We start from the raw sequence: 57423 nt of genomic DNA, 5'->3' as shown, positions 1-57423 counted from the left end.
CGGAAAGTTCGCATTTTCGACCGCGCTGGAAGACATCCACATGAACGTCGAGGCGCGGCTGAAGGAGCTGATCGGCGAGCCGGCGGGGCGGCTCCACACCGCGCGCAGCCGCAACGACCAGGTCGCGACCGATTTCCGGCTCTGGGTGCGCGAGCGGTGCGACGAGGCGGTCGGCCAACTGTCGGCGTTGTGTATGGCACTTGTCGGGCAGGCGGAGGCGGGGGCGGAGTGGGTGATGCCCGGCTTCACCCATCTCCAGACAGCCCAGCCCGTCACCTGGGGCCATCACATGCTGGCCTATGTCGAGATGTTCGCCCGCGACATCGGCCGCTTCCGCGACGCCCGCGCGCGGATGAACGAATGCCCGCTCGGTGCGGCGGCACTCGCCGGCACCTCCTTCCCGATCGACCGGCACATGACGGCGGACGCGCTCGGTTTCGACAGGCCGATGGCGAATTCCCTCGACGCCGTCTCGGACCGCGACTTCGCGCTCGAGTTTCTCGCCGCCGCATCGATCACGGCCATGCACCTTTCGCGCTTCGCCGAGGAGCTGGTGATCTGGTCCTCCGCCCAGTTCCGCTTTGTCGCCTTGTCCGACCGCTTCTCCACCGGCTCCTCGATCATGCCGCAGAAGAAGAACCCCGATGCGGCCGAGCTGATCCGCGCCAAGATCGGGCGCATCTTCGGCGCCAATGTCGCGCTGATGACGGTGATGAAGGGCCTGCCGCTGGCCTATTCGAAAGACATGCAGGAGGACAAGGAACAGGTCTTCGACGCCGCCGACAACCTGACGCTGGCGCTCGCCGCGATGGAGGGCATGGTGCGCGACATGACCGCGAACCGCGACAACCTCGAATGCGCCGCCGCGTCCGGCTTCTCGACCGCAACCGATCTCGCCGACTGGCTCGTCCGCGCGCTGGGGCTTCCCTTCCGCGAGGCGCACCATGTCACCGGAAGCCTCGTCGGCCTGGCCGAGAAGAAAGGCTGCGACCTTCCCGACCTCGGCCTCGCCGACATGCAGGCCGCCCATCCCGACATCACGGATGAGGTCTATTCCGTCCTCGGCGTTCACAATTCCGTCGCGAGCCGCCAGAGTTACGGCGGCACCGCCCCGGATCAGGTCCGGGCGCGGATCGCTGAATGGAAGGAACGACTCGGATGAGGCTCGCACTCCCGGTTCTTCCCGCCGCCGCGCCGAGCGCCCCCGCGGGCGTGACGGTCGCCCATTCCCTCGCAACCTCCATCGCCGAAATCGGCGTCACGGTGAGCCAATGATGCGTCCCCTCCTTCTCCTGATTTGCCTCGCCACCCTCGCGGCCTGCGGCGCGGACGGCGAACCGACGCCGCCCGATGCCGGGAGCGGTCTCAGCGTCAGCGGCACCGTCAGGGTGGGCGTGTCGGGTGGTTCGTGACCGCTTCCGGTTTCATCATTGCCGAAATGCCCCGCCGGAGGCGACCGCACGCAGTGCCAGAAGGCTTGCGCCGCAGGCGCTCCATTGATTCGGTCGCGCGCGTTCAGTCCAGCGTGCGGCGGAAGCGCAAGAGCGCCAACGCGGCATAGGCCAGCACGAACAGCGTGAGCGCGGCCATCGGCTGGGCGATTCCAGCATAGTCCGCGCCCTTCAGCATGATCGCCCGAATCAGCCTCAGGAAATGCGTGAGCGGAAAGATCTCTCCCAGGATCTGAGCCCAGCCCGGCATGCCGCGATAGGGGAACATGAAGCCCGAAAGCAGCAGTGACGGCAGGAAGAAGAAGAACGTCAGTTGCATCGCCTGCATCTGCGTCCGCGCGGCGGTCGAGATCAGGTAGCCGAGAATAACGAGCGAGGCCACAAAGACGAAGACGCCGATGAGAAGCAGCGGCAGCGCGCCTACGAAGGGCACGTCGAAGATCAGCTTTGCCGCTGTCAGCACGACACCAACCTGCACGGCACCAACGAAGAGATAGGGCAGGACTTTGCCGAGCATGATCTCCAGGGGCGTCGCGGGCATGGACAATAGGTTCTCCATCGTGCCCCTCTCAAGCTCCCGCGTCAGCGCCATAGACGTCATCATCACCATCGTCATCTGCAGAATGACGCCGAGGAGGCCTGGAACGATGTTGTACTGCGTGATGCCTTCGGGGTTGTAGCGCCTGTGAACCGTCACCTGGAGCTGTTCTGCTATCGTGGCTTCGGCCTGCGCCTCCATTCCGCGTTCGCGCAAAAGAGCCTCTGCCGCGACCGTGCCGAGGGTAGAGATCGCGCCCGAGGCGACCGAGGGATCGGTCGCGTCGGCCTCGATCAGGATCGTCGGATGGTCGCCGCGCTCGACCCGGCGGCCGAAATCCGAGGGCACCGTGACGACGAAAGAGACGTCGCCCCGCGTGATCAGCCGTTCCGCCTCCGCCGCCGAGGCGGCGGGGTGGGTGAAGCGGTAGTAGCCGGTCAGTTCTAGTGCCGTGACAATGGCGCGGGTGTAGCGGTCCTGCGTGGGGGCAACGAGCGCGGCGGGCAGGCCCTTCGGATCGGTGTTGATCGCGAATCCGAAGAGCAGGAGCTGGATCAGCGGGATGCCCAGCATCATCGCGAAGGTGATCCGGTCGCGGCGCATCTGGATCACCTCCTTGGCGAGCAGCGCTGCGAGCCGGCGGAGAGAGAAGAAGCGGCTCATTGCATGTTGTCCCGCGCGCCGCCCATGAGCTGGATGAACACGTCCTCGAGGCTCGTCTCCGCATCGCTCATCGTGCAGCCGGTCTCGTCCGCGACCCGCTTCGCCGAGGCGCGCAGGGCCGTACCGTCGCGCCCCACGACGTGAAGGGTTGCGCCAAAAGGCGCGATCTGCTCGACGCCCGGCGCGCCTTTCAGCCGCCGCGCCGCCTCCGCCGTCGCGTCGCCCTGCAGGACCACGGTCGTCAGCCCCGCGTCGCGCACGACCTCGGCCACGGTACCCTTGGCGACGAGACGGCCGTAGGAGATGTAATTGATCCGGTGGCAGCGCTCGGCCTCGTCCATGTAATGCGTCGAGACGAGCACCGTCAGCCCGTCGGCGGCGAGCGCATGGATCTCGTCCCAGAAGTCGCGCCGCGCCTTTGGGTCGACGCCCGCCGTCGGTTCGTCGAGCATCAGGAGCTTCGGCTTGTGCATGATGCAGGCGGCGAGCGCGAGACGCTGCTTCCAGCCGCCCGAGAGCGATCCGGCAAGCTGGTGGCGCCGCGAGGTGAGGCCGAGCCCGGCGAGCGTGTCGGCGACGTGCCGGCGCGCGGGGCTAAGGCCGTAGAGGCCCGCGACGAAGTCGAGGTTCTCCTCGATCGTCAGGTCTTCGTAGAACGAGAATCGCTGAGTCATGTAGCCGACTTCGCGCTTGATCGCGCGGCCCTCTCGGCGGATGTCGTGGCCGATGACGCGGCCCTCGCCGGAGTCGGGGGTGAGAAGGCCGCACATCAGCCGGATCGTCGTCGTCTTGCCCGACCCGTTGGGGCCAAGGAAGCCCGCGATCTCGCCCTTGCGGACGGTCAGCGACACGTCGTCGACGACGGCGCGCCCGCCGTAGCGCTTGACGAGGCCGCGCACCTCGATGACGGGCTCGCCGTTCATCCGTCCGCACCGGGAAGGCGCACGTCGACGATCTGGCCGGGCTTCAGCATCGCGGCCTTCTCCGGCCGCGCCTCGATCAGGTAGACGAGCTTCTGGCGGTTCTCGAGCGAGTAGATGACCGGCGGCGTGAATTCCGGCGCGTCGGAGACGTAGGTCACCTCGGCGGCGAGCCCATCGGGGCAGTTGTCGCAGTTCACCGCAAGCCGCGAGCCTTGCGCGATCCGGGCGATCGCGCTTTCGGGCACGTAGAGGCGCAGTTTCACCGCGCCGTCCGGAAGCATCGAGAGGACCGGCGCGGAGGGGCCCGCGATCTCGCCCGGGGTGCGGAGGATATCGTTCACCGTTCCCGCGGCGGGGGCGGTCAGGCGGCGCTTAGAGAGATTCCATTCGGCGCGCTCCCGCGCCGCCTCGGCGCCCTCCACCTCGGCCTCCGCGGCGGCGATCTCCTGCGGCCGGGCGGGCAGCCGCGCGACGGCGAGATTCGCCTCCGCCTCGGTCACGCGGGCGCGGGCGACGGCGGCGGCGGTTGCGGCGTCGTCGGCCTGCGCCTGCGTGGCCGCGCCGCGCGCCGCGAGGCTCTGCATGCGCGCCGAGGCGCGTTCGGCCTCCGCCGCCTGGGCCTCGGCCGAGGCGAGCGTCGCCTCGATGACGCGGATCTCCTCGGACCTGCGGCCCTGGCGCAGGTTGTCGAGTTGGCTCTTGGCGCGCGCCAGCGCCGCCGAGGCTTCGGCCAGCGCGATCTCGGCGTCGCGCCGCTCCATTTCGACAAGGACGCCCCCGGCCTCCACCCGGTCGCCCCGCGTCACGGTGAGGGCCGCGATCTGCGCAGTCGCGACGGGCGCGACGAGGACGTATTCGCCTTCGACATAGCCCGTCGCGAAGGGCGGTGGCGGCGCGCAGACGGTGAACAGGGCAGACAGCAGCGGAATGGCGCAGATGAAAGCGGTCATTGCGTTCTCTCCCTGTCGAGGATGGCGTGGAGGTTCGCGGCGAGCAGGTCGCCGATCCGGGCCGCTTCGGCCGGGCCGAGCGCGCTCCAGCCGAGGCGGCGCTCGACGATCGGGCGGCCGATGCGGAAGTAGAGCACCTGGCCGATTACCGAGAAGACGACGAGACGCGTCGCTTCGCTTTCGGCCTCGCGCCCCGTCGCAATGGCCCACAGCGCGCAGAACCGGCGGTGCATCGGCTCGATCATCGTGGAGTAGACGTCGTCGAGGACGGGGCCGTCCTCGCCGATTTCGCGCAGCATGAAACCGACGATGTCGTCGGCATCGTAAGATCCGGCGAGGAACAGAACCATCCTGCGCAGCATCTGCTCTATGCGCATCGCAGCGGAGGCGGGCGTCGCGGGCATGTCGGTCCCGGCCTGGGCCAGAACGCCGCCGACCCGGCGCGCGACCTCCTCGCCACAGGCGCGGCGCAGCCCGTCCTTACTGCCGAAGTGATAGGCGATCGAGGCCACGTTGGTATTCGCCGCCGCCGCAAGCGCGCGTGTCGAGGTCGCGGCAAAGCCCTTGCGCCCGAAGAGATTCAGGCCCGCGGCGATCAACTCGGCGCGTGTGCCTTGCGGCGCTGTGTCAGGGTGGTTCGTCATGTGCCCCCACGTGAGTCGCTTCATATTTTAATCAATCGTTTGATTTATTACAATACAAACCGGGCCGCTTTCCTCGTTCCAGTCGATGCACTACATCGGCGCGAACGGATGACTGCTCGGCGGGACGCCTCACGATGGACCATTTCCTCTACCGCGACGGCGCGCTGCACGCCGAGGACGTGCCGGTGGCCGAGATCGCCTCCGCCGTTGGAACTCCTTTCTATGTCTATTCGACCGCCACGCTCGAACGTCACTACCGACTTTTCGAGGAAGCGCTTTCGGGCCTGCCGCACCTGATCTGTTACGCGATGAAGTCGAACGGAAACATTTCGGTGATCCGCGTGCTCGCCAGTCTCGGCGCGGGCATCGACGTCGTCTCGGTCGGCGAATACCTGAAGGCGAAAGCCGCCGGCGTGCCGGGCGAACGGATCGTCTTTTCCGGCATCGGCAAGACCCGCGAGGAAATGCGGGTCGCGCTCGAAGGCGGCATCCGCCAGTTCAATGTGGAAAGCGAGCCCGAGCTTCTGGCGCTGAACGAAGTCGCGGTGTCTATGGGCACCTGTGCGCCGATCACCGTGCGCGTCAATCCCGACGTGGACGCGAAAACGCACGAAAAGATTGCGACCGGCAAGAAAGAGAACAAGTTCGGCATTCCGATCTCACGCGCGCGGGCTGTCTATTCCGAGGCGGCGGCCCTTCCGGGGATCGAGGTCGTGGGCATCGACGTCCATATCGGCAGCCAGCTTGTCGAACTCGAACCGTTCGAGCAGGCGTACGCCAAGGTGGCCGAATTGACGCGGCAACTTCGGGCCGACGGCCACGACATCCGCCGCCTCGATCTCGGTGGTGGTCTGGGCATCCCCTACGAGCGGTCGAATGCCGCGCCGCCGCTGCCTCTCGACTACGGGGCCGTCATCAAGCGCACGGTAGGCGATCTGAACTGCGAGATCGAGATCGAGCCAGGGCGGCTGATCTCGGGCAATGCCGGACTTCTCGTCAGCCGGGTAATCTACGTGAAATCGGGCGAGGAGCGGGATTTCCTCATTCTTGATAGCGCGATGAACGATCTGGTACGGCCGTCGATGTACGGCGCGCACCACGATATCGTGCCGGTGATCGAGCCGGAACCGGGCGTCGAAACCCAGCCCTTCGACATCGTCGGCCCGGTCTGCGAGACCGGCGATACCTTCGCCAAGCAGCGCGCCCTGCCGCCGCTGAAGGAGGGCGATCTCGTCGCGTTCCGGTCTGCCGGCGCCTACGGCGCGGTGATGGCTTCGGAGTACAACGCCCGCCCTCTCGTGCCCGAAGTGCTCGTGAAAGGGGATCAATTCGCTGTCATTCGCGCCCGTCCCACCTATGACGAGATGCTAAACCGCGATAGCATGGCTCCGTGGCTCTGACGCGCAATCCCGCGTGCAGTGTTGCGAACGGAGACCGAAAGCCGGCGTGAGCAGGATAAAAGCCCTACCGCACAAGGCGCTTCGGCGCCTCGTCTGGCCCATGCGCCTTACGCGGGCCGGGATGGTGGCCGAGCGCATCACGCGCGGATTCTGGCCGGTCTGGACGATCCTTTTCGCACTTATCGCCGCGCTCGCCTTCGGTCTGCACGAATCCCTGCCCATCGAGGCGGTCTGGTCGGGCGGCGTGCTGTCGATCTGCGGTCTTGCCTGGGCGCTTGTGCGCGGAGTCGTGCGGTTCCGCTGGCCAAGCCGGGAGGAGGCGCTGGAGCGGCTCGACCGGACGCTTCCCGGACGCCCCATCGCTGCGCTCAGCGATGCGCAGGCGCTGGGCGGGGAGGACGCCGGATCGGCCTATGTCTGGCGCAGGCATGTCGACCGTATGGCCGACCGAGCGATGGAGGCGCGGGCGCCGGCGCCCGACCTGCGCGTCGCACGGTTCGACCGCTTCGCCCTGCGCTACGCAGCGCTTTCAGCCTTCGCGCTTGCGCTTATCTTCGGGTCGCTCTGGCGCGTGACCGACGTGCCGGGCCTCGTGACTGGCGGCGGCAACGCGGCGGCCGCGGGAACCGGGCCGACTTGGGAAGCCTGGGCCGAACCTCCAACCTATACAGGCCTGCCGAGCCTCTATCTGAACGCGGTGGAAGCCAATGCGCTTACCCTTCCCGAAGGCAGCCGAATCACGCTGAGGCTATATGGCGAGCCGGACACGCTTTCTGTCGAGGAAACGGTTTCTGGCCGTCCGCCGCTCCAGCCGGATGCTCCCGCGGCGCCCGTAGACACCGCCGCAATGCGCGCGATCGAGTTCGAGGCGATCCGGAGCGGCCGGCTCGCGATCACAGGCGAGGGCGGCCGGTCGTGGCAGCTCACAATTCAGCCCGACACGCCGCCCGAAGTCCAGTTCGCGGGCGAGGTCATGCGCGAGGCGGATGGGCGCATGTCGCAGCCCTTCAGCGCGCGCGACGACCACGGCGTCGAGGCGGGACGCGCGGTGATCACGCTCGACCTTGATGCTGCCGACCGCCGCTACGGGCTCGCTACCGCGCCCGAGCCCCGCGATCCGCTCGTCTTCGATCTGCCGATGCCGATCACGGGCAGTCGGGCGGATTTCACCGAGGCGCTTGTCGAGGACGCGTCGAAACATGCCTGGGCGCATTTGCCAGTCCGGATGCAACTTGAGGTAACCGACGGGCGCGGCCAGACCGGGCTGAGCGAACCGATGGCGCTCGATCTGCCCGCACGGCGGTTCTTCGATCCGGTCGCCGCCGCGGTGATCGAGCTTCGGCGCGACTTGCTCTGGACGCGTGACAATGGCAGGCGGGTCAGCCAAGTTCTGCATGCTCTCACCCATCGACCCGAGGGGCTTCTTAGAAACGAACGCGCCTACCTGATGCTGCGCGTCGCGATGCGACGCCTCGACGCCGCGCTCGCCCAGGGGCCGCTGTCATCGGAGATGCGAGACGAACTGGCCGAGGCGTTCTGGGAAATCGCCACGCTGATCGAGGACGGCGGGCTTGCCGACGCACTCGAGCGGATGCGGCAGGCGCAGGAACGGCTCTCCGAGGCGATCCGCAACGGCGCGACGCCCGAAGAGATCCAGAAGCTTATGGACGAGCTGCGCCAAGCGACCGACGACTACATCCGGCAGCTGGCCGAGAACATGGAGCGCCGCGGCGCCGACGAGCCCAACCAGCAGGCCGATGGCGGCCAGACGATCACCGGCGACCAGCTTCAGCAGATGATGGACGAGATCCAGCGCCTGATGGAGGAAGGCCGCATGGCCGAGGCGCAGGAACTGCTCGACCAGCTGAGCCGCATGATGGAGAACCTGCGCGTGACCGAGGGCCAGTCGGGAGAAGGGCAGCGCGGCCCGGGTGGGCAGGCCATGGAAGACCTGCGTCAGACTTTGCGCGAACAGCAACAGCTGTCCGACGAGGCCTTCCGCGAGCTTCAGCGTCAGTTCGGCCAGCAGGGTCAGGGGGACGGCCAGCAGGAGGGTGAGCAAGGCCAGCAGGGTCAGCAGCAGGGCCAGCAGGGCGAGGGCGCCAACCCGGATGGGATGCGCCCGGGCGAGGGGCGTATGCCCGGCAATCTCGCCGACCGCCAGCAGTCTCTCCGCGACATGCTGCGACAGCAGGAGGGCGGCCTTCCCGGCGCGCCCTCGGATGAGCGCGACGCCGCGCGCCGCTCGCTGGGCGAGGCCGGCGAGGCGATGGAGGGCGCGGAGGAGGCTCTGAGACGCGGAGACCTGCCGGATGCGCTCGACCGGCAAGCCGAGGCGATCGAGAACTTGCGCGAAGGCATGCGCAGCCTCGGAGAGGCGCTGGCACAGAATATGCCCAACCAGCCCGGCAACCAGGGTGAGGCCTTCGGTCAGGACAGCCCGGAGTCGGCGCGCGATCCCTTGGGTCGCACGACCGGGCAGAACGGCCGGATCGGTACCGACGAGAACCTGCTTCAGGGGCCCGACGTCTACCGGCGCGCGCGCGACATTCTTGACGAGATCCGCCGCCGATCGGGCGAGCAGACGCGGCCAAGCGAAGAGCTGGACTATCTACGCCGCCTGCTCGACCGGTTCTGAGGATTTTACGCCGAACCACGCGTGGAGTCCCCTCCAAAACATTGGAACCGTGCCGTTTCCAATTCACCGCTGAAGATTTTGATTCAATTCGCGACGCCGCGCGGGTCCTGATTGAATCCAGTTGGCCGACTACGTCACTTGCCCGAGAAATCGCTTTTTTCGCTATCCCGATATTGCCGTGATCGGGGGGGCCTAAAGCCGGCATTCATGTTCAGGCAGTCAAATTGCCGCTCCCAAGCGTATCTAAATGCCTTCCGCTTCGTCTAAGGCCTTCAGGCGTCGCAAGCGTCTCGCGAATGTTTCGCGCGCATTCCCGGGGTCCTCGGATGCGATGCCGGCGAGCGCGAAGACATCTTCGCCGATACCAGTCGCGTGGTTGCAGACTGCTTAGGTGAGAGTCGACCGATGGCTGAGCGGGGAAACGCCAAAATGGCTGCGGAAGACGTTGGAGAAATGCGATGTCGAGCTGAATTCGCACGCCATCGCGATCTGGGCGATCGACTGCTCAGTCTGCACGATCAGGTTGCGCGCCCGGTGGGGCCGCATCTGCACCACGCAGCGCTTGGGCGATGTGTTTAGATACTTGCCGAACAGCCGCTCGATCTGGCGGGAGGAGATGCCGAGATTCTCGGCGAGTTCGTGGAGCGCGAGGTGCGTTTCGATGTTGTCTTCCATGATCTGGATGGCACGGGTCAGATGCGCATTGCCCATGCCGTGGCGCGACTGGAGCGAGACCTGTTGTGCCGCCGAGCCCTCCCGGACCGAGTTGTAGACCATCTGATCGGCGACTGCGGTGGCCAGGTTCGTGCCGTGATCGCGCAATCAGGTGCAGCATGAGATCCGCCGACGCGGTCCCGCCGGAAGCCGAGACGCCACTCTCCGAAGCGAGCGACCAGCGGTAAAGCGGCTGGCCGGACACGAGGTTGGCGATCCTGAGCGGCTCGAGCACACAGGAAAACGCGAGATGTGAGAAGTTTTCGATCAGAAGAAAGACGTAGTGCGCTGTTTGGGTCATGGCCTTGTGTCGGAACTGGAGGCACGGCACCGCGCGCCGGATGCGGAGATGTCGGTCAAGCGCCGCTCGCGCGTTTCGAGTCAGCTGCCGCATTCGATCTGAAGATCTGCGATCTATGCATCTGCATCACAGCCGATCGTGTCCGAGATGTCCTCGCCGCCCGCAATCAGCCCATTCACTGTGGAGATGGCGTTGATGTCGATCCTGACGACTTCACGGAGCTTCTTGGCCGCCAGATCGGCATCGAGCAAGCCGCCACGGGCGACGACGCGGATACGGTCCGAGGCCGAGCCGAGGTCTTTGCGCTGACAAGCCGTCTCGCCGGTCACGCAGTCGATTCCCCGAACCACGAGCGAGACGACGACATTGTCAGGCACCGTGCGATGCGGCATCGACACCCTCTGAAACACCATTCCAATCTCTTCCTTCGCCTGGCCCTGGAGGCGGACCGCCTTCATCGACTGTCGCGACATATCACGAAAGGTTTTCCAGACCCCGTCGCTGCGGATCACAGCTGCACTTGCCGTCTCGGTCATGCGGTTCCTTCCCGAGGGAGAGAAATGCACAGACCTTCATTGTAGACATAATGTATTCTTTATGAATATAAGAAGCATGCAATCATCCGTCCGAGACGCAAATGCAATCAAGGACAGGCGGGAGGCATCGAATGGGCGATGAGACCAAGAGCAAGAAGGTGATCTGTATCGAGGATCTGCGGCGTCGGATTCTGACTCAGGCGCTAGAGCCGGGCAGCTATCTCGATGAGACGGACGTCGCCGAATCTTATCAGATCTCCCGACCGCCGCTCCGCGAAATCCTGCGCCAGCTTGCTGGCGAAGGCTACGTAGTGCTGAACGAAAATCGCGGCGCGCAGGTTGCGCCGATGACGCACAAGACGCTGCGCAATTTCTTTGTGGCCGCCCCGATGATCTACGCCGCGGTGACGCGGCTTGCAGCCCAGCACGCGACCAGCTCGCAGATCATGCGGCTGAAGGACACTCAGCTTCTCTTTCGTGCTGCGATCCGCGACGGCGACGCGACCGAGCGCGCGCTGATGAACGAGCGGTTCCACGCGATCATCGGCGAAATGGCGGACAACGAATACCTGACGCCGAGCCTGCGGCGGCTGCTGATCGACCACACCCGAATCGGCATGACATTCTACAGCCCGCACAGCCGTCAGTTGGCAGAGCAGCGCGTTCTCGCCGCCGATCAGCACGACCAGTTCATCGCGCTGATCGAAGTGGGCGATGCCGAAAGCGCCGCCGACCTCGCGGTCAAACATTGGGAACTTTCGCGGGCGGAGATCGAAAGCTTCGTAACGCCTCAGGGCATGCAAATTCCGCTCGGCCCCGCGCTGGGCGTCGGGGACAAGAGGGGAGCTACATGAAGTTCGAAGGCATCTACACACCGGTCATAACGCCTCATCGTGAGGACGGGTCAATCGACCGCGACGCCTTCGCCGAGATGATCGAGCACCTGATCGCCTCGGGCGTGCACGGCATCATCAATGGCGGCTCGACGGGCGAATACTATGCGCAGTCGATGGAAGAACGGGTCGAAATGGCCAAGCTCGCGAAGGACGTCATCGGCAAGCGCGTGCCTTTGATCGTTGGCACAGTTGCGATCCGTCTGCCGGATTCGCTCGCAATGGCAGAGGCCGCGGCGAAGATCGGCGCCGATGCGATCCTCGTCGGCTCACCGCCTTATTCGGTGCCGACGGAGCGGGAGAACGCGCTGAACGCGCTCGCCATCGACCGCGCCGCCGACCTGCCGGTGATGCTCTACAACTACCCAGGCCGGATGGGTATCAACATGGGCGAGGAGTTTCTCGACCGGGTCGGCCGCAGCCGCAACTTCTGCGCGATCAAGGAAAGCTCGGGCGATATCAATCGGGTGCATCTTCTTGCCCGCGACTATCCCCATATCCAGATGTCCTGTGGCATGGACGATCAGGCCTTGGAATTCTTCGCCTGGGGCGCGCGAAGCTGGGTCTGCGGCGGCTCGAACTTCTTGCCCGCCGAGCACATAGCCCTCTGGAAGGCCTGCGCGGCCGAGGGCAATTTCGACAAGGGCCGCCGGATCATGTCAACGATGATGCCGCTCATGCGGGTTCTCGAACAGGGCGGCAAGTTCATCCAGTGCATCAAGCACGGTGTCGAGATGAATGGCCACCATGCCGGGCCGCCGCGTCCGCCGCTGAAGGCGCTCAACAAGGATGACAAACGGCAGCTGGAACAGGTGGTGCGGGTCCTGAAGCGCACCGTGGCCGAAATCGAAGTGGGGGAAAGAGCATGAGCGATCTTCTGACGACCGAAGAATACAAATCTATCGCCGCTGGTCTCAATCTACCCACGCAGGCTTTCATCGACGGCTCTTTCCGTCCGGCCATGTCGGGCAAGACCTTCGACACGATCAACCCGGCGACCGGTGAGGTTCTTGCCAAGGTCGCGGCCTGTGGCGCCAAGGACGTCGATTTCGCCGTCGGGAAGGCTCGCGACGCGTTCGAGGACGGCCGCTGGTCGCGGCTTCATCCCGGAGAGCGCAAGGCGGTGCTGATCCGCCTCGCCAAGCTTCTCAAGCGCAATGCGCGCGAGCTTGCGGTGATGGAAAGCCTCGATAGCGGCAAGACGATATTCGACTGCGAGACGGTGGATGTCCCCGAAACAATCCACTGCCTGGTGTGGCACGCCGAACTGATCGACAAGATCTACGATCAGGTCTCGCCGGCCTCCGACGACCACATCGCCATGATCGTGCGTGAACCCGTCGGCGTCGTCGGCCTCGTTCTGCCGTGGAACTTTCCGCTTCTTATGCTCGCCTGGAAGATTGGCCCGGCGCTCGCCTCCGGCTGCTCGGTGATCGTGAAGCCGGCCGAGGAGACATCATTGACTGCGCTCCGGGTCGCGGAGCTGGCGATGGAGGCGGGCGTGCCTGCGGGCGTTTTCAATGTCGTCACCGGGACCGGGCCGGAGGTCGGCGAACCCTTGGGCCGCCACGGGGATGTCGACATGATCTCCTTCACCGGCTCGACCGAGACCGGGCGGCGTTTCCTTCGCTACGCCTCCGAATCGAATCTCAAGGAAGTCACGCTCGAGATGGGGGGCAAGAACCCCGCCGTCGTGCTGGACGATGCAGAGAACCTCGACCGGGTCGCGGCGCATGTCGTCAATGGCGCCTTCTGGAACATGGGCGAGAACTGCTCGGCCTCCTCGCGGCTCATCGTGCAGAAGGGGATCAAGGACGAGTTGCAGAAACGCATTCTCGCCCACGTTCGCGAATGGCCGATGGGTGACCCGCTGGATCCGGTCAATCGCGTCGGCGCGCTGGTGTCGAAGGCGCATTTCGACAAGGTCTGCACCTATCTAGGCAAGGGTTCAAACGTGTTGATGGGCGGAAAGGCGAAAGATGGCTTTGTCGAACCCACGGTCCTCGACATCACCGATCGAGATGCGGTGCAGGTGCGCGAGGAGATCTTCGGGCCGGTCCTGTCTGTATTGACGGTCGAAAGCGTAGAGGAGGCGATCGAACTCGCCAATGATACCGAATATGGCCTCGCCGCTTCGATCTTCACCTCTAACCTCAAGCGCGCTATCCGCGGCGCGAGGGCGATCCGGGCCGGGACGGTGACGGTCAATTCGTTCGGCGAGGGCGACAACTCGACGCCATTCGGCGGCTTCAAGCAGTCTGGCTTCGGCGGCCGCGACAACGGCATTCAGGCACATGACCAATATACGCGGATCAAGACGATCTGGATTGATCTCAGCGACGATGAAGACGAGGCCGTGGATTGACGAGGCGCAAGGCGCGGAGGCTACCCATCCATCGCGGCCCGGCGGCGTGGAGCGCCATTCTGCCGGGACAGGAACCGGGTGTCGTCTTGACAGAGGACGTCACAGTCGACATTGCCATCGTCGGCGGCGGCTTCGCTGGGCTTTCGGCCGCCCGACGGCTACTCCAACTCGACAAAGGCGCTCGGATCGCGGTGCTGGAGGCCGGGCGGCTCGCCGAAGGCGCCTCGGGGCGCAATTCAGGCTTCATGATCGACCTGCCACATGATCTGTCGTCGGACGACTATGCCGGCAAGGGTGCCGCCAGCGACCAGGAGATGATCTCGCTCAACCGCACCGCCATCGCCTTCGCGCGCGAGGCAGTCGAGGATTACGGCATCGATCCTGCCTTCTTCGACCCGGTCGGCAAGGTGAACGGCGCTGCCAGTGCGGCGGGCGACGCGCATAACCGAAGCTACGCCGCGCATCTTGCCAAGATCGGCGAAGCCAGCGAGATGCTCGGCGCCAAGGCCATGTACGAAATGACCGGCAGCCGCCACTATGTCTCGGGCCTCTACACGCCGGGCACGGTGATGCTGCAACCGGCGGGCTATGTCCGGGCGCTGGGGCGGGGATTGCGCCGGGACGGGGTTCAAGTCTACGAAAGCTCGCCGGTAACAGAGGTCATCCGGGACAGATCGAACTGGATGCTGACCACGCCCAAGGGCAGAGTGCGGGCGGGCAAGGTCATCCTCGCGAACAACGGCCACCTGGAAAGCTTCGGCTTCGTGAAGCGACGGCTGATGCACATCTTCCTCTACGCCTCGATGACAGTAGGTCTCGACGCCGATGCGCTGAAGAAACTCGGCGGCCGGCCTCGCTGGGGGATCACGCCATCAGACCCGATGGGCACCACGATGCGTCGCATCGACGCCGCGCAGGGCGGCGATAGGATCGTCACGCGCACCTGCGCGAGTTTCCGGCCCGGTATGGAGGCCAGCAAGGCCGCGCTCGAGCGGGCCGCGAGGATTCATCGCCGCAAGTTCGCCGATCGCTTCCCGGAACTCACCGAAGTGCGGATGGAGTATAGTTGGGCCGGGCATCTCTGCCTCAGCCGCAATGGCGTGTCGGTGATGCGCGAGCTGGAACCCGGCCTCTTCGCCGCCTGCGTCCAGAACGGTCTAGGCACCGCGCGCGGCACGCTGACGGGGATGGGTGTGGCGGAACTCGCGAGCGGCCGGACATCCGCCATCACGCGGCATTTCGCTGCGGAGGACGAGCCTACGAAGCTCCCGCCGCCCCCGTTCGCCGAGATAGGCGCCAATGCCTATCTGCGCTGGATGGAATGGCGCGCGGCGAAAGAGTGAGGGCGCCGCTGATCTGGATTCAGTGTTCGGTGTTCAGAGCATCCTCAGCCGGGATTTCCCGTTCGCGCCGCGCGATGTAGTCGCGCAATGCCTCGTCGATGCCATCGTCGAGCTTCGGTTTCTCGTAGTCGCGCAGAAGCTTCCTCGCATGGGCGAGTGCGCGGGCAGTGATCTCGACCGAGCCTTCGGCCTGCCATTGTTCGATAGAATTGTTGTCGAAGAGCTTCGGCAAGAAGAAGGCGCGTTCGAAATTCGCCTGGGTGTGGGGATGGCCGAGATAGTGGCCGCCCGGTCCCACGTCGCGGATTGCCCGAAGTGCTTCGTCGAAGTCGTCCCAGCGGATGCCTTCGGCCATGCGGTAGCCCATCGCGCACATCTCGGCATCGACCACGAACTTCGCGACCGAGCAGTGCATCCCCGCCTCGTTCCACCCCGCCGAATGCCAGATGTAGTTGCAGCCCGCATGAAGGACCGCGTTCAAGGTCATGGCGCTTTCATAGCCCGCCTGCGCATCGAAGGTCTTGGCCCCGCCCAAGGTGTTTGAGCTGCGCCACGGCACGCCGTAGAATCGCGCCATCTGGCCGATCATGAAGTTCATGAGGCTGATTTCCGGCGTTCCGGCCATTGGCGCGCCCGATTTCATCGAGACAGTCGACAGGTAATGGCCGTAGATCGCCGGGCAGCCCTTGCGGATCACTTGCGTATAGGCCAGCGCCGAGAGCGCCTCGGCATTGAGTTGCGCGACCGCGGGCGCGACCGAGGCCGGGGTATTGGCGCCGCCGAGCACGAAGGGCGAGCAGAGGACGGGCTGGTTTCGCTTGCAGAAGGCGCGCATGGCGCTGAGCATCGTCTCGTCCCAAACCAAGGGCGAGTTGCCGTTGCAGTTGCCGGTGACGACCGGGGTGTCCTCCATCACGTCGGCGCCGAACAGGATCTCGCACATGTCCATCACGTCCTCGGCGTTCTTTCCGGAGGTCGTCATGCCCATGAAGGTCTTGTCGGAATGTGTCATCGACGAGTAGGTGATGTGGAGATGCCTGTGGCTCACTTTCATGTCCATCGGCTCGACGATGTGATGCGCGGTCGAGTGCAAGGCAGGCGACATGTGCGCAAGCTTGTGGAACATGTTGAGGTCGGCGACCGTCGGCCAGCGCCGCACGTCGTCGAGGTCGCGCAGGAAGGGCGCGCCGGTCATAGGCACGAAGATCGAATGATTGCCGCCGAAGGACACATTGCGCTCAGGATTGCGGGCGCGGTAGGTCCAACTCGAAGGAATGGTCGTGATCAACTCGCGTACGAGGCCCCGATCCAGATGCACCCGCTCGCCCCTCACGTCTGCGCCCGCGCGGCGCCAGTCCTCGAGCGCGATCTCGTCGCGAAAGACGACACCCACATCCTCAAGGATCGCCATCGAGGCGTCGTCGATCCGCGCGATTTGGTCTCCGTCCATCGGCTCGCAGAGCGGCAAATTGCGCTTCAGCGCGGGCAGCATCGCGAAATCTGGGGCTGACCGCAGCGCCCGCCGCGCGCCGCGGCCACCCGCTCTGCTTTTGCGCTCATTGAGTTCCATAGTCGGATCCTCGAAGAAGTTCATACCTGAAAGAAATGCCCGATTCCGGCCGCGGGACAGTCGATTCTGCGAAGAGATCACGCCGAAATGCGGCACAGGCCGAGATTGCGGTCAACGGTTCCTCCTTCTCTCCGCAATGGGCCCGAAGCCGGCGCACCGCTGCCTGCCGTTCGAGCCGCCCGCGCAAACTGCGGCTTTGTGTTCTGAGCGAACCAGTAGGAGATCGCGAATTGGCCCATGGCCTCGCTGACCGAAACAGGCGTTCGCGACACGAAGAGGCCGGGCGAACCCGTGACCCCTTGTGCCGGATTTCAGTTCTGCGCGTCGCCGTTGAGCGACGCGGTCAGCGATTTCATCATTTCGTCCAGCCAGGCGCGCGCGGAATCCACTGCAGCGACATAGCCAGACAGTGCGGGTTCGAGCGCGGGAACCGTTTCCGAAAGCGTCGGCGCCAAGATGTAGATCACGAGCGCGACAAGCGCGACGATGAGTGCGGTGGAGAAACCCAGTCGGAAACCCGATCGGCGCCGCCGCAATGTTTCCGGTGCGTCGATGGAAGCGGCTTCGTCGCCCCGGTCGGACGTTGCCCGCAGGGTCGAGTTGATCTCTTCGATATCGGGCAGAAGCTCGCGCCGTGATGCCCGCGTCACAAGCGCCTCCTCGTCGAGGTCGTCTTCGTCGCCTCTGAGGCGCGCGACCCGGTCGCGCACGGCTTCCTGGGGTGTGACGGTCGTCGCGTGAGCCGCGCCGATGGCGGCGGCCAACCCCATTTCGGTTTGCGTCTCGACCGGCTGACTTTCCGAAACGCGGGCGCGCACCTCGCGCTCCGCTTCTTCGCGGAGGACGTCGCGGACCGAGTCGTCGAGTTCGCGGCGCACGCGCTCGGGGACCGGGGTGACGAATTCTCCCTCTTCGTCCTCGTCTCCTTCGTCCTCATCCGCATCGGGCGGAGCGGAATCCGTCGCTGCAGCGTCGGGACGGGTATCTGCGGCGGGCGCGGCTTCGACATCAGCCGCGTCCTCAATGCTGACCGCTTCCGCTGTTTCCACCTCTTCGGGCTCCGCAGCGATCTCCTGGGGTTCGGGCGCGGCTTCCGCCACTTCGGGTTCCGCGACACTCTCCTCGAGCCCGGCTTCGGGCGCGGCCTCCGCCGCTTCCGGCTCTGCGGTCGTCTCCTCAGGTTCGGGTTCCGGCGCGGGTTCGGGTTCCTGTGGCGGCTCCGGTTCGGGCACCTCCTCCACCGCCGGTTGCGGTTTCTCCTCCGCTTCCGCTTCAGCGCGGCGCGACAGCTCGGCCTTGTGGTCCTCTTCGGCTTTCAGCTGGGCGGCAGAGCGTTGAAACCAAGCGTGCCCGCAATTCGAACACTGAACGTCGCGCCCGCCGTCGGGGATGACGCTTTCGTCCACATCGTACTGCGCCCCGCAGCTCGGGCATTTCAAACGCATGTCGTCGTGACCCGTTTCACCAGCCATAATCCAATGGGTCGGCCGTTCTGGCCTTTGGTATTGACGTGTTGTAGCAAGCAAACAGTCACCATCCAAGCCTTTGTGGTTTGGATCGAAAAATTGATCGCGGGTCAGGGCGGGGCGGCCATGGCCGGACGTCAGGAGGCGCAGTGATCGAATTCGCCGAGGTCGCGCATGGATATGGCGGCAGCCCGCTTCTCGCGGAGATGACGGTGACGCTCGCGCCGGGGTCGTTCCACTTTCTGACGGGCCCGTCGGGCGCTGGCAAATCGACTTTCCTGAAGCTCTGCTATGGCGAACTGGTCCCGCAGGCCGGCCGCATCACGCGGTTTGGTCAGTCCCATGACAACATGGGCCGCGATGACATCGCTCGGCTGCGCCGCCGGATCGGCGTCGTGCATCAGGATTGTCGCTTCCTTGACCACCTCACGCTTGAGGAGAATGTGGCGCTGCCGCTGTTGGTCGCGAACCGGGACGCCGATCCGGCCGAGCTGCGCGAGCTTATGGCCTGGGTCGGGCTGTCGGCGCAGCGCGAGAGCTTGCCGCCATCGCTGTCGGGCGGCGAGCGCCAGCGCGCCGCGCTTGCGCGGGCGGTGATTATGTCGCCCGAGATGCTTCTGGCCGACGAGCCCACGGGGAACGTCGACTGGGACATGTCGCTCAGGCTTCTCAGCCTTCTCGTGGAACTCAACCGGATGGGTACGACGATCCTTGTGGCAACGCATGATCTCAACCTGATCAGGGCGGCCAAGGCGCAGGTCCCGACGCGGGTGATCCGTATCAAGGATCGGCGGCTCCATCTTGCGGGGGCGGAACTGTGAAGGCGCGCATTCTGGGCATCGCGGGGCTTCTTGTGGGCGATGCGCGCGCCGCCCGTGTGGTACCGCCGAGCGGGATCACCGCCTGGCTGACGGTGTTGACGGCGGCGGCGATGGCCTTCCTCGCGGTCTTTGCGCTTGCGCTGTCGCTGGCCACCGGGCGGCTCGCGGAGCGCTGGTCGGGGCCGCTCGCCCAGAGCGCCACGGTGCGCATATCGGCGCCGGCCGATCAGATGGCGGCGCAGGTCCAGGTGGTTCTCGGCATCCTGTCGGTGACGCCGGGCGCCGGCCCGGCCCGCGCGCTCAGCGAAGACGAGATGCGCGGTCTGCTCGCGCCGTGGTTCGGCCCCGGCCTGCCGATCGAGACGCTGCCCATTCCGCGGCTGGTCGAGATCACCGAGATCGGCGAGGATTTCGACGCCGAAGGGCTGAGGCTCAGGCTTGCGGCTGAGGTGCCGGCCGCGACGCTCGATGATCATCTGCGCTGGCGCCAGCCTCTTGTCGACGCGGCCGGGCGCATCCGGTCGCTGGGGCTGCTGTCGCTCGGCCTGATCGCGGGCGCGCTTGCCGCCATGGTGACGCTTGCCGCACAGGCCGCGCTTTACGCCAACAAGCAGGTGATCGAGGTGCTTCGGCTCGTCGGCGCCCGCGACGTTACCATCGCACGGGCCTTCGTTCGGCGCTTCACGCTGCGGGCCACGGCGGGCGCGGCGGGGGGGACTGTCGCGGGCATGGTGGCGGTTGCGCTTCTGCCGCCGGTGTCCGGGGCGGGCGGCTTTCTTACCGGCCTAGGCTTTCAGGGACTGCATTGGCTCTGGCCGCTGGCAATTCCGCCGCTGACGGCTATCGTGGCCTTCTGGGCGACCCGCGCGGCGGCGCTGCGAAGCCTGAGGGAGGTGCAATGAGAACGGCGCTGCAATACGTGCTGTCGGCGATTTTCATCGCACAGATGTACCTGATGATGGCGATCCTCGCGATCTACTGGACGCCGATCGCGATCTTCCGCCGCGACGCCGCCTTCGACGCGGTCCAGTCCTATTGCCGCTGGGTGCGCGGATCGGCCGCGCTGCTCGTCGGCCTGAAGTCCGAGATCCGGGGCGAAGTGCCGACCGACGAGGTGCTGATCGCGTCGAAACACCAAAGCTTCTTCGACATCATCATGATCGTCTCGGTCGTGCCGCGCCCGAAGTTCATCATGAAGAAAGAGCTTCTCTGGGCGCCGATCGTCGGCTGGTACGCCAGGCGGCTGGGCTGCATTCCCGTCGACCGGGGCAAGCGCGGGCAGGCGATCAAGAAGATGGTGGATGATGTGCATTCGGGACGTGCCCGACCCGGCCAGCTCATCATCTATCCGCAGGGCACCCGCGTCGCGGCGGGTGCAACGAAGCCCTACAAGGTCGGTGTAGGTGTCCTTTACTCCCAGGTCGGTCAGGATTGCGTGCCCGCGGCCACCAATGTCGGCGTCTTCTGGCCGCGCCACGGTATCCTCCGGAAACCGGGCCTCGCCGTGGTCGAGTTTCTGCCCCGCATTCCTGCCGGAGCGCGTGTCGAGGATTTCATGACCCGGATCGAGACCGATATTGAGGGCGCGTCGAACCGGTTGATGGCCGAGGCGGGTTTTGTTGTCGGAAAGTAGGCGACGGACTGCGTGGACGTGGTCGCGGCGCTTGGCCCCTTGCCCTCACGCCCCATCGGTGTCCAGCACCTTTCGCGCCGCACGGAAGCACTCGAGCGCCTGCGGCACGCCGCAATAGATGCCGACGACATGAATGATCGCGCGAATCTCATCCTTCGTGACGCCGTTGTTGATTGCGCCGCGGCAATGGATTTCCCATTCGTGCATTTTGCCGAGCGCGCCGATCATCGCAAGGTTCATCATGCTGCGGGTCTTTCGGTCGATCGTCTCGTCGCCCCAGCCGAAACCCCAGCACCAGGCCGTCATCGCCTCCTGGAACGGTCGCGTGAAGCCATCGGCGGCGGCGAGGTTCTTTTCCACATAGTCCGCGCCGAGCGTCGCCTTGCGCTGGGCGAGGCCCTTTTCAAAAAGATCTTCGTCAAAAAGGCTCATTCCGGCCCCCCTCTCTGCTTGTGACTTTTCAGCCCTGCCGGGTCCCTGCGGCGCGGCGCGGTCAGCCGTCTACCGCCTCGCGCACCCATTGCTGCAGCTTGCGGATCGAATGTTCGGAATTCAGCCCGCAGGCGGGGTCGAGCACCAGCGGCCCCGGCCTGTAGCCGCGGCTCTTCAGGCCCTTGGCCACGCTTTCCACGAGCCGGATGTCCTCCTCGACCGTCGTCGCGCGGTCCTGGATCGCCAGCCGCCGGATCACTTCGCTGTCGACGCCGCCGGGAGTGTACCAGCCGCGCCAGACAGTGCAGTTGTCGACGTCGTGGGCGCGCCAGTGATAGGTGTTGAGCACGTTGCCAGGATAGACTTGGAACGAGAACATCGGCCAGAGGAAGAACGATCGGTATTCGCCGCCATGCGGAACCGAGGCGTCGATCGGGTAGGACATCTTGGAGAAGTCCTGGCACTCTGTCGTGTGGCGCAGGACGTAGCCCCCGGCTGTCGGCTGAATGTCGTAGGTTTCGGGCCGGATTACGCCGGTCGCGAAGGTCGGGTGGTTGAGCGCGCAGTGATAGCACTCGGAATAGTTCTCGACCGAGACCTTCCAGTTGCACTTCTCGGGGATCTCGACCCATTCGAGGGGTTCGAGTGTGTCGATCTGCGGGACGTAGTCGCCAAGCTCCTCCCGCACGCCGGGATACCAGTCGTCCATCGGCGCGGCGTTGTCATCCAGATTGACGAAAATGAAACCGTGGAAGACCTCGGTCCGGATAGGCGTCAGGCAGATCTGCGTGCGGTCGAAGCCCGGCACCGCGTTGATATTCGGCCCGGCGCGCAATTCGCCGGAGAGTTCGTAGGTCCAGGCGTGGTAGGGACAGACGACGACGCGGGTCGTGCCGGCACCTTCGACCAGCTGGTGCGCCCGGTGCTGGCACACGTTGTAGAAGCTGCGGAGCGTACCGTCTCGGCCGCGGATGCAGAAGAGGCTCTCTCCGGCAATCTCGAAAGTGAAGTAGTCGCCGGTGTTCCGCACCTGGCATTCGTGCCCCGCGAACTGCCATGTCCGGGCGAAGAGGCCCTGCCGCTCGGCCGCGAAGATCGCTGGGTCGATGTAGTAGCGCGCGTCGAGCGAATGGACGAGCGGGGCGTTCATTCCGTGTCCTCCAAATAGAGTCCAAGCTGGTGCCTGCGTTTGTGGAACGTTTCGACCCGCTCGACGATTTCGGGGCTTGCGATGGCGATCACGAAGCTCAGGAGCGTCTCAAGAAGCGCGATGATCGAGACCGAGGAGGGGAAGAATTGGGGCGCTTCGGCCGTGATGACGAAGCGGTGCTGGGCAGGGATGATGATCGGGCTGGCCGGGCTGTCGGATAGGGCGATGACGGTCATGCCCTGTTCGCGTGCAAGGCGGACAGTCTCCACGACCTCGCGGCGGTAGGGCCGACAGGTCATGACGATCAGCACGTCGCGGGCGTCGGCCCAGGCGATGTCATCGGCCGGGTTGGAGCCTTGACGGGGGATGGCGTGGAACTGCACCATGCCGGTTGACGCAAGGTAAGTGAAGTTCTGGGCATTCGCATTGTTCACACCGACGCCGAGCGTGAAGACCTGGCGCGAGGCCCAGATTGCCTCGGCGGCGGCTTTCAGCGCGGTCGCGTCGACCCGCGCGAAGGTTTCCTCGATATTGCGAATCGCGGCGCCTACCATCTCGGCGTAGAGCCCGCCAAGTTCGCCCTTCTTCGAGACGTCCTGCAGCCAGCGCGCCCGGTCTGGGAAACCCGCCGATCCGGTGCGGATCGCTTCCCGGAAGGCGGCGCGGAAGTCCTCGTAGCCGTCGAAGCCGACCTGGCGGGCCATGCGCACGAAGGTGTTGGGCTTCACGTTGGCGAATTCCGCGATCTCGCGCACCGTCGAGACGCCGACGCAGTGCGGATTCTCAAGAACATAGCGCGCCGCCTTCTGCGCCTCGGGAGTCAGGCTCTCGAAATCCAGGGAAAGGCGGTCGAGGACGAATGATGATACATCTGTGCCATTCATGGTTGACGATGGTATATTTGTCCCGCTAGCCTGTCGAGCGAAATCGCGACTCTCATTCGGGAAACCCCAATGCCGGAAAGCGCTCTGCCGTCGCAGGCCCGCGTGGTGATTATCGGGGGCGGGATCATGGGATGCGGCCTGGCGTATCACCTCGCGCATGAGGGGTGGACGGATGTCGTTCTTCTCGAGAAGGCGGAACTGACCTCCGGATCAACTTGGCACGCGGCGGGGCAAATCACGCATTCGACCAGTAGTTTCGCGCTCGGCAAATGCGTGGGCTACAACATCGATCTTTATTCGAAGGTGCTCGAAGCCGAGACCGGGCAATCGGTCACCTGGCATGGCTGCGGTTCCCTGCGCCTCGCCTACACGGACGACGAGCTCGACTGGCTGCATCAGACGGTTTCGGTCGGCAAGGGGCTTGGCTTTCCGATGGAGATCGTGGGGCCGGAGCGCATCCGCGAGCTGCATCCGTTCTACAATCTCGATGGCGTCAAGGCGGCCTTGCATACGCCCGATGACGGCCATGTCGACCCAGCCGGTGCCGCCTTCGCGCTTGCCAAGGGCGCGCGGCAACTCGGCGTGAAGATCGTCCGCCGTTGCCGGGCGACGAACGTGATTCAGCAACCGAACGGCGAATGGCTGGTCGAGACCGAGCAGGGGCCGATCGCCTGCGAGCATGTCGTCAACGCCGGCGGCACATATGCTCGGCAGGTCGCGCTCTGGTCGGGCTACGACCTGCCCGCGACCTCGATGACGCATCACTACCTCATTACTGATACGGTTCCGGAGTTCCAGACACTCGACCACGAACTGCCAGTGGTGCGCGACGACCGGTTGGTTTCAGGCTATATTAGGATGGAGCAGAAATCGGGCCTGATCGGCATATACGAGAAGGCCAATCCCAATACCGTCTGGGAGAATCACTGCCCCTGGGAGGCGGAGAACGAGCTCTTCGAGCCGAACTATGACCGGATCATGCCGTGGCTCGAAAACGCGATTGGACGAATGCCGATCCTCGCCGAGCTTGGCATCAAGCGCGAGGTGCACGGCGCGATATCGCATCCGCCTGACGGCAACCCCCTCATCGGCCCGGCGCCAGGGTTGCCCAATTACTGGTGCTGCTGCGGCACCCAGATCGGCATCGGCTGGGGGCCCGGGCTGACGCGGGAACTCGCGCGTTGGATGGTGCATGGCGCCGCCGAAATCAACATGCGCGAATTCGATCCGCGCCGATTAGGGCCCTATGCGGATCAAAACTACCAGATTACCAAGGCGAAAGAGGATTACCTCTTGCGCCACGAGATTCCATTCCCGCATTTCAACCGCCTCGCCGCGCGGCCGGTGAAGACCTCGGCGCTTTATGCAACACTGAAGGCCAGAGGCGCCGTGCACGAGGAGATCTATGGCTGGGAGCGGCCGCGCTGGTTCGCACCGCAAGGCACCGAGCCCGTGGATATCTATGGCTTCCACCGTACGGGGCTGCATGACATCGTCGCCGCCGAATGCCGTGCGGTGCGCGAGCGCGCGGGGATCACGGACATATCCTCCTTCGCCAAGATCGAGATCGCGGGCAAGGATGCCGCCACCTTCCTCGACGGAATGGTGGCCAATCGGTTGCCAACACGCGACGGGCGGATCATCCTGACCCATCTTTTGAATGATGCCGGGCGGGTCGAGGCCGAGGTGACCATCGTCCGGCTCGCCGAGAACTGGTTCTACCTGACCTGCGCCGCCTTCTTCGAGCAGCGGGTGATGGACTGGCTCGCGCGGCACATACCGGACGGCGCAGAGGTGACCCTGCACAACCAGTCCGCCGAATACGGCGCGGTCGCGCTGCAGGGGCCGCGCGCCCGCGACATTCTCGCCGCTTGTACTGAGGCCGACCTGTCGAATGCCGCCTTCCCGTGGCTTTCCTCGCAGGACATCGCCGTTGCGGAACAGCCGGTTCAGGCCATGCGATTGAGCTATGCCGGGGAACTGGGCTGGGAGCTGCACATGCCGATGGCCCATCTCGCGCCGGTCTATGCTGAGTTGTGGGCCGCGGGCGAGCGCCATGGCCTCGCGAATACCGGCTCATTCGCGATGAACTCGATGCGGATGGAGAAGGGGTTCAAGGGTGCAGGGGAACTGACGAACGAAGTCACTCTGCCCGAAGCCGGCGTGATGCGCTTCGTGCGGATGGACAAGTGCTTTCGCGGCAAGACGGCGACCGAGACGGCGCTGGCGAAGCCACTCCGCTGGGTCTGCGCCTATCTGGACGTGGCCGATGACAGAAAGTCGGACGGCAACGGCGGCGAGGCGGTTCTGGCGGGGGGGCAGCAGATCGGCACCGTTAGCTCAATCGCGTTCGGACATACGGTCGGCAAACTTCTGGCCTTTGCATATATCAAGCCGGACCATGCGACGCCCGGAACGACGCTAGACGTCATGATCATGGGCCAACCGCGCAGGGCCCGTGTTCTGGCGAAACCGGCCTACGATCCGGAAAACCGCCTTCCCAGCGGGGAAGCCCTTGAAGAGGTCTCCGTATGATCAAGACGATGAAAGCGATGGTGCTGACCGGACACGGCGGCATGGAGAGGTACGAGTGGCACGAGGACTGGCCGATGCCGGAGCCCGGCCCGATGGAGGCGCTGGTCAAGGTCGGGGCCTGCGGATTGAACAACACCGACGTGAACACCCGCTCGGGCTGGTACTCCAAGACGGTGAACGAGGCCACGACCGGCGGCGCCTATGAGGCGGTCGCCGAGGAGGACCCAAGCTGGGGCGGGCGGCCCGTCACTTTCCCGCGCATCCAGGGTGCCGATGCGGTGGGCGTCGTCGTGGCCGTCGGCGAAGGCGGGGATCCCGCACTGATCGGCAAGCGGGTCATGGGCGATGCGTGGCAGCGCGACTGGTCGGACCCGCTGAACCGAGAAAAGGCGGGCTATTTCGGTTCCGAGTTCGACGGCGGCTTTGCCGAGTACACCAAGACGGACGTCCGCAACCTTGCCGTCATCGAAAGCGATCTTACCGATGCCGAGCTTGCGACCTTCACCTGCTCTTACACCACGGCGGAGGGCATGCTGACCAAGGCTAAAGTCACGTCCTCTGATACGGTTCTCGTGACCGGTGCCTCAGGCGGCGTCGGCGGCGCGCTGGTGCAGCTTGCCAGGCGCCGTGGTGCGCGCGTGATCGCGATGGCCTCCGAGTCCAAGCACGGCGATGTCGCGAAACTTGGCCCTGACCTGATCCTGCCGCGCGCGCCCGAAAACCTCCGTGCAGCGCTTGACGGGGAGAAGGTGACGGTCGTCGCCGACATCGTCGGTGGGCCCTATTGGCCGAGGGTCATCGATATCCTCGAACCCGGCGGGCGCTACACCTGTTCGGGTGCCATTGCGGGGCCGATCGTGGAGTTCGACTTGCGCACGTTCTACTTGCGCGACCTGACTTTCACCGGCTCGACCGTGACTCCCCATCAGGTGTTTTGCGACGTCGTGGGATATATCGAGCGTGGTGAGATCAGGCCGGCGCTTGCCGCGACCTATCCGCTGAAGGAGTTGCCGAAAGCGCAGCAAGCCTTCATCGACAAGAAGCATGTCGGAAACATCGTCGTTGTGCCGTGATGATCCGGGCTGGGGCGTCGAGGCCAAGCGCAATAGGATAGGTCAACACGCGGCCATTATCGACCAGGAGAGAGCCGATGCTCGACAAGACCCCGATGCAATGTTGGGCGGACCGCGCCCGCGCTGTAATGCCGGCGGGCGGCTTCGGCAATTTCGACCCCTCGGTGTTCATCCGCAAGGGCAAAGGCGCGCGGGTCTGGGACGAGGATGGCAGGGAATACGTCGACTACCTAATCGGCTCGGGGCCGATGCTGCTTGGGCACGGCCATCCGGAAGTGCTGGAAGCTGTCACCACGCAGCTGCCAATGGGCATGACGTTCTTCGCCAACAACGCCCCCGCCGTGGAACTGGCAGAAGAGATTTGTCGCGCCGTCGCCTGCGCCGAGCAGGTGCGGTTTCTGTCCTCGGGTGGCGAGGCCGACATGTACGCGATGCGGCTCGCCCGCGCATTCACCGGGCGCGATAAGATGCTGAAGTTCGAGGGCGGCTATCACGGCATGTCCGCCGAGGCGCAGATGAGCCTCGCGCCCGCGCGGCTCGTAAACTTCCCGCAGGCTGTGCCGGACAGTGCGGGGATACCGGAAGCGGTGCGAAACGAGATGATGATCGCGCCGTTCAACGATCCCGATTACCTCGAAAGCCTCTTGGCTGAACATGGCGACCAGATCGCCGGTATCATCGTTGAGCCGCTTCAGAGGATTATCCCGCCGGAGAAGAGCTTTCTGCAGGCGGTCCGCAGCCTGTGCAACCGCTACGGCATTGTATTTGTTTTCGATGAGGTAGTGACCGGCTTTCGCTTCGCCTATGGTGGCGCACAGGAGGAATACGGGGTTACCCCCGATCTCTGCACGCTCGGCAAGGTGATCGGCGGAGGGTTCCCGCTTGCTGCCGTGGCGGGCCGCAAGGATATCATGGACCATTTCGACAAGGCCATCGTCGGAGACGATAAGTGGTTGATGATGCTGGGCACGCTGTCGGGCAATCCTGTGGCGGCGGTGGCGGGGCTGAAGACGATGGAGATCCTTCGCCGCGATGGCGCTTATGAACAGCTCAAGGCCAATGGTGTGCGGCTCATGGCGATGTTCCGCACCCATCTCGACGCGGCGGGAGTCGCGCATCGCATCATTGGGCATCCGACGCTGTTCGATATCGTGTTCACCGATCGCGACGTGCGGACCTATCGCGACGTGCTTTCGGCGGATGCGGGAATAAGCGCCAGATTCAACACGGTGCTGCGAGAGAACGGCGTCTTCAAGTCGCCGGGCAAGGTCTATCCCTGCCTCGCCCTGACGGAAGCCGATTTCGAGATGACCGAGGCCGCGATCGTGGCTGCGGCGGTCGCCTTGGGCTGAACCCGCGCCGTCAGGCGGCGGCCTTGCCGCGCGCGGCCTCCATCGCGGCGAGGAAGCGGGCGACCTCGGCCTCGGTGTTGTAGTGGCAGATCGAAACGCGAATGCAGGCGTCAAGACCGAGCGGGCCGAGGATGTTGCCGCAATAGTGATCGTTCTTGCGGATGTGGACGCGGATGCCTTCGTCGCGCAGAAAGGCCACGAGATCGCCCGGCGACATGCCGTCCAGCGTGAGCGACACGACACCTTCGCGCCCCTCGGTGGCATCGCCGCCGATCAGCGTCACGCCCTCCATCTCGGCGAGACCACGAAGGTTTCCGGTGCCGTGCAGCATGGCCCCGATCAGCCGCGCCTCATGGTCATGGATCGCCTCTCCGGCGGCCTCGATCCGGGCGCGGCGGTCGGTGGCGTCGGAGACCTGTGCGCCGAGCCAGTCGAAATAGTCCACGACATCGGAGAAGGTCGCGTAGGCCCCCGCGTCGCGCGTGCCCATTTCCCAGGCGTTCTCCGGTCCGCCGACGATCTGTTCATTGGTGCAGGCGGAAAGCCGGTCGGAGGCCCAGCCGACGCCGTAGCCGTGGCGCGAAAAGACCTTGTAGGGCGACACGGCGTAGCCGTCCGCGCCGTAGGCGGCGCAGTCAATCCGGCCATGGCTCGCATGCTGGATGCCGTCGATGATGATGAAGGCGTCGGGCGCCTTGTCGCAGATCGCGGCGGCTATGGCCGGGAAATCGGTGGACATGCCGGTGACGGGCGAGGTCTGGACGATGGTGGCGACGCGGACCTCGGGCGTGATGTGCCTGACGTATTCCGTCAGGCTGACCGTGCCCGTGGCGTCGTCATGAACCGCCAGCACGTGCGGTCGACCCGTGACCTCGGCCCAGCGGGCCATGGCGCTGCGTGAGGCGGGGTGTTCGAGCGTGGAGCCGAGCATCACGCCGCCCTCCGCCGCTCCGAGCGCGGCGGTGCGGATCAGGCGGAAGAGAACCTCGGTCCCGCTTTCGCCGACGAAGACCTGCCCGCCGGGTGCGTTCAGGAACGCCCGCATGTCGGTGCGGCCCTTGTCGATCGCCGCCATCAGCGTCGCCGAGGCCAGGTTGTCGCGGCCCTGGTTGTCCGGGTAGCCGGCATAGGCCGCCGAGGTTTCGATCACCGATTTCAGGCGCAGCGCGCCGCCGGCATTCTCGAAGAAGATACGCGGGCCCTCGAAGGGGCAGGCCTCCACATGGGCGAAGCGGTCGCGGATTTCGTCGAGAAGGCCCGGTCTTTCGGTGATCACTCGGCAGGCTCCGTCGTCGTCTCAAGGTCTCTCAGCCTCAGACCTTCGGGGTCGAAGGGCGGCCGGGCGAGGACGCGCGCGGTGTGCGGGCGGCCGAGAATCGCAACATGCACCGTGTCGCCCGGCTTGGCCATGCCCGCCTTCAGATAGGCGATGGCGAGCGACTTGCCGACCGAATAGCCGTAGGCGCCGGAGGAGACCTGCCCGGCGGGCGTGCCGTCGGTGAGGAAGACCGGCTCCGCCCCCGAGGCGTCGGAGTCGACCGCGTCGATTTCGAGAAGCGACATGATCTCGCGCGGGGCGTTGTCGGCGATGGCCTGCCAGGCATCCTTGTTCAGGAACTCCTTGTCGGCCTTGATCAATCGGTCGAGCCCGCTTTCCTGCGGCCAGTATTCCGGGGAATAGTCGCGGCCCCAGGAGCCGTAGCCCTTCTCGACCCGAAGCGACATGAGCGCCCGGCTGCCCACCGGTCCCGCGCCGAACGCGCGCCCGGCGTCGAGCAGCGCCTCGTAGAGCGCGACCTGAGCGTCGGCGGCGCAGTGCAGTTCCCAGCCGAGATCGCCGGTGAAGCTGACGCGGATCGCGACGCAGTCGATGCCCGCCACGGTGATGCGCTGCGAGCGCATGAAGGGGAAGGCGTCGTTCGAGAGATCGGCGTTGGTGAGCCGTGCGAGGAGGTCGCGCGATTTCGGCCCGGCGACGTTGAAGCCGCACATCGCCTCGGTGCGGCTTTCGAACGTCGTGCCCTCGGGCAGCGGGATCGCGCGGAAGAAGCGCTGGTGGAAGCGTTCGGCCATGCCCGATCCGACGATCAGGAATTCCTCCTCGCCGAGCCGCGTCACGGTGAAATCGCCTGCGATGCCGCCGCGCACGCCGATCAGGGGGGTGAGGCAGGACCGGCCGATCTTCGTCGGCATCCGGTTGGCGAAGAGCGCGTTCAGCCAGTCCTCCGCGCCCGGTCCCTTCACGCTGTATTTCGCGAAGTTCGAGATGTCGATGATCCCCGCCTTCTCGCGCAGCATTATCGCCTCGCGCCCGACCGGCGCCCACCAGTTCTGGCGCGTAAAGCCGTAGGTTTCGTGATCCGGCTCGTCCTTGGCGGAGAACCACAGGGGATGTTCCCAGCCGTAGTTGAGGCCGAAGATCGCGCCCATCTTCTTCTGCATCGCGTAGGCGGGGCGGGTGCGGACGGGGCGGCCCGCTTCGCGTTCCTCGTTCGGGAAGTGGATCTTGAAGCGGTGCGAATACTGGTCCTCGACGCGGGCCTTGGTGAAGGCCTTCGTCGCCCAGTGGCCGTAGCGCGCGAGGTCCCAGCCGAACATGTCGAGCGTCGGTTCGCCCTCGACGATCCATTCGGCGGCGAGCTTGCCGAGACCGCCCGATTGCGAGAATCCGGGGATGATACCGTTGCAGCAGAAGTAACCCTTGAGCTCGGGGATGGTCCCGAACAGCGCCGACGAATCCGGCGACCAGATCATCGGGCCGTTGATGACCCGCTTGATGCCCGCGTTGCCCACCGCCGGCACCCGGTCGATGGCGCGCATCATGTTGGGCTCGATCCGCTCGAGGTCGTCGGCGAAAAGCTCGTGGCCGAAGCCCTGAGGCGTGCCGTCCTCGGCCCAGAACTTCATCTGCTTCTCGTAGGCGCCGACGAGGAGGCCGAGCCCCTCCTGGCGCAGATAGTATTCGCCGTCGCGGTCGGCGACCGAGGGCAAGCGGCGGCCGAGATCGGCGATCTCCTGGATCGTCTCGGTCACGAAATACTGGTGCTCGGTCGGGATGAGCGGCAGGTCGAGCCCCGCCATCTTCGCTACCTCGCGCGCCCAGAGGCCGGCGGCGTTTATGACCCAGGGGGTCGCGATGTCGCCCTTCTCGGTGCGGACGATCCAGGTGCCGTCGGGCTGCTGCTCGGTGCCGGTGACGGGGGTGAAGCGGTGGATTTCGGCCCCGCGCTGCCGCGCGCCCACCGCGTAGGCGTTGGTCACGCCCGAGGGGTCGACGTTGCCGCCGTCGGGTTCGTACATGATGCAGCGGATGCCGTCGAAATCGACGAGCGGGTGCAGCTTCTCGGCCTCGGCCCGGTCAACCTCGTAGAAGTTCATGCGGTAACGCTTGGCCTTCGCCGCCTGGATGCGCAGCTGGTGCTCGCGTGCCTCGGTCTGGGCGAGGTACAAGGAGCCCGGCTGAAAGATGCCGCAGCCCTGCCCGGTCTCGGCCTCGAGCTCCTTGTAGAGCGTCATCGTGTAGTGCTGGAGCCGAGAGATGTTGGTGACGTCGTGCAGGCCGTGGATGTTCGCCGCCGCGTGCCAGGTCGATCCGCTCGTCAGTTCCGAGCGTTCGAGCAGCACGACCTCGGTCCAGCCCAGCTTGGCGAGGTGGTAGAGGATCGAGCAGCCGACGAGGCCGCCTCCGATGACTACGGCTTGGGCATGGCTGCGCATGGGCGGTCCTTTCGGAAATGTCCGGCGAATGGGAGCGTAGCCGAGGCTAGGCAGAGGCGTCTTCCCCAACCATCAAAAAAAATTGGGTCATGGGCCCCGGTTTTTTGATCTTGCGCCGTGGCGTGGGGCCGATAACCTGAGGCGTGGGTAGTCCATCCGATCGGTGTCCGGCCATGCGGGTCGTTTTCGTCAAGAATGCGATGAACCGCCGGGAAACCGGGTGCGATCTCGTGCCGTGTCGACGCAGGCCGCCGTCTTTGCGGACCGCGACACCTGACCTTCGGATGCCCCATGCCTCAGCCTGCCTCTTTGCGCCTCGCCGTCGATATCGGCGGAACCTTCACCGACACGGTGCTGGTCGGGGCTGACGGCGCGATCGCCGCATCGACCAAGACGCTGACCACGCATGACGACCCCGCCACCGGCGCGATGGACGGCGTCCGGCGCGCCCTGGCGGAGGCGGGGCGGCCGCTCGCCGAGGTCACGGGCTTCATCCACGGCACGACCCTGGTCACGAACGCGCTGATCGAGCGGCGGGGGGCCACGGTCGCGACCGTCGCGACCGAAGGCTTCCGCGACATTCTGGAGATCGCTTATGAGCGGCGCTACGCGCAGTACGACATCAACCTCGAGAAGCCCGATCTTCTCGTTCCGCGCGAACGGTCCTTCACGATCCCCGAGCGGATGAACGCCGGCGGCGAGGTGCTGATCCCGCTCGACGAGGGCGCGGTGCCGCCTCTGCTGGAGCAGATCGACGCGAGCGGCGCGGAGGCGGTGGCGGTCTGCCTGCTGCACAGCTACGCCAATCCGGCGCATGAACGCCGCCTGCGCGAGCTGATCGCAAAGGCGCGGCCCGCTCTGGCGGTCTCCATCTCGTCCGAGGTCAGCCCCGAGGCGCGGGAATTCGACCGGCTTTCGACGACCGTGGCGAACGCCTACATTCAGCCCCTGATGGCGCGGTATCTCGCCGCCTTCGAAGCGCGCTTCGCCGACGAGGGGCTGACCTGTCCGATCCTGATGATGACGGCGGGCGGCGGCATGACGACGCTCGCCACCGCCGCGCGGCTTCCCATCCGGCTCGTGGAAAGCGGGCCGGCGGGCGGCGCGATCCTCGCCGCGCGGATCGCGGCGGAATGCGGGCTGGACGAGGTCTTGTCCTTCGACATGGGCGGGACGACGGCGAAGCTGTGCCTGATCGACGGCACGCGCCCCCAGACCTCGCGCAGTTTCGAGATCGCGCGGGCGGCGCGGTTCATCAAAGGCTCCGGCATGCCGGTCCGCATCCCGGTGATCGAGATGATCGAGATCGGCGCGGGCGGCGGCTCCATCGCGGCGGTGGACCGGCTGGGACGGCTGACCGTCGGGCCGGAAAGCGCAGGGTCGGAGCCCGGCCCGGTGGCCTTCCGGCGGGGCGGCGCGCGGCCCACGGTGACGGATGCGGATATCGTGCTCGGCTATATCCGGCCCGAGACTTTCGCCGAGGGCCAGTTCCGGATCGAACCCGAAGGAGCGGCGGGGGCGCTGGGAGAAGTCGGCGAACCGCTCGGCCTCGACGCGACGGGCGCGGCGGACGGGGTGAGCCGCATCGTCGACGAGAACATGGCGAGCGCCGCGCGGATGCATGCAGTGGAATCCGGCAAGGACCTCACCGCCCGCACCATGATCGCCTTCGGCGGCAATGGGCCACTGCACGCCTGCCGCGTCGGCCGCGCCGCCGGCGTCTCGCGCATCCTGATCCCTGCCAATCCGGGCGTCGGGTCCGCCGTGGGTTTCCTCTTCGCGCCGGTATCGTTCGAGATCGTCCGGTCGCGCTATTCGCTGCTGCAAGAGCTGGACCTCGGCGCGGTCAACGCGCTGTTCGCGGGCATGTGCGCCGAGGCGCTGGTGGTCGTTCGGCAGGGCGCACCGGATGCGGCGGTGACGACCGCGCGTTCCGCCTTCATGCGCTATTCCGGACAGGGCCACGAGATCGAGATCGCCCTGCCCGACCGCGAGCTGATGGCCGGAGACATCGGACCGCTGACCGGGGAATTCGAGGCCGCCTATTCGCGCCAGTTCTCGCGACCGGTGCCGGGGATGGAGATCGAGATTCTCAACTGGGCCGTGCGTATCGCCACCGATGCAGCCGAGATACCCGCAAGGATCGAGGCGCCGCCGCCCCGTCGGCGCGAGCTGGCCGAAACGCGGCCCATCGTCTGCGACCTCACCGGCCAGCCACGCGACGCCGGGTTCGTGCTGCGCGAGGCGCTTCGGCCGGGCGACGTGATCGCCGGCCCGGCGCTTGTCGCCGAGCCGCAGACGACGACCTTCGTCGGTGCCGATTTCAGCGCCAGCGTCGATCCGCGCGGCAACCTGATCCTCACCCGCGACCGAGATGGAGGCCCCCGATGACCGATCTCTCCCCCGCCCGGCTCCAGGTGATGTGGAACCGGCTTCTCTCGGTGGTCGAGGAGCAGGGCCAGACGCTGATCCGCGCGGCCTTCTCGCCCATCGTGCGCGAATGCGGCGACATCTCCGCCGGCATCTTCGACGTCAAGGGCCGCATGCTCGCACAGGCCGTTACCGGCACGCCCGGCCACATCAACACGATGGCCGAGGCCGTGAAGACGCTGCGCGAGCGCTTCCCGATCCAGACCATGTCCCCCGGCGACATCTACATGACGAACGACCCCTGGCTCGCCTCGGGGCACCTGAACGACTTCCTCCTGATGATGCCCGCCTTCAAGGAGGGCCGCGTCGTCGGCTTCACCTCCTGCACGTCGCATCTCGTGGACCTCGGTGGGCTCGGCATGGGCCCGGAGGGGTCGGACATCTACGACGAGGGGCTTCTAATCCCGCCCTGCAAGCTCGTGGACCGGGGCGAGGTGAATGCGCTTCTGATGGAGATCGTGAAGGCCAATTCGCGCGAGCCGGTCGCCAACGAAGGCGACATCTACGCGCTCATCGCCTGCTGTGAGGCGGGCGCGGCGCGGCTCGTCGCGATGATGGAGGATTTCGGGCTCGACGATCTGGACCGGCTGGCCGAGCACATCATCGAGACCTCGCGGAAGGGCACGCTTCACGCGATCGCCGAGGTTCCGGAAGGGATCTACCGGAACGTCCTCACGGTCGACGGCTACGAGGCCGAGTTGGAGCTGCATGCGGCGCTGAAGGTCACGAGGGACCGGCTGCATCTCGACTTCGCGGGCACGTCGGGATGTTCGAGGAAGGGCATCAACGTGCCCTTGAACTACGCCACCGCCTATTCGGTCTTTGCCATGCGCTGCATCATCGGGCCGGACATCCCGAATAACGCGGGGTCTCTGGAGCCCTTCGTCGTCACCGGGCCCAAGGGCTGCATCCTGAACGCGCAGGCCCCCGCGCCGGTGGCGATGCGGCATACGCTCGGGCAGATGACGCCGGACCTTGTCCTGGGCTGCCTTGCTCAGGCGCTGCCCGAGGGGGTACCGGCGGAAGGCGCGTCCTGCATGTACGACCTGCCGATGCGCCACGCGCCGGAGGTCGCGCGGGATGGCGGGCGGCAATTCGCGGTCGAGCTGGTCCATAACGGCGGCACGGGCGCGCGGCCGCATGCCGACGGGCTGTCGGCCACGGCCTATCCGTCGGGCGTCTTCGGCTCTCAGGTCGAGATCACCGAAGCGGTTGCGCCGGTCACGGTCTGGCGGCGCGAGCTTCTGCCCGATTCCGGCGGCGCGGGGCAGTTCCGCGGCGGGCTCGGCCAGCGGATCGAGATGACCTCTGCGGCGAAGGAGCCGTTCATCGTGTTCCTCTCGGTCGAGAGGGTGCGGAACGCGGCGAAGGGCCGGGCCGGTGGGCTGCCCGGCGCGCCCGGCCGTATCCGGGTGACCGGGCGCGACGCCGACATTCCGGGCAAATGCGAGCTGCGCGTGGAGCCGGGCGAGCGGCTGATCTTCGACACGCCGGGCGGCGGCGGATTCGGCGACCCCGCCGCGCGCGATCCAGGGGCGCTTGCCCGCGACATCGCGCGAGGGCTCGTCACGCCCGAGGCGGCGGCGCGCGACTACGGGGCGAAGCGATGATCGCGCCGGTCCCGAATGTCGCCGAGATGGCGCCCTATGCGCTGGCGGACCTCGGACGCGAGAGCATGATCTCGCTCGCTCAGAACGAAAGCGCCTTCGGTCCGAGCCCGCTGGCCGTCGAGGCCGGACAGAGGGCGCTCGCCGGGGCTGCGCTTTATCCCGACCCCAATTGGACAGAGCTGCGCCGGGCCATTTCTCAGACGCACAGCCTGCCGGGCGAAAACCTTCTCTGCGGAGCGGGATCGATGGAGCTCATCGGCTGCCTGATCCGCGCCTTCGCCGGGCCGGGAAACGAGGTTCTGGGCAGCGCGCGCGGCTACCTCTTCGCCGCGACGGCGTGCCAGCAGGCAGGGGCGGCCTATGTGACCGCGCCCGAAGCCGGGTTCACGGTGTCGCCGGACGCGATTCTCGCGGCGGTCACGGACCGGACGAGGATCGTGTTTCTCTGTAATCCCGGCAACCCGACAGGCACACGCATTCTGAACGCCGACATTGCCCTGCTCAGAGGCGGCCTGCCCAGCGGCGTGCTGTTAATCGTCGATCAGGCCTATGCGGAGTTCGACGATCAGGATCATGCCGCGGCCTTCGCGCTCGCGCAGCGCGGCGCTACGGTCGTGCTGCGCACCTTCTCGAAGGCCTACGCGCTCGCCGGTGCGCGCGTGGGGTGGGGGCTGTTCCCCGGGGCCGTCGCGCGCGAGGTCCGCAAGCTTCTCAACCCCAACAACGTCTCCGGCGTCTCGCAGGCGATGGCGGAAGCCGCAATGCGCGATCAGGAACATATGCTCGCGATCGTGACGCGGACGGTCGCGATCCGCCGGGAGTTCACGGAACGCCTGCGTCGGGCGGGCTATGTCCCGCCCGAGAGCCATACGAATTTCGTGCTGATCCCCTTCGCCAGCGTCGAGGCGGCGAAGGCCGCCGACAAGCGACTGCGGGACGCGGGGCTTTTGATGCGCGGCATGGCGGGTTACGGCCTTGCCCATTGCCTGCGCGCCACTGTGGCCGCGCCGGAGCACATGGCGCGCGCCGCCGATGTTCTTGCCGCCTTCAGGGAGCACGGTAATGACCGCTGATCCGCGCGCCATCAAGGTTGGGGTGCTCGTGCCCTATACGAACACCAATCTCGAACCGGACATAATGCTGATGCGGCCCGAGGGCTGCTCGCTGCATTTCGAACGGCTCGGGGACTACGACATCGACGCGATCCCCGGCTCCGACCAGATGGCGCGGCTGGGTGCGGCGGACATCACCGAGACCCTGCGGCTGATATCGGGCATCCGGCCGAGGGCGGTGCTCTACGGCTGCACCTCGGCGACGCTGACGCACGGGGCGGGCTTCGACCGCGAGCTTGCGGCGCAGATCGGGGCGCGGTCGGGAGCCGTGTCGCTGACCGCCGCCGGATCGCTCGTCTTGGCGATCCGCGTGCTGGGCGCGGCGAAGGTCGGCTTCTCCTCACCCTATCTCGGCGAGATCAATGATCAGGCTGCGGCGTTCCTGGCCGACGAGGGGATCGCGACCGTGGCCCGCGCCGATATCGGGCGCGAGTTGGGCAATTACGGGCAGGGAGAGCTGACGCCGGACGAGATCTTCGCGCTTGCAATGCGAGTGAACGTGCCCGAGGTCGAGGCGATCGTCCTGTCATGCACGGACATGCGCTCGGTCGAGACGGTGGACCGCATCGAGGCGGCGACGGGCAAGCCGGTCGTGACGTCGAACCAGGCGATGGTCTTCGCGCTTTGCCGCGCGCTGGGGCTGCCGCGCCCGCCAGGCGCGCCGGGGCGGCTGTTCGAACGGCTCTGATCCGGGCGCGCTCAGTACCCACGCGCAGGATCGACGACATTGGCAAGGGCGGAGCCCTGACGGTAGCGCGCCAGATTTTCGGCGAACATCCGCACCGATTTTTCCGCCCAGCCATCATAGACCGAGGAGCAGTGCGGCGTGACGATCACGTTCTCCATTCCCCAGAAGGCATGGCTTTCGGGCAGCGGTTCCGTCGCGAAGACATCGAGTGCTGCACCCTTGAGCGGGCCGCCCTCGAGCGCGGCGATCAGCGCGGCCTCGTCGACCACGAAGCCGCGCGAGACGTCGATCAGCACCGCGCCAGGCTTCATGGCGGCGAAGGCGGCGGCATTCACGAGCCCCCGCGTGGTGGGTAGGAGCGGCACGGCGACAAGGATGAAATCGGCGCGCGGCCAGAGCTCGGGCAGCGCCTCCATCCCATACACCTCGTCGACATTCTCGGTGGGTCCGGGCCGGGCGCGGACGCCCAGCACCTCCATCCCCATCGCCTTGGCCCGACGCGCCGCCGCCTGCCCTGTCTGGCCGAGCCCGAGGATCAGGAGCGTCCGACCCTCTATCGGCGCGACGCGCCCGTCGGTCCAGCGCCGTTCCTTCTGCGCCCGGGCGAAGCCGCGTAGGTCGAGCGAGAAGGCCAGCATGGCGCCAAGCGCGTATTCGGCCATCATGCCCGCCGCCACCCCGGCCGCGTTCGTCACCGTGAGGCGCGCGGGGTCCCAGCGGGGGAGGTGATCGATCCCCGATCCACCGATCGAAAGCCATCGCAGCCCTGCGCTTCCGATCAACGCTACGGCAGGAAATTCGGCGGTCCCGGAGAAGCGGACGGAGTAGCAGACCTCGGGCCGCAATTCGGCGAGCGTGGCGGGCAACCCCTCATAGCTGTCGCAGCAGCGGATCGTGAGATCGGGATGCTCCGCAGCGACGATGGCGCGCGCCGCGTCCGGCGCGTCGGTGTGCAGGAGGACGACGGGGGCCGAGGTCACGGGGTTTCGTGCAAGTGTCGGGCCAAGTCGGAGAACCGGCTCTCGGCCGGGGTGAGCGCGAGCGTCGCGTCGCGGATCGCGGATGCGCGTGCGCCGCCCAGAACGGGGGCGGCGAACTCCATGAACTTCGCGACGATGTCCGTGGCGCTGAACGGGCGTTCTGGGCCACCACGGGCATGCGTGTCGCCTGAACGGAGCATCTGCCCGTCGTCGAGCACGATTTCCACATCCGCCCATCGCCCGTCCGGGAAGCGCGCTTCGTGCCGCGGTTCGGTCGCAAGGGTCGTCCGTTGGACGAGTCGCGCGACCGCCGGATCGTTGAGCGCCGCGCCCGAGATGTGTTCCAGCCCGATGCGCCCATGGACCAACATCACGGCGACAGGGAAGGGCAGGGCGTATTGGGCCTTCGACGTGGTCTCCGGCATGCCGGACCAGAGTGCCACGGCGTTGTCGAAGCTGCGGATGCGGATCTCCTCGATCTGGCCCGCATCGAAGCCATGCGCCACTTGCAGCTCGCGCGCGGCGTCGATGGCGGCATGCGCCCAGCGGCAGATCGGGTAGGGCTTGATGTACTGATGTTCGATCTGCCAGAAGCGCCCGAGATCGGCCCAGTGGGGTGCCGCTTCGGGCGCCTCGACCGTGATCGCAGGCGCCCCGGCGAACCCCGCCTCGGCGAGGATCGCGGCGCTCATGCCCGCGAGCGCGCCCCAGCCCGACCCGTCATGCAGCATCGTAGGGTGCGCGATCTCGCGCATCATCTGGCTGCGGGGCCCGTGATATTCCGCAATGCCGAGCGCCTCGCGCAGCTGGTCGCGCGTCAGGCCCCGCATCCGCGCGGCCATCGCCGCGACGCCGAGCGCGTTCCAGGCGCCCGAGGTGTGGTAGTCGCTGACGCTGGCATGGAGCGACAGGGCGGCGCGGCCCGCGACCTCGTAGCCGATGATGAGCGCCGCGAGCGCATCGGGTCCGGAAAGCGCCGGCCTGAGCCCGGCGAGCGCGACGAGCGTCGGCGCGGCGACGACGCCGATATGGCCCTTCGTCGGGTTGTAGCCGTCGTGTCCGTCGAGATTGTCGACCTGCGTCGCCGCGGCATAGACCGCGCCCGGGAGGCTGACCCGTCGCCCGTCGAACAGCATGCGTGCTGCGGCGTCGTCCGCCCCGGCGCCGTGGATCCGGGCGGCAGTGTCGCGCGCGATCCGTCCCGCCTCCATCGGCGCGGAGGCGGCGGCGATGCCGAGCGTGTCGAGCAGGAGCAGCGCGGCGCGCTCGCGTGTGGGGGCGGGGATGTCGTCTGACCGGGTGTCGAGCACGAACTCCGCCACACGGTCGAAGGTCCGCGTTTCGATCCCGTCTTCGCCGCGCATCGCCGGTCCTCCGTGACAATCCGATGACCACGATATTTTACGGCGCCATCCAAACACGCGATGAATTCGCTGTCATCGCATAAATTTTCCGTTAGCTTGGCTGACGTTCAAGTCCAAGCCTGCCGAGCCAGCATGACCCGCCCGCCACCGCCGCTGAATTTCGTGCGTTCATTTGAATGCGCCGCCCGGCATCTGAGCTTCACGCGCGCCGCGGAGGAGTTGGGCTATACGCAGGCGGCGATATCCACACACGTGCGGGCGCTGGAAAAATACGTGGGTCGGGCATTGTTCGTACGCAAGGCACGGTCTCTGGAGCTGACCGAGGTTGGTGAGGCCTACCTGCCTACCTTGCGGCAGGCACTGGCCCAGATCGACAGCGCGACCGAGGCGGTCGTGGCGAGCTCACGCGAACGCTCGGTCATTCTGTCCTGTCCGATGAGCCTTGCGGAAAACTGGCTGCCGGGGTGTTTGTCAGCGTTCCGCGAAGTTCATCCCGAGATCGAGGTCGTCGTTCACGGCACGATCTGGGACGGCGTCGACGACGGGATCGCGGACGTGGTGATCACCGTCAATCGCGAAGACGACCGCCCGTCGGGCGCGGCGCTCATGTGGCGCGAGACGCTGTCGCTGCTGATGGCGCCGTGCCTCGCATCCAGGCTCGGCGGCCCGTCGGATGTTTTGGGCTTGCCGCGCATCCTGATTTCGGGGCGGCAGGAATACTGGACGATCATGGGAGATGTGCTCGGGATCGCGAAATTCGACGCAGGCCATTCGATCAAGACGAACGGATCGAACATCTCGCTCGAGATGGCTGCGCGCGGGCTGGGGGTGACTGTCGCATTGACCTCGCTCGGGGCGATCCATCTCGAACGCGGGCTATTGAAAGAGCCGTTCGCGGTCCGGCCTGAAAGCCCGTGGTCCTATTATTTCGACACGCGGCGCGGGGCCAAGAACCTCGCCACGCGGGCGTTCGTCGACTATCTGAGGGACTACGCAGCATATCGGACTGGCACGGCGGACTGACCCCGCGGCGTTCAGATCTTTTCGCTGTTATCCTCGCGGCGGACGCGGAAGACTACGAGATAGAGCGCGGGCGCGAATACCAGCGTGATGACCGTGCCGGCGATGATCCCGCCCATCATCGCGTAGGCCATCGGCCCCCAAAAGATCTGCCGCGAGATCGGGATGAGCGCGAGGCTCGCCGCGGCCGCGGTCAAGAGGATCGGGCGGGCGCGGGCGTCTGAGGCTTCGAAGACCGCGTCCCAGGCGCTGCGTCCCTTGGCGCGCAGCACCTCGATTTCGTCCACGAGGATGATGGAGTTGCGGATCAGGATGCCGATCAGCGCGAGGACGCCGAGGATCGCGACGAAGCCCAGCGGCGCGCCTGAGGGAACGAGCGCGGCGACCACGCCGATGAGGCCGAGGGGCGCGACGCAGAGGACGACGAAACTCAGCCGGAAGCTCTGCATCTGGATCATGATCAGCGTCAGCATGATCAACACCATCAAGGGCACGACGGCGGCGATCGGCGCCTGGCTGTCCGCGCTCGATTCGACGGTGCCGCCCACCACCGCCTCGTAGCCCTGCGGCAGGTCCGCGTTGAATGCGGCGACTCGATCCGCGAGGTCCTTGACGATCGTGTCGGGCTGGTCCTTCGTCTCGATCGCCGCTTTGACGGTGATCGTCGGCATCCGGTTGCGCTGATGGATCACCGGCTGTTCGGTTTCATAAGAGAATGTCGCGACCGAGCGAAGCGGTATCGTCACGCCGTTCGCGGCCGAAAGCTGTAGGTCGGGCAGCGCCTCCACCGACTGGCGTGAGACGGCGTCGCCGCGCGCCACGATGTCGATCAGGTACGCGGCATCGCGCAGTTCGGTGATGCTCGTACCGTCGTAGATCGCGTTCAGCGCCGCCGCGATGTCGCGCGGTGTGATTCCAAGTTGGCGCGCCTTGTCCTGAAGAATCTCGAGCCGGACGACACGCGTCGGTTCGTTCCAGTCCATGACGATGTCGCGCAGCCGTTCGTCACTGGCGACGAGCGCGGTCAGATCGCGTGCGTGGTCGCGCAGCGTCTCGATGTTGGGGCCGGAGATGCGGTACTGGACCGGACGCCCGACCGGCGGGCCGATCTCGAGAAGCTTGATGAAGACGTCGATTCCGGGAAACTCGTTTGCGGCGATATCCCGCAGCTCGGCGCGGAGCGCGTCGCGGTCCTCGACGGACGGTGTCTGGATCACGACCTGCCCGGTATTCGGTCCCGGCGTGGGAACGTCATAGGACAGCAGGAACCGGGGCGCGCCGCGGCCGATATAGGACGACCAGAAGAGCACGTGCTCGCTGTCTGCCAGATGTACCTCCATCCGCTCGATCTGTGCAGCGGTCTCGGAGATCGAGGCGTTCTGCGGAAGCGCGAAGTCGATGATCAGCTCGGGGCGGTCGGAGCTCGGGAAGAACTGCTGCTCGACGAAGCGCATGGCGTATATCGAGAAGGCGAAGGTCGCGACCGTGAGCGCGATGGTGAGCCAGCGGAACCGCATCGCGGCACGCAGGAGCACGTGGAAGGCGCGGCGTACGCGGCCCGGTTCGCCCGTGTGGTGCTTGAGTTTCGCGGGCAGGAATGTCACGCCCAGGAGCGGCGCGAACAGGACCGCGACGATCCACGAAACCGTCAGAGACACCGCGATCACGACGAAGAGCGAGAAGGTGAACTCTCCCGCCGCCGAGTTGTTGAGGCCGACGGGGATGAACCCCGCGACGGTGACGAGCGTGCCCGTGAGCATCGGGAAGGCGATCGAGGTCCAGGCGTAGGAGGCCGACGCGCTCAAGCTCTCGCCCTTCTCTAGCCTGGAGATCATAGTCTCGATCGCGATCATCGCGTCATCGACCAGTAGCCCGAGCGCGATGATCAGCGCGCCAAGCGAAATGCGCTGCAGCGTGAAGCCGGCATAGTGCATGATCACGAAGGTGATCGCGAGGACGAGCGGGATCGTCAGAGTGACGACGAGGCCCGCGCGCATGCCGAGCGAGACGAAGCTGACCGCGAGGACAATCAGGATCGCTTCGAGGAGCGCCTGGAGAAAGTGGCCCACCGCCTCGTCGACGACATGGGGTTGGTCGGCGACCTGGTGAATCCCGATCCCGACCGGAAGCTGGGCGGTGGCCTCCGCGATGACCGCGGTCAGCTCCTCGCCGAAGTCGATGATGTTGGCGCCCTTGCGCATCCCCACGGCGAGCCCGATCGCTTCCTCGCCGCGATAGCGGAAAAGCTCGGTCGGCGGGTCCTGGTAGGTCCGGCGGATCTCGCCCACGTCGGTCAGACGGAAGAATCGGTCGCCGACCCGCAGATTGATGTCTTCGAGGCTTTCTGTGCCCGAAAACTGCCCGCCGATCCGAACGAGCACGCGTTCGGGGCCCGCGTCGATCACGCCCGATGGCAGGATCGCGTTCTGCGCGGCGAGCGTCGCTTGCACCGCCTGCTGGTTCAGGCCCAGCGCGGCCAGGCGCTCGGTCGAGAATTCGAGGTAAACGACTTCATCGCGCGTGCCGTAGATCTCCACCTTGCCGGCGTCGGGAAGGGCCTGCACGGCGCGGCGGACGCCTTCCGCGTGGTCGCGCACCTCGCGCGGGGTGAATCCGTCCGAAGTGAAGGCGTAGAGATTGCCGAAGACGTCGCCGAAATTATCGTCGAACTGGAAGCCCGCGAACTCGGCCGGGAAATCGGACCGGATATCGGCCATCATGTTGCGCACCGTCTGCCAGATGCGCGGCAGTTGGCGGGCGCGTGTCGTGGGCAGAAGCTCGACATACACAATGGCCTGACCCGGCCGTGTAACTGACCGCGTGAAGTCGAGCTCATCGAGGTCTTCAAGCTTTTTCTCGATCCGGTCGGTGACCTGGCTCAGCGTTTCCTGCACGTCAGCGCCGGGCAGGGCGGCGGCGATGATCATGGTCTTGATCGAGAAATCAGGATCCTCTTCGCGACCGATCTCGACATAGGCGAGAACGCCCGCCGCCATCGAGATGATCATGAGGAACCAGACGAAGGATCGGTGCTGAAGCGCCCAGTCGGAGAGGTTGAAGCGATTCATCCGGGCACGCGCGGGCCGACAATCTGCCCTTCCTCAAGCGAATGGATTCCCTTCACGACCACCTCCGTTCCGGGGCTGAGGCCAGAGGTGACAACGATATAGTCACCGACCCTCGGGCCGAGCGTGACAGGCACTCGCTCCACTTGGTTGTCGGCGCGATCGACGCGCCAGACCGAAGGGGACGGGCCGTCGGAGTCGAGAACTGCGCCGGCCGGCAGGACGACGCCGGCATCGCTTCCCGAAAGCGGTGTCACGCGGACGAGGGCACCCAGCCGGAAGGAATCCGGCGCATCCTTCAGCGCAAGATGCAGCCGCCGTGTCCGCGTGGTGCGTTCGGCAACCGGGTCGATCTGGCGGAGCGTCGCGGTTGCCGTCACGGCGGGATTGGCCGCGAGGCGGGCTTGGAACTCCACGCCCGGCTCGAGCGCGGCGACATCCTGTTCGCTGAGGTCGATGACAATTTCGCGCGCGTCAGTCGCGGCGAGGCGCAGCACCGGCTGGCCCGCCGACAGCGTCGCGCCCGGCTCGGCGAAGATTTCGGTCACGACGCCGTCCTGAGGCGCCGTCAGCGTGGCGAGATCGCGCGTGTCCTGGGCACTTGCGAGGCTCGCACGGGCCTGTTCTAGCCGAGCCTCGGCCGCGACGAGGGCGCGTTCGGCATCTTCGAGCCGGGTTTCACTTCCGGCACCCGTTTCAGCAAGTGAGCGCGCCCTGTCTGTCGCGTCTGCGGCCGAGCGGAGCTGGGCCTCGGCGACCGCGACGCCGGCTTCGGCGGCCCGCAGATCCGCATCGAGCGCCTCTGGGTCGAGGCGTGCCAGAATCTCGTCCCTTTGCACGACGTCGCCTGCCGAGATCGGCCGTTCGGCAATCGTGCCGATCAGCGGGAAGCCGAGGTCGGTTTCGATCCGCGAGGCGACCGTGCCGACATAGGTCAAAGGCAGTTCGGCCTCGGGCTGGACAACCACGCTGACGACTGGGCGGGGCGCGGCCCCGGAGGGCTGCTCGGCCTCTTCCGCAGTTGCAGGAAGCGCGAGAATGGTGGCCAGACAAAGCGCAAAACGGGTCATTCGGCGATCTCCTCCGCAGCGCGGACCGTGCGTCCCGGGTAGAGCAGCTGAGCGCCGGCGCCGACGACGAGATCGCCGTCTTCGATTCCGCTCTTGATGAGGATGCGCCCGGTTTCAAAGCGCTCGATCTCGACAGGTTGCAGCGTGACGGTCATCGTATCGGGATCGACCCGCCAGACCGCCGGCCCCCCGGCCGTCGCCGACATGGCCGACCAAGGCAGGACGACCAGTTCCGGCCCCTCGCGCGTTACCGATCCGCGCACCGCCTCGCCGAAGCTTAGCCTCTCGGGCGGGTTGTCGATCGCAACCGTCACGGCGACGGTGCCGGTCTGGGCATCGACGACAGGTGAAATCTCGTCGATATGGCCATGGAAGACGGTATTCGGATCGTCGATTGGGTTCAGCGTCACGACGGGCGGTGCGGCGCCAAAGCTTAGAAGAACCTCGGGAACATCGAAGACCGCATCCATTGCGCTGCCGAGCGCAAGCTCAAACACCGGCTGGGCGGCGCCAACGACTTGGCCCGCCTCCACCATCCGCTGCGTGACTGTCGCGTCACCGGGCGCGAGCAGAACCGTATCGGCAAGCGCTTTCTCGGCCCGGTCGAGATCGGCGCTTGCCTGCGCCAGAACGCCTTCGGCGATTCTGAGGGCGTCCTCGGCGCTGTCACGAGCGATCCGGGTCGTGGCGCCGCGCTGAAGAAGCGCATCTTGACGCTGGAGGTCCTCGACCGCCTGCCGGTAGTCGGCGGTCGCGGTCGAGAGGCCCGCCTCGGCCGCGCGACGCGCCTGTTGCTGCTGAACCGCCTGCATCCGGGCGAGGACGGCGTCTTGCTGCACTTCGTCCCCGGCGTCGACCAGAACCTCGGTCACGCGCCCGCCCGAGGGGAAGGCCGCAGTCAGGCTGTCCCGCGGGCGCACCTCTCCGGTCAGCGAATACAGCCGCGAATCGGGCATCGCCTCGGCCTGCACGATTTCGACCCTCAGAAGATCGGCCGATACCGCAACGGTCGCGAACCAAGCGGCCAGAAACGCCCCGAAGACCGGAGCGAGGTATCGCGCATTTCGCATAGATGGACTCGTCCCTGACGTCCCGTGTCGCGCACAGCGTAGCAAAATCAACCCGATGGTCGAGACCCGATTGTCGGAAAGGCTGCCGCCTCAGGCGGCGAAAGGTCGTTGACAGCAGTTGGGCGCAAGTCCTCTCATGTCGGGAAACGGAACGGGCGACGCCCGGCGCATAGATGGGAGGACACATATGACATTCGCTAGAACAACGGTCGCCGTGCTGGGTATGGTCGCGTTGACCGGCGGAATGGCGGCGGCGCAGGGGGATTGCGCGGCGGGCAAGACGCTGAAGGACGGCGTGCTGACGATCGCCACCGGGAACCCCGCTTACTTTCCATGGGTCATCGACGACGACCCCGCCGGCGGAAAGGGGTTCGAGGCGGCGGTCGCCTACGAAGTCGCGGCGCGAATGGGCTTCGCTGCCGACAAAGTGGAATGGACCTCGACGAGTTTCGACCAGGCGATCCAGCCCGGACCGAAGAATTTCGACCTCAACCTTCAGCAGTTTTCCATCACGGCCGAGCGCGACCAGATGATCGACTTCTCCGACCCCTACTACACGGCCGCACAGGCGGTCCTCGTGCGGCAGCCGACCGTCGACGCCGGGGCAGAGCCGACGATTGCGTCACTGAAGTCGCTGAAGTGGGGTGCCGCGGCGGGAACGACCGCGCCTGCCTTGATCGCGAGTCTGATCGGCCCCGAAGCCGATCCGCTTCTTTATGACGACACCGCTGACACGTCCGAGGCCCTGAAAGCGGGCCAGATCGACGCGACGCTGATGGACCTGCCGACGGCGCTTTATACCTCTGCCGTGCTTCTCGATGACGGCGTGGTGCTCGGCCAGTTCGCGTCGGGCAGCGAGCCATCCGATCAATTCGGCCTCGTCTTCGAGGAAGGCAATCCACTTCGCGACTGCGCCAATGAGGCGCTGGCCGCGATGGTGGCGGATGGCAAGCTGGCCGAGATCGAGGCCGAGTGGCTGCAACAGGCGACTGGCGTTCCCGTCGTCGAATAGGACGGCCGATGACCGACGATAGCATGAAGGGGGCGGCCGGCACCGTGCGGATCGCCCAAGGCGGAGTGCGCCACCCGACCCGGCGGGAACTGCGCGAGCGCCGTCTCAGGCGGCGGAGCACGATCATCGCCGCGACGAGTACGGCGGTCGTAGTCGCGCTCATCATCATCCTCGTGCCGATGGCGCCAGGATGGGAGCGGGTGCAAAAGTCCTTCTTCAACGGTCCGATCTTCGCTCAGACTTTTCCGGGTCTCTTGCGGGCTTTCATGCTCGACGTGGCCATCTTCGCGTGGTGTGCGCCGATCATCGCGGTCCTCGGCCTCGTCATAGCGCTCGCTCGCGACGCACGGTCGCCCGCGCTTTATCCACTGAAGCTTTTCGGGATCATCTATAATGACGTCTTCCGGGGCGTGCCTGTCATTCTCGTGATCTACCTCGTCGGGTTCGGCGTCCCCGGCCTCGGCCTGCCCCGGCCCTGGAACAGCCCCTATTTGTGGGGCTCGGTTGCCGTGATTCTGACCTATTCGGCCTATGTGGCCGAGGTCTACCGCACGGGCATCGAATCGATCCACGAATCCCAGCGCGCGGCGGCGGCCTCGCTCGGGCTCACGCATTGGGACACGATGCGCTACGTGATATTGCCGCAGGCGATCCGGCGGGTGATCCCTGCTAACATGAACCTCTTCATCGCGCTCCAGAAGGACGTGGCGCTTCTCTCGTTCATCGGCCCTGTCGAGATCCTGCGTCAGGCCGGTGTTTACAAGTCGCTTCTCGCGAACTTCACCCCTTATCTCGGGGCGGCGGTCATCTTCCTGTGTGTGACGGTGCCCGCGACGCGGGCCGTCGACCGGATGATCGCGCGGCAGAACCGGGCGCGGAGCTGAGGGGAATGGGCGAGAAGCTGCGCCTCGAAGGCGTAATCAAAAGTTTCGGAGCGAACGATGTCCTTTGTGGCGTCGATCTGTCAGTCGACGAAGGCGAGATGGTGTGCCTGATCGGCGCCTCCGGTTCCGGCAAGTCGACACTGCTACGCTGCCTAAACCTGCTGGAGCCCATCGACGACGGGCGCATCCTTCTGGACGGCGTCGACATCTCGGAGCCGGATCTCGATCCGCTGCCCGTCCGCCAGCGCATGGGCCTGGTCTTCCAGAGTTACAACCTTTTCCCGCACATGACGGCGTTCGAGAACGTGATGCTTGCCCCGCGCCGGGTGTTACGAAAGTCGCGCGCAGAACTTGCGCCCGGGGTCGAGTCGCTCTTCGCGCGCTTCGGGCTCGCGGCGCAAATGGGCCATTATCCCGACCAGCTTTCGGGCGGCCAGCAGCAAAGGGTGGCGATCATCCGTGCGCTCGCGATGCGGCCCGAGGTGATGCTGTTCGACGAGGTTACTTCGTCGCTCGATCCAGAACTCGTGGGCGAAGTGCTCGATGTCTTGAGGTTGCTGAAATCCGAAGGGATGACGATGGTGCTCGCCACGCACGAGATGGGATTCGCGCGCGACGCGGCTGACAAGGTGTGTTTTCTGGATGGTGGCCGGATCCTCGAGGAAGGGCCGCCCGCAACGATCTTCACGGACCCGCACGAGCCGCGAACGCGCGAGTTCCTGCGCCGGGTTCTGTAGGCGAGAGGGCTTGCGAGGCTTCAACCGCGATGCGAAACACGTCCCGTGACGCACCTGAGGAGGAAGCATGGAGCGCCAGACGATTGATGCGGCCGTGGCCCAAATCCGTCGCCGCTCGGCGTTCCGGCCCGAGATCGCGCTGGTTCTGGGATCGGGCCTCGGGCCGCTTGCGGATCAGGTCGAGGGCGAGGCGATCCCGTTCGCCGATATCCCAAATTTTCCCGTGTCCACCGCGCCCGGCCACGAAGGCCGGCTGATTCTCGGGCGGCTCTTCGGCCGCGATTGCGCTGTCATGCAGGGGCGCGTCCATCTCTACGAAGGCTACACGCCGCAGGAGGTGGTCTTCCCGGTGCGCGTCATGCAGGCGCTGGGCGCTGAAACGCTGGTTCTCACGAACGCGGCGGGCGGCATGAACCCCGAATACAGGGTCGGCGATCTTGTGGTGATCGAGGATCACCTGTCTCTGCCCGTCGCGGCCGGTCTAGATCCGCTTCGCGGGCCGAACGATCCGGAACTTGGCCCGCGCTTCGTGTCGATGAACCATGCTTATGACCCCGGTCTCGTCGCGCTCGCCGAACGACTCGGTGGGCTGAAACGCGGTGTTTACGCCCACGTCGCGGGGCCGAGCTTTGAGCCGCCCGCGCTGATCCGGATGCTTCGGGCGGGGGGCTGCGATCTGGTCGGCATGTCCACCGTGCCCGAGGTCATCGCAGCGCGTCATCTCGGGATGCGGGTGCTCGCGATTTCGGCGGTGACGAACATCGCCGTCGACCGCGTGGACGATCCGCATGTGACGAGCGAGGCCGAGGTCTGGGAAACCGCCCGCGCGATCCGGCCGCGCTTCCTCGCGCTGATGGAGGCGCTGATCCCCGCCCTTCCGAGAGCGAACCGATGACCGTCTTTCCTGAAGCCGCCGACATTCTGGTTACCAACGCGCATGTCCTGACTATGGACGATGAGCTGACCGAACTTCCGACCGGTGCGCTTGCCGTCAGCGGCGGCCGGATCACGGCGCTGGGCCCGTCGGCGGAAGCGCGCCGGGTGAGGGCCGCCGAGACGATCGACGCGGGGGGCGGCTTCGTCCTGCCGGGATTCGTGAACACGCATTGCCACGCGGCCATGACGCTCTTTCGTGGGCTTGCAGATGACCGCCCGCTCGATGGCTTCCTGAAGGCGGTTTGGGCGGCGGAGGCGGCGCATGTCGTGCCGGAGACGGTGCAGGCGGGCGCGGTGCTCGGACTGGCCGAGATGGCGCTGGGCGGGGTCACCCACGTGGTCGACATGTATTTTCACCCATCGGCGACAGTGGCTGCCGCACGCAAGCTCGGATTCGGGCTAACGACCGGGCCGGTCTTCATCGGATTCGACGGTATCGACCGGCTCCCATGGCGGGAGCGTCTGCGGTTCGCGGAGGAGTTCGTGGCCGAGCATCGCGACGCTGAGGGGATCAATCTGATGCTCATGCCGCATTCCGTCTACACGCTCGGCGAAGACCAACTCGGCGAGATCGCGGCCTTGGCGGCCGCGCGCGACCTGCCCGTGCACATCCACGCCGCCGAAGCGCCTTCGGAGATGCGCCTCGTCGCCGAGCAACATGGCGCCACGCCCGTGCGCGTGCTCGAACGGTGCGGGTTGCTCCGCCCCGGAACGCTCTTGGCCCATGCCGTCCATCTCGACAATGCCGAGATCGCGATGCTGGCCGAGGCGGGTGTCGCGGTCGCGCATTGTCCGCTGTCGAATGCCAAGCTCGGCTCCGGCATGGTGCGAATCGCGGACATGAAGGCCGCGGGCGTGACGCTGTCGCTTGGCACCGACGGCGCGTCGAGCGGCAATGATCTCGACATGTGGAAGGCGATGCGGCTTGCCGCGCATCTTGCCGTTCTGTCGTCTGGCCGGCCTGACGCGCTGTCGGCGCGAGACACTCTTTTCATGGCAACGCGCGGAGGTGCGGCGGCGGCCGGGCTCGGTGCCGAAACGGGCATGCTCGCGCCCGGGATGCGAGCCGATTTCATGGTGATCAGGCGCGACGCTCTGCATCTCATCCCCAGCTATGACCCGTATTCGACGCTCGTTCATGCCGCCGGGCGCGACGACGTCGCACATGTCGTCTCACGTGGCCGACGGATTGTCGCGGACGGTCGTTTGACGGTGCCGATCGAAGACGAGATCAGCGCGGTCCGGCGGCTTGCCGCACGGATCAGAGACGGATCAGAGGCATAGCGCGCGGTCAGCTGAATGCCGCTTTGGGCTCCAATGCAGCCCTTCGGCGTTTGAATGTTTCCGGATTGAAGGGTAAACTGCTTATGGTTGACCGGTCCGCCCCGTCTGCTGGGTCGGAGGGAATTTAAGGAAGTTTGGTTGGCCAGGTCACATTAGGCCATCTTCGCTGCCAATTGAGAGGGTGGGGTATGGAACGACCGGCGACGAAAGTCGCTTCCTCTCGGCATGAGAGGGGAGACCTGCCTGCGTTCGAGGACTTGCTCGCACAGGGTTCATTTCACGCGCGTCTCGCCAAGGCGCGGGCGAAAAGGGAAAAATCTCTCGCAGGGAAGTCTGAGACGGGCGAAGAAGACTTCATTCTGACGCCCGGGCGCAAGCCGTGGGAGAAGCCCGCTTCCGAAGCGAAGCGGCGCCAGTTCAAACGCGAACCAGAACCTGCGCCGCCCGACGATCCGGCGATACTCGCGCTGTCGCACAGCCTCAAACAGATCGCTCCGACCAAGAAAATCGAATCAGTAGGCAGACCGGGAACGGCGGAGTTGCTGGGACCGGCGAAGCCCGTGCCGCCGGCCGAGCAGAAGGCACCTGCACCGCCGAAGCCGGAACCGCAGCGCGCCAGACAAGCTATATCTCCACTCCGGGCTGCGAAAGATGTGCCGTCTGCACCGTTCGCGCCCGAAGACTGGGAAGAACTCGAACTGCCGGTCGCGCCTCAGAAGACGATCGCCACGCTCAGCCCGTCTCCGATCCCGTATGCGGACGAAGAGGAAGAAACCCCAGCGGCGCCCGAGCCGAAGCGGCGGCGCGACTACCGGATTGCGGCGGGATTTGCGGCGGGAATGCTCATCGGGATCGTCGGCGCGTTCTGGGTTGGCCGCAGCGACGTCGTGCCGGGAGGAGGATCTGAGTCGATCGTGCAGGTGGCCGCAGAGGCGCCATTCGGCCAAGCGGTGGCACCAGCCCAGGACAGCCCTGTGGTCGTGTCCACGACCGCGCCGACGCGTGCCATGATCGCACCCGAATACGCGGCGATAAGCATAGTCCCGAGAGCGCTGGACTCTGCGCCGAACATCGCGCCGCCCGCCGCTTTCGACACAGTCGCATCGGCGATCGTGCCCGACACACGGCCGCTCGCCAGCAGCCCCTTCAGCGCGGACGTGCGTTCTGCTGCGCTTCCAATTCTGCCCGATATCGGCTCACTTGCGGATCCCGGCCTCGAGATCGCCGTACCGGGCTCGATACATCCACTGCGCAGAATGGCGCAGCCGGCGGGGCCGGGCGTGTCTGACAGCTTGCCGGCCGCCGCGCCTGCGTTGCCGCGCGCGTCGCCGACGGCTCTTGCTTTGGTCACACAGCCCGAACCCCAGTCGACGTGGCCGGAATCGCTCAGCGCGCCGGGTCGGGCTGCATTGCCGGCGGCGCTGCCTTGGAACCTTGGAGAGCCTGCGGCGACGCCCGTTCTGGCATCGCTGAGGCCGCCTCGTCCCGAACTGGGCCCAATGCCCGAAGGAATGTCTTCAGACGGCTTGCAAGACTCGCCAGCGGCTTTGCCTGTCGCGATCCTTCCCAGGGAGGAGCCCGGCCGCTATTCCGCTCTCCCGGCGCCTGATGCGAACGACACCGACGTACCGGTCGCCGTTCCCGCCCCACCGCCGGTGCCCAGCCCCGCAGTTCCCACGGGTCAGGACGCGATCGTGTTCGTCCACGCGCCAACAAGCGTAGCTGAGGCCGAGCTCGTCGACGTGATGGCGAAGCTGGTCGGAGGCGGATACACGCTCGACCCCGCCCGGCGCGTGTCGTTCTCGATCAGTAAGAGCAACGTGCGCTTCTTCCATCCCGGGGACGCCGAACTGGCCCGTGCGCTTGCCGACCGGATTGGCGCCAGTGCCCGGGATTTTACAAGTTATGAACCCGCACCGCCGACCGGAACGATCGAGATATGGCTCTCCGGTTCCGGTCCCAATGTTGCGGCGACATCCAAGAGCGGGAGTGTCGTGCGGCAGCCGAAACAGGTGCAAAAACTCCTTCAGCTACGAAACAGAATTCTTAAGCGCCTTCGCAATGGTGAGCATTTGTAGTTCGGCTTCTGCCGCTTGACGACTCATAGAGAGGCTTTCATGCCGGGTACCCGTCTCCTCGCACTGATTACGGCGCTTGTCCTCGTCGGCGGCAACTCACCGGCGCGGGCGGATTACACGGTCAGCCAACTTGAAGAGATCGAGCGGCTGATCGTGCGCAAGGATTGCGGTGCGCTTTGGCTGTATCTTCAGGCTAATCCCGGCATCATGGCCGGCGGCGATGCGCTGTCGCTCGAACTGCGCGCCTTTGCCGATGCAACGGCGCGGGGGCAGATCGACTGCTTTGACGCGCCTACCGCCCAGACGTCGGTCCCGGCTGCGGGCCCGGTCGTAAATTTCGCCGAAAGCGCCTATTGATCGGCGCGGCGAGGGGGAGGCAGGCCTGATGCGGCAGCACAACCTTGCCTATCTGATCGAGCCGCGATTTCCAGGCGGCACATCTTCGGCGCTCGCGGCGGAACTTGCGGTGACGGCTGGCACGGGGCGGGTGTCGATACACCCTGCCGAGACGTCGATGTTCGACGGTCGGAGCATCGCGCCACAACTTGTTCGAACGCTCAACGTGCTGGGACTGGAATGCACGGAATGCGCGCGCACGATTGGTGCGGACATTGTCGTTATTCATAATCCGGCATTTCTGAAGTTCGAGAAATTATTGTCAACACATATAGTTGCGCGTCATGTGATCGCGGTTACTCACGAGAATTTCCTGCGCCCCGGAGGAGAGGAGGGCTTTGACGTCGCGCATTGCCTGAGCCTCATCGACCGATCCACTCTGTCGCTGAGGAAATCCGTTGCGCCGATTTCGCCGAACAACCGGGCGACGGTCGAAGAGTGGGCGGCGCGACACGGACTGCCTTCCGGTTGGGACATTCTGCCCGAGGACTGGATCAACATCTGTGACTTCGACATGGCGCCGCCCACGGATCGACCTCGCGACCGTCGCGGTCGTCACTCGCGCCCCGGGCCCGAAAAATTTCCGAAGCCGGCGACGCTCGATCTGATCTTTCCTTCCCATGCCGAAGCGAATGTCATTCTTGGCGCGGACATGCTGATCGCGGGCCAAGAGACCCATCCGCACTGGACGCTTCATCCTTTCCGAGGGCTTGATGTCGCGCGTTTTTTCGAAATGATTGATTTCATGGTCTATTTCACGGCACCGGGTTGGCGCGAAAGCTTCGGCCGCGTCTTGGCGGAGGGCATCGCCGCCGGCAAGGTCGTCATCTCCGACCGGGAGACGGCCGCGGGTTTCGACGGCGCGGTCATCGGTGCGGAGCCAGAGGAGGTCGACGGCATCATCCGTTTGTTCATCGCTGAGCCGGAGCGCTACATCTCGCATGTGCGTTCCGCCCAAACGGTCCTTTCGCGCTTTTCGCCCGAAGCGTTCCGCGACCGTTTTTTGCGGCTCACCGGCCTTGGCGCTCCGACCGGAGCGGCCGCATGATCTTGATCGAGGCGGGAGAGTGCAGCGAACGGGCGTTCGACGCCAAGCTTCTGCTCGCCGCGCAGCTCGCAGGGCGCGGCCACCGGGTCGTGCTGGACGAGCGAAGCCTGCCCGAGCGGCTCGACCGGCACCAGAAATATGATTCCGTCCGGTTCCTTGCCGAGCTCGACCCCACCGCGATTTCCCGCGTCGTGGTGATCGGAGCCGAAAACCTGGCGTCGGAAACTGCCGCAGGCCTCAGGTCGACGAAAATCGGGCCCGAGACGCGGGTGACCGCGATCGGCCGCTTCGCCGACCGGCAGTCGGCGATCGCCGCCCGCGCGAAGATCGCCTACGCGACCGGCCGAGAGCCTGAGCTCCTGGATCTCGAAGAGATTCAGGGATCGCCGCTTGTGCCAGGCGCAATTTCACCGCTGGCAGCGGCGCCGGCGCCGGCGGGCGCGGCAAGCAACGTGCCCCAGCTATTCCTCTTCTTGCCGCAGGAAGCGCTCGACGAGCCTCAGACCCTACAGATCCTCGGTGCCATGGATCAGATACCGTCGTACCGGCTCAATTTGATCCTTCCGGGCAAGGGCAAGGAACAGATTCGAGCGTCGCGCTTCTCCGGGCTGCTCGTGCACTCCTACTCCGAACTTCCGCCTGCTGGGTTCGCGGCGCTCGCGGATATCGCAGCGTTTTTTGGTGACCGGGTGCCCGGCGAACGCATGGCCGCCTTTGCGCTCGATCTTATGCGATCGGGCAAGGTGGTGATCGACTGCACCGTCGGCGCAGGCTTTGCGGCGGCGGGTGCACCTGCGGTGCGCGGGCCCGAAGACCCGATGGCGCTTGCCGCCTATGTCGAGCACACCGTTCTCGTCAACCGGGGCGAGATCGGGCGGCAGGCACGGCAGAGCCCGTGGCTCGCGCGCCGCGGGATCGAGGTGCTGGAAAGGGCGCTCGATCTGCCCTCCAACGTTGATGAAAGCGGCGGGAACACGCCGTCCGATCCGCGCCGGATCTTCGTTCCGACGAACGGCGTCGGGCTTGGCCATGCGCAGCGCTGCACGCTGGTCGCGTCCGAACTCAAGCAGCCCGAGCGCTGCTTCTTCGCCGCCTTTCCAAGCTGCCTCGGCCTCATCCTCGACAAGGGCTTCGATTGCCTTCCGCTCGTGGCCAAGAGCCCCCACCATCCCGAGGATCATGCCAACGACCTTCTGACCTATTTGAGGTTGCACCGCTGCGCGCGAGCGGGCGATCAGTTGATCTTCGACGGCGGCTATGTCTTCGATTCCATCTACAGGATCATTCTGGAGATGGGGCTCGACGCGGTCTGGATCCGACGCGGGCTCTGGCAAGCTGGGCAGTCCGTGCGCGCGCCGATGGAGCGCGAACGGATATTCTCCCGCGTGATCCTGCCAGGAGAGGCGTTCGAGGAATTGAACTCCGTGCCGTTCTTCGACCCCCGCAAACATGCGGTGGGTCCGGTCGTGCAGCACGCGCCAGCGCCCGGCAAGACCGAGCGCACGGAGAGGCGGCGGGCGCTGGCCGAACGTTTCGGCGTGGAATTCAACAGGCTCGTCGTGACGATGCTCGGCGGCGGAGTCGCCGCGGACCGAAGTGTTCAGATGCAGGCCCTGGCCGCGATGATGGCGGCACGACCCGACTGCCTGCATCTCATCGTGCTCTGGCCGGGTGCGGCCGTGCCACTCGGGGTGCAGGGCTGGCCCAACACGCGTGTCGTGCAGACCAAGGCGGCGCTTGCGCTCTGCCAGATCGCCGATGCCGTCGTATCGGCGGCGGGCTACAACTCCTTCCACGAACTGCTCTATCACGGGATTCCCACGATCTTCGTGCCGCAGATGGCGAGCTTCATGGACGATCAGGAACGCCGCGCGCAGGCCGCGGCTGACCGGGGGCTGGCGGAGGTCGTGCTTGCGCACGAGCTCCTGCTGCTAGAGCGGAAGGTGGCTGAGCTTCTCGATAATGGCAGGGCTGAGGCTATGGGCGCGGCGCTCGCCGCGGCCGTACTTCCCGAACGCGGCAACGCGCTTGCCGCGCAACTCATCGAACTGCGGAGGGAAGGGAGATGACACCGGAGCACTGGCAGGCTGTCCTGTCGCGCATCGGGGCCGAAGCGCCCGCCGATCTCGACGAGGAAGTCTCGCCGAAGATCCGGCCGCGCAAGGGGGCCGGCCTGTCGGTCTGGAACGACGGCACGCCCCCGCCCTCGCCGCGTCTGTGGGACCGGCCGGAAGCGGGGCTGTCCCAGATCGGTATCCGCATCGACGACACGTTCGCCGGCGAGGAAATCGCCGTTGCGCTCAGGCTCGCCGCAGCGGCGTTGGAGCGCGGTGTCGTTCCGTTGATCCTGGCCGTCGGCGACGGCCCGGTCTTTCTCGAACGTTTCGGTTTCCGCGTTGAGCGGTTTGTCGGCGACAGCGCGGATGACCGCGCCGCCTGGGAAGCCGAGATGACGGCGTTCTGGGATCTGGCCCTAATCATCGACGCGCGGGACGTTGTGGTGTTTGGTTAGCGGCCCTGTTTTTATTCTGCGGCGATGTTGTCTTTGATTTTTTCGACCTTGACGGCGGCGAACTTGAACTCGGGGATCTTGCCGACGGGGTCGAGGGCGGGGTTGGTGAGGATGTTGGCGGCGGCCTCGACGAAG

The 57423-nt window shown here is 66.0% G+C and carries 47 protein-coding genes (1 of these 47 only partly in view); 29 read left to right on the top strand and 18 right to left on the bottom strand.

The features are described from left to right. Positions 1-1162, top strand: partial view of an argininosuccinate lyase gene (gene argH / locus DEA8626_RS11990; RefSeq protein WP_108853480.1) — the 3' portion only. The gene continues 230 nt to the left of window position 1, outside the view; 1162 of the gene's 1392 nt are visible here — the last part of the coding sequence; its start codon lies off the left edge, out of view; its stop codon occupies positions 1160-1162. 109 nt (positions 1163-1271) lie between these two features. Continuing rightward, positions 1272-1412, top strand: a complete 141-nt coding sequence (locus DEA8626_RS11985; RefSeq protein WP_306418104.1) for an argininosuccinate lyase — start codon at positions 1272-1274, stop codon at positions 1410-1412. Between the two features lie 103 nt (positions 1413-1515). On the opposite strand, the gene DEA8626_RS11980 is transcribed toward DEA8626_RS11985, so the two are convergent. From DEA8626_RS11980 to DEA8626_RS11965, 4 genes are read right to left on the bottom strand one after another with little or no spacing between them, the layout of a single operon-like run. Then, positions 1516-2652, bottom strand: a complete 1137-nt coding sequence (locus DEA8626_RS11980; protein WP_108853479.1) for an ABC transporter permease — start codon at positions 2650-2652, stop codon at positions 1516-1518. Then, positions 2649-3575: an ABC transporter ATP-binding protein gene (locus DEA8626_RS11975; RefSeq protein ID WP_108853478.1), complete on the bottom strand. Its 927-nt coding sequence runs from the start codon at positions 3573-3575 to the stop codon at positions 2649-2651. Before DEA8626_RS11975 ends, DEA8626_RS11980 begins: the two co-directional genes overlap by 4 nt. Next, positions 3572-4525 (bottom strand): HlyD family secretion protein, encoded by a 954-nt coding sequence (locus DEA8626_RS11970; RefSeq protein ID WP_108853477.1) that lies wholly within the window; start codon positions 4523-4525, stop codon positions 3572-3574. Before DEA8626_RS11970 ends, DEA8626_RS11975 begins: the two co-directional genes overlap by 4 nt. Further along, positions 4522-5169 carry a CerR family C-terminal domain-containing protein gene (locus DEA8626_RS11965; RefSeq protein ID WP_108853476.1) on the bottom strand — a complete coding sequence of 216 codons (648 nt, stop codon included), beginning with the start codon at positions 5167-5169 and terminating at the stop codon, positions 4522-4524. The genes DEA8626_RS11970 and DEA8626_RS11965 overlap by 4 nt, the downstream gene beginning before the upstream one ends. 134 nt (positions 5170-5303) lie before the next feature. Here DEA8626_RS11965 and lysA point away from each other — a divergent pair, with 134 nt between their 5' ends. Then, positions 5304-6569, top strand: a complete 1266-nt coding sequence (gene lysA / locus DEA8626_RS11960) for a diaminopimelate decarboxylase (RefSeq protein WP_108853475.1) — start codon at positions 5304-5306, stop codon at positions 6567-6569. A 46-nt stretch (positions 6570-6615) separates the two neighbouring features. Then, a complete protein-coding gene (locus DEA8626_RS11955) occupies positions 6616-9207 on the top strand; it encodes a TIGR02302 family protein (RefSeq protein ID WP_306418103.1) in 2592 nt (863 codons plus the stop codon). 387 nt (positions 9208-9594) lie between these two features. On the opposite strand, the gene DEA8626_RS11950 is transcribed toward DEA8626_RS11955, so the two are convergent. Together DEA8626_RS11950 and DEA8626_RS11945 are read right to left on the bottom strand one after the other, a co-directional pair. Next, on the bottom strand, positions 9595-10029 hold the full coding sequence (locus DEA8626_RS11950) for a helix-turn-helix domain-containing protein (RefSeq protein WP_306418102.1): 435 nt from the start codon (positions 10027-10029) through the stop codon (positions 9595-9597). 306 nt (positions 10030-10335) lie between these two features. Beyond that, the gene (locus DEA8626_RS11945) at positions 10336-10758 is read right to left on the bottom strand and encodes a type 2 periplasmic-binding domain-containing protein (protein ID WP_108853474.1); all 423 of its coding nucleotides are present in this window, start codon (positions 10756-10758) and stop codon (positions 10336-10338) included. 131 nt (positions 10759-10889) lie between these two features. Between DEA8626_RS11945 and DEA8626_RS11940 the strand changes: the two genes are divergently transcribed. The 4 genes from DEA8626_RS11940 to DEA8626_RS11925 are packed head-to-tail and all read left to right on the top strand — an operon-like array spanning position 10890 to position 15359. Continuing rightward, complete coding sequence (locus DEA8626_RS11940) at positions 10890-11612, top strand: GntR family transcriptional regulator (protein ID WP_108853473.1); 723 nt, start codon at positions 10890-10892, stop codon at positions 11610-11612. Then, positions 11609-12520 carry a dihydrodipicolinate synthase family protein gene (locus tag DEA8626_RS11935; RefSeq protein WP_108853472.1) on the top strand — a complete coding sequence of 304 codons (912 nt, stop codon included), beginning with the start codon at positions 11609-11611 and terminating at the stop codon, positions 12518-12520. Before DEA8626_RS11940 ends, DEA8626_RS11935 begins: the two co-directional genes overlap by 4 nt. Next, complete coding sequence (locus tag DEA8626_RS11930; protein WP_108853471.1) at positions 12517-14016, top strand: aldehyde dehydrogenase; 1500 nt, start codon at positions 12517-12519, stop codon at positions 14014-14016. Before DEA8626_RS11935 ends, DEA8626_RS11930 begins: the two co-directional genes overlap by 4 nt. Further along, positions 14013-15359: an NAD(P)/FAD-dependent oxidoreductase gene (locus tag DEA8626_RS11925; protein ID WP_108853470.1), complete on the top strand. Its 1347-nt coding sequence runs from the start codon at positions 14013-14015 to the stop codon at positions 15357-15359. The genes DEA8626_RS11930 and DEA8626_RS11925 overlap by 4 nt, the downstream gene beginning before the upstream one ends. Positions 15360-15378: 19 nt before the next feature. On the opposite strand, the gene DEA8626_RS11920 is transcribed toward DEA8626_RS11925, so the two are convergent. Both DEA8626_RS11920 and DEA8626_RS11915 read right to left on the bottom strand, forming a co-directional pair. Further along, positions 15379-16929: a trimethylamine methyltransferase family protein gene (locus DEA8626_RS11920; RefSeq protein WP_108854034.1), complete on the bottom strand. Its 1551-nt coding sequence runs from the start codon at positions 16927-16929 to the stop codon at positions 15379-15381. Between the two features lie 311 nt (positions 16930-17240). Continuing rightward, entirely contained in the window at positions 17241-18374 is a 1134-nt protein-coding gene (locus tag DEA8626_RS11915; RefSeq protein ID WP_108853469.1) for a zinc-ribbon domain-containing protein, read from the bottom strand. Between the two features lie 170 nt (positions 18375-18544). On the opposite strand from DEA8626_RS11915, the gene DEA8626_RS11910 reads away from it, so the two are divergent. From DEA8626_RS11910 to DEA8626_RS11900, 3 genes are read left to right on the top strand one after another with little or no spacing between them, the layout of a single operon-like run. Next, on the top strand, positions 18545-19216 hold the full coding sequence (locus tag DEA8626_RS11910; protein ID WP_108853468.1) for a cell division ATP-binding protein FtsE: 672 nt from the start codon (positions 18545-18547) through the stop codon (positions 19214-19216). After that, positions 19213-20118 (top strand): cell division protein FtsX, encoded by a 906-nt coding sequence (locus DEA8626_RS11905; protein WP_245890853.1) that lies wholly within the window; start codon positions 19213-19215, stop codon positions 20116-20118. Before DEA8626_RS11910 ends, DEA8626_RS11905 begins: the two co-directional genes overlap by 4 nt. Then, positions 20115-20849 carry a lysophospholipid acyltransferase family protein gene (locus DEA8626_RS11900; RefSeq protein WP_108853467.1) on the top strand — a complete coding sequence of 245 codons (735 nt, stop codon included), beginning with the start codon at positions 20115-20117 and terminating at the stop codon, positions 20847-20849. The genes DEA8626_RS11905 and DEA8626_RS11900 overlap by 4 nt, the downstream gene beginning before the upstream one ends. 45 nt (positions 20850-20894) lie before the next feature. Here the strand turns inward: DEA8626_RS11900 and DEA8626_RS11895 are convergent, their stop codons facing one another. The 3 genes from DEA8626_RS11895 to DEA8626_RS11885 form a co-directional block, all read right to left on the bottom strand. Then, positions 20895-21281, bottom strand: coding sequence for a carboxymuconolactone decarboxylase family protein (locus DEA8626_RS11895; RefSeq protein ID WP_108853466.1), 387 nt, complete (start codon positions 21279-21281; stop codon positions 20895-20897). A 61-nt stretch (positions 21282-21342) separates the two neighbouring features. After that, positions 21343-22431 carry an aromatic ring-hydroxylating oxygenase subunit alpha gene (locus DEA8626_RS11890; protein ID WP_108853465.1) on the bottom strand — a complete coding sequence of 363 codons (1089 nt, stop codon included), beginning with the start codon at positions 22429-22431 and terminating at the stop codon, positions 21343-21345. Further along, positions 22428-23315, bottom strand: coding sequence for a MurR/RpiR family transcriptional regulator (locus DEA8626_RS11885; RefSeq protein WP_108853464.1), 888 nt, complete (start codon positions 23313-23315; stop codon positions 22428-22430). Before DEA8626_RS11885 ends, DEA8626_RS11890 begins: the two co-directional genes overlap by 4 nt. Before the next feature lie 69 nt (positions 23316-23384). On the opposite strand from DEA8626_RS11885, the gene DEA8626_RS11880 reads away from it, so the two are divergent. From DEA8626_RS11880 to DEA8626_RS11870, 3 genes are all read left to right on the top strand, one after another. Then, positions 23385-25850 carry an FAD-dependent oxidoreductase gene (locus tag DEA8626_RS11880; RefSeq protein ID WP_108853463.1) on the top strand — a complete coding sequence of 822 codons (2466 nt, stop codon included), beginning with the start codon at positions 23385-23387 and terminating at the stop codon, positions 25848-25850. Next, the gene (locus DEA8626_RS11875; RefSeq protein ID WP_245890852.1) at positions 25847-26923 is read left to right on the top strand and encodes a zinc-binding dehydrogenase; all 1077 of its coding nucleotides are present in this window, start codon (positions 25847-25849) and stop codon (positions 26921-26923) included. The genes DEA8626_RS11880 and DEA8626_RS11875 overlap by 4 nt, the downstream gene beginning before the upstream one ends. A 77-nt stretch (positions 26924-27000) precedes the next feature. Beyond that, positions 27001-28275, top strand: coding sequence for an aspartate aminotransferase family protein (locus tag DEA8626_RS11870; protein ID WP_108853462.1), 1275 nt, complete (start codon positions 27001-27003; stop codon positions 28273-28275). A gap of 10 nt (positions 28276-28285) precedes the next feature. Here the strand turns inward: DEA8626_RS11870 and DEA8626_RS11865 are convergent, their stop codons facing one another. Both DEA8626_RS11865 and DEA8626_RS11860 read right to left on the bottom strand, forming a co-directional pair. Then, positions 28286-29551: an aminotransferase class V-fold PLP-dependent enzyme gene (locus tag DEA8626_RS11865; protein ID WP_108853461.1), complete on the bottom strand. Its 1266-nt coding sequence runs from the start codon at positions 29549-29551 to the stop codon at positions 28286-28288. Then, complete coding sequence (locus DEA8626_RS11860; protein ID WP_108853460.1) at positions 29548-31992, bottom strand: GcvT family protein; 2445 nt, start codon at positions 31990-31992, stop codon at positions 29548-29550. The genes DEA8626_RS11865 and DEA8626_RS11860 overlap by 4 nt, the downstream gene beginning before the upstream one ends. 291 nt (positions 31993-32283) lie before the next feature. On the opposite strand from DEA8626_RS11860, the gene DEA8626_RS11855 reads away from it, so the two are divergent. The 4 genes from DEA8626_RS11855 to DEA8626_RS11840 are packed head-to-tail and all read left to right on the top strand — an operon-like array spanning position 32284 to position 37832. Beyond that, positions 32284-34383 carry a hydantoinase/oxoprolinase family protein gene (locus DEA8626_RS11855; protein ID WP_108853459.1) on the top strand — a complete coding sequence of 700 codons (2100 nt, stop codon included), beginning with the start codon at positions 32284-32286 and terminating at the stop codon, positions 34381-34383. Then, on the top strand, positions 34380-36032 hold the full coding sequence (locus DEA8626_RS11850) for a hydantoinase B/oxoprolinase family protein (RefSeq protein ID WP_108853458.1): 1653 nt from the start codon (positions 34380-34382) through the stop codon (positions 36030-36032). The genes DEA8626_RS11855 and DEA8626_RS11850 overlap by 4 nt, the downstream gene beginning before the upstream one ends. After that, positions 36029-37105 carry a pyridoxal phosphate-dependent aminotransferase gene (locus DEA8626_RS11845; protein ID WP_108853457.1) on the top strand — a complete coding sequence of 359 codons (1077 nt, stop codon included), beginning with the start codon at positions 36029-36031 and terminating at the stop codon, positions 37103-37105. Before DEA8626_RS11850 ends, DEA8626_RS11845 begins: the two co-directional genes overlap by 4 nt. Continuing rightward, a complete protein-coding gene (locus tag DEA8626_RS11840; RefSeq protein ID WP_108853456.1) occupies positions 37095-37832 on the top strand; it encodes a maleate cis-trans isomerase family protein in 738 nt (245 codons plus the stop codon). Before DEA8626_RS11845 ends, DEA8626_RS11840 begins: the two co-directional genes overlap by 11 nt. A gap of 11 nt (positions 37833-37843) precedes the next feature. Here the strand turns inward: DEA8626_RS11840 and DEA8626_RS11835 are convergent, their stop codons facing one another. Together DEA8626_RS11835 and DEA8626_RS11830 are read right to left on the bottom strand one after the other, a co-directional pair. Then, positions 37844-38812, bottom strand: a complete 969-nt coding sequence (locus tag DEA8626_RS11835; protein ID WP_108853455.1) for a D-2-hydroxyacid dehydrogenase — start codon at positions 38810-38812, stop codon at positions 37844-37846. Further along, positions 38809-40176: an MmgE/PrpD family protein gene (locus DEA8626_RS11830; protein WP_108853454.1), complete on the bottom strand. Its 1368-nt coding sequence runs from the start codon at positions 40174-40176 to the stop codon at positions 38809-38811. The genes DEA8626_RS11835 and DEA8626_RS11830 overlap by 4 nt, the downstream gene beginning before the upstream one ends. Positions 40177-40308: 132 nt before the next feature. On the opposite strand from DEA8626_RS11830, the gene DEA8626_RS11825 reads away from it, so the two are divergent. Further along, positions 40309-41199 carry a LysR substrate-binding domain-containing protein gene (locus DEA8626_RS11825; protein WP_181366433.1) on the top strand — a complete coding sequence of 297 codons (891 nt, stop codon included), beginning with the start codon at positions 40309-40311 and terminating at the stop codon, positions 41197-41199. Positions 41200-41210: 11 nt separating this feature from the next. Here the strand turns inward: DEA8626_RS11825 and DEA8626_RS11820 are convergent, their stop codons facing one another. From DEA8626_RS11820 to DEA8626_RS11810, 3 genes are read right to left on the bottom strand one after another with little or no spacing between them, the layout of a single operon-like run. Beyond that, complete coding sequence (locus DEA8626_RS11820) at positions 41211-44264, bottom strand: efflux RND transporter permease subunit (RefSeq protein WP_108853452.1); 3054 nt, start codon at positions 44262-44264, stop codon at positions 41211-41213. Next, positions 44261-45331, bottom strand: a complete 1071-nt coding sequence (locus DEA8626_RS11815; RefSeq protein ID WP_108853451.1) for an efflux RND transporter periplasmic adaptor subunit — start codon at positions 45329-45331, stop codon at positions 44261-44263. The genes DEA8626_RS11820 and DEA8626_RS11815 overlap by 4 nt, the downstream gene beginning before the upstream one ends. After that, on the bottom strand, positions 45328-46401 hold the full coding sequence (locus DEA8626_RS11810) for an efflux RND transporter periplasmic adaptor subunit (protein ID WP_108853450.1): 1074 nt from the start codon (positions 46399-46401) through the stop codon (positions 45328-45330). Before DEA8626_RS11810 ends, DEA8626_RS11815 begins: the two co-directional genes overlap by 4 nt. 187 nt (positions 46402-46588) lie before the next feature. On the opposite strand from DEA8626_RS11810, the gene DEA8626_RS11805 reads away from it, so the two are divergent. The 10 genes from DEA8626_RS11805 (at position 46589) to DEA8626_RS11760 (ending at position 57288) form a co-directional block, all read left to right on the top strand. Beyond that, complete coding sequence (locus DEA8626_RS11805) at positions 46589-47413, top strand: ABC transporter substrate-binding protein (protein ID WP_245890851.1); 825 nt, start codon at positions 46589-46591, stop codon at positions 47411-47413. Positions 47414-47436: 23 nt separating this feature from the next. Further along, positions 47437-48297: an amino acid ABC transporter permease gene (locus tag DEA8626_RS11800; RefSeq protein ID WP_108854030.1), complete on the top strand. Its 861-nt coding sequence runs from the start codon at positions 47437-47439 to the stop codon at positions 48295-48297. A gap of 5 nt (positions 48298-48302) precedes the next feature. Further along, positions 48303-49034 (top strand): amino acid ABC transporter ATP-binding protein, encoded by a 732-nt coding sequence (locus DEA8626_RS11795; RefSeq protein ID WP_108853449.1) that lies wholly within the window; start codon positions 48303-48305, stop codon positions 49032-49034. A 67-nt stretch (positions 49035-49101) separates the two neighbouring features. After that, positions 49102-49929 carry a purine-nucleoside phosphorylase gene (locus tag DEA8626_RS11790; protein ID WP_108853448.1) on the top strand — a complete coding sequence of 276 codons (828 nt, stop codon included), beginning with the start codon at positions 49102-49104 and terminating at the stop codon, positions 49927-49929. Beyond that, on the top strand, positions 49926-51254 hold the full coding sequence (locus DEA8626_RS11785) for an amidohydrolase family protein (protein WP_108853447.1): 1329 nt from the start codon (positions 49926-49928) through the stop codon (positions 51252-51254). The genes DEA8626_RS11790 and DEA8626_RS11785 overlap by 4 nt, the downstream gene beginning before the upstream one ends. 134 nt (positions 51255-51388) lie before the next feature. Continuing rightward, positions 51389-53332: a hypothetical protein gene (locus tag DEA8626_RS21065; RefSeq protein WP_181366432.1), complete on the top strand. Its 1944-nt coding sequence runs from the start codon at positions 51389-51391 to the stop codon at positions 53330-53332. Positions 53333-53371: 39 nt separating this feature from the next. Next, on the top strand, positions 53372-53689 hold the full coding sequence (locus tag DEA8626_RS11775) for a hypothetical protein (protein WP_108853445.1): 318 nt from the start codon (positions 53372-53374) through the stop codon (positions 53687-53689). 28 nt (positions 53690-53717) lie between these two features. After that, complete coding sequence (locus DEA8626_RS11770) at positions 53718-54776, top strand: glycosyltransferase (RefSeq protein ID WP_108853444.1); 1059 nt, start codon at positions 53718-53720, stop codon at positions 54774-54776. Continuing rightward, positions 54773-56845, top strand: a complete 2073-nt coding sequence (locus DEA8626_RS11765; protein ID WP_108853443.1) for a glycosyltransferase — start codon at positions 54773-54775, stop codon at positions 56843-56845. The genes DEA8626_RS11770 and DEA8626_RS11765 overlap by 4 nt, the downstream gene beginning before the upstream one ends. After that, a complete protein-coding gene (locus DEA8626_RS11760) occupies positions 56842-57288 on the top strand; it encodes a hypothetical protein (RefSeq protein WP_108853442.1) in 447 nt (148 codons plus the stop codon). Before DEA8626_RS11765 ends, DEA8626_RS11760 begins: the two co-directional genes overlap by 4 nt. Positions 57289-57423 lie beyond the last annotated feature (135 nt).

This window comes from Defluviimonas aquaemixtae, assembly GCF_900302475.1.
GTDB classification, from domain to species: Bacteria; Pseudomonadota; Alphaproteobacteria; order Rhodobacterales; family Rhodobacteraceae; genus Albidovulum; species Albidovulum aquaemixtae.
Note: the sequence above shows the minus strand (reverse complement) of the source record. Positions and strands in the feature narration are given on the sequence as shown.

Coding starts and splice junctions, on each gene's coding strand:
- DEA8626_RS11855 (WP_108853459.1), top strand. CDS start 32,284: ATGCCTCAGCCTGCCTCTTTGCGCCTCGCCGTCGATATCGGCGGAACC.
- DEA8626_RS11940 (WP_108853473.1), top strand. CDS start 10,890: ATGGGCGATGAGACCAAGAGCAAGAAGGTGATCTGTATCGAGGATCTG.
- DEA8626_RS11895 (WP_108853466.1), bottom strand. CDS start 21,281: ATGAGCCTTTTTGACGAAGATCTTTTTGAAAAGGGCCTCGCCCAGCGC.
- DEA8626_RS11800 (WP_108854030.1), top strand. CDS start 47,437: ATGAAGGGGGCGGCCGGCACCGTGCGGATCGCCCAAGGCGGAGTGCGC.
- DEA8626_RS11980 (WP_108853479.1), bottom strand. CDS start 2,652: ATGAGCCGCTTCTTCTCTCTCCGCCGGCTCGCAGCGCTGCTCGCCAAG.
- DEA8626_RS11870 (WP_108853462.1), top strand. CDS start 27,001: ATGCTCGACAAGACCCCGATGCAATGTTGGGCGGACCGCGCCCGCGCT.
- DEA8626_RS11935 (WP_108853472.1), top strand. CDS start 11,609: ATGAAGTTCGAAGGCATCTACACACCGGTCATAACGCCTCATCGTGAG.
- DEA8626_RS11770 (WP_108853444.1), top strand. CDS start 53,718: ATGCGGCAGCACAACCTTGCCTATCTGATCGAGCCGCGATTTCCAGGC.
- DEA8626_RS11985 (WP_306418104.1), top strand. CDS start 1,272: ATGATGCGTCCCCTCCTTCTCCTGATTTGCCTCGCCACCCTCGCGGCC.
- DEA8626_RS11920 (WP_108854034.1), bottom strand. CDS start 16,929: ATGGAACTCAATGAGCGCAAAAGCAGAGCGGGTGGCCGCGGCGCGCGG.
- DEA8626_RS11825 (WP_181366433.1), top strand. CDS start 40,309: ATGACCCGCCCGCCACCGCCGCTGAATTTCGTGCGTTCATTTGAATGC.
- DEA8626_RS11765 (WP_108853443.1), top strand. CDS start 54,773: ATGATCTTGATCGAGGCGGGAGAGTGCAGCGAACGGGCGTTCGACGCC.
- DEA8626_RS11830 (WP_108853454.1), bottom strand. CDS start 40,176: ATGCGCGGCGAAGACGGGATCGAAACGCGGACCTTCGACCGTGTGGCG.
- DEA8626_RS11815 (WP_108853451.1), bottom strand. CDS start 45,331: ATGACCCGTTTTGCGCTTTGTCTGGCCACCATTCTCGCGCTTCCTGCA.
- lysA (WP_108853475.1), top strand. CDS start 5,304: ATGGACCATTTCCTCTACCGCGACGGCGCGCTGCACGCCGAGGACGTG.
- DEA8626_RS11975 (WP_108853478.1), bottom strand. CDS start 3,575: ATGAACGGCGAGCCCGTCATCGAGGTGCGCGGCCTCGTCAAGCGCTAC.
- DEA8626_RS11775 (WP_108853445.1), top strand. CDS start 53,372: ATGCCGGGTACCCGTCTCCTCGCACTGATTACGGCGCTTGTCCTCGTC.
- DEA8626_RS11820 (WP_108853452.1), bottom strand. CDS start 44,264: ATGAATCGCTTCAACCTCTCCGACTGGGCGCTTCAGCACCGATCCTTC.
- DEA8626_RS11930 (WP_108853471.1), top strand. CDS start 12,517: ATGAGCGATCTTCTGACGACCGAAGAATACAAATCTATCGCCGCTGGT.
- DEA8626_RS11860 (WP_108853460.1), bottom strand. CDS start 31,992: ATGCGCAGCCATGCCCAAGCCGTAGTCATCGGAGGCGGCCTCGTCGGC.
- DEA8626_RS11880 (WP_108853463.1), top strand. CDS start 23,385: ATGCCGGAAAGCGCTCTGCCGTCGCAGGCCCGCGTGGTGATTATCGGG.
- DEA8626_RS11760 (WP_108853442.1), top strand. CDS start 56,842: ATGACACCGGAGCACTGGCAGGCTGTCCTGTCGCGCATCGGGGCCGAA.
- DEA8626_RS11840 (WP_108853456.1), top strand. CDS start 37,095: ATGACCGCTGATCCGCGCGCCATCAAGGTTGGGGTGCTCGTGCCCTAT.
- DEA8626_RS11915 (WP_108853469.1), bottom strand. CDS start 18,374: ATGCGTTTGAAATGCCCGAGCTGCGGGGCGCAGTACGATGTGGACGAA.
- DEA8626_RS11875 (WP_245890852.1), top strand. CDS start 25,847: ATGATCAAGACGATGAAAGCGATGGTGCTGACCGGACACGGCGGCATG.
- DEA8626_RS11850 (WP_108853458.1), top strand. CDS start 34,380: ATGACCGATCTCTCCCCCGCCCGGCTCCAGGTGATGTGGAACCGGCTT.
- DEA8626_RS11805 (WP_245890851.1), top strand. CDS start 46,589: ATGACATTCGCTAGAACAACGGTCGCCGTGCTGGGTATGGTCGCGTTG.
- DEA8626_RS11970 (WP_108853477.1), bottom strand. CDS start 4,525: ATGACCGCTTTCATCTGCGCCATTCCGCTGCTGTCTGCCCTGTTCACC.
- DEA8626_RS11810 (WP_108853450.1), bottom strand. CDS start 46,401: ATGCGAAATGCGCGATACCTCGCTCCGGTCTTCGGGGCGTTTCTGGCC.
- DEA8626_RS11945 (WP_108853474.1), bottom strand. CDS start 10,758: ATGACCGAGACGGCAAGTGCAGCTGTGATCCGCAGCGACGGGGTCTGG.
- DEA8626_RS11790 (WP_108853448.1), top strand. CDS start 49,102: ATGGAGCGCCAGACGATTGATGCGGCCGTGGCCCAAATCCGTCGCCGC.
- DEA8626_RS11785 (WP_108853447.1), top strand. CDS start 49,926: ATGACCGTCTTTCCTGAAGCCGCCGACATTCTGGTTACCAACGCGCAT.
- DEA8626_RS11890 (WP_108853465.1), bottom strand. CDS start 22,431: ATGAACGCCCCGCTCGTCCATTCGCTCGACGCGCGCTACTACATCGAC.
- DEA8626_RS11900 (WP_108853467.1), top strand. CDS start 20,115: ATGAGAACGGCGCTGCAATACGTGCTGTCGGCGATTTTCATCGCACAG.
- DEA8626_RS11795 (WP_108853449.1), top strand. CDS start 48,303: ATGGGCGAGAAGCTGCGCCTCGAAGGCGTAATCAAAAGTTTCGGAGCG.
- DEA8626_RS11885 (WP_108853464.1), bottom strand. CDS start 23,315: ATGAATGGCACAGATGTATCATCATTCGTCCTCGACCGCCTTTCCCTG.
- DEA8626_RS11845 (WP_108853457.1), top strand. CDS start 36,029: ATGATCGCGCCGGTCCCGAATGTCGCCGAGATGGCGCCCTATGCGCTG.
- DEA8626_RS11965 (WP_108853476.1), bottom strand. CDS start 5,169: ATGACGAACCACCCTGACACAGCGCCGCAAGGCACACGCGCCGAGTTG.